Genomic DNA, 55600 nt, shown 5'->3' with positions numbered 1-55600 from the left:
CGGCCCGGTCCGCTTGGAGCCCCACTGGAACGGATGGTCGAACATCGATTCCGCGGCCAGGCTGTAATGTCCGTAGCGCTCGACCTCGTCGCGGAACGGGCGGATCATCTGGCTGTGGCAGAGGTAGCAGCCCTCGCGCACATAGATGTTCCGGCCGGCCAGCTCCAGAGGCGAATAGGGACGCATCCCCTCCACCTTCTCGATCGTGTTCTCCAGATAGAACAGCGGGGCGATTTCCACGATCCCGCCGATCGTCACCACCGCGAAGGAGGCGACGAACAGCAGCGAGACGTTCTTTTCGAGTATCTCGTGTTTATCAATCAAAGCCATTGGTCAGCTCCTTATTCCGCCGGCGCCAGCGCCGGGGCTTCGGCACCCATGGGAACTTCCTCGCGGATGTCGCCACGGATCGTCTTGTAGATGTTGAAGGCCATCACCAGAGCGCCTGCGAGATACAGGAGCCCGCCGACCATGCGCAGCACGTAGTAGGGATGCATGGCCGCGATCGACTCGGCGAAGGAGTAGACCAGATAACCCTGGTCATCATACTCGCGCCACATCAGGCCCTGCATGATGCCCGACACCCACATGACGGCGGCGTAGACAACGATGCCCAGCGTCGCGAGCCAGAAGTGCCAGTTGACCAGGCGCAGGCTGTAGAGCCGCTGGCGGTGCCACAGCTTCGGCGTCAGGTAGTAGATCGCGCCGAACGAGATCATGCCGACCCAGCCGAGAGCGCCGGAGTGAACGTGGCCGATCGTCCAGTCGGTGTAGTGGCTGAGCGAGTTGACCGCCTTGATCGACATCATCGGACCCTCGAAGGTCGACATGCCGTAGAAGGCGACCGAGATCACCAGCATGCGCAGGATCGGATCGGTGCGCAGCTTGTCCCACGCGCCCGACAGCGTCATCAGGCCGTTGATCATGCCGCCCCAGGACGGCATCCACAGCATGATCGAGAACACCATGCCGAGCGTCTGCGCCCAGTCGGGCAGAGCCGTGTAGTGCAGGTGGTGCGGACCGGCCCAGATGTAGAGGAAGATCAGCGCCCAGAAGTGGATGATCGACAGCCGGTAGGAATAGACCGGACGGCCGGCCTGCTTCGGCACGAAGTAGTACATCATGCCGAGGAAGCCCGCGGTCAGGAAGAAGCCCACCGCGTTGTGGCCGTACCACCACTGGGTCAGCGCGTCCTGCACGCCGGAGAAGGCCGAATAGCTCTTCGCCCCGAACAGCGACACCGGCATCGACAGGTTGTTGACGATGTGCAGCATGGCGATCGTGACGATGAAGGCCAGGTAGAACCAGTTCGCCACATAGATATGCGGCTCCTTGCGCTTGAAGATCGTGCCCATGAATACGATCAGATAGGCGACCCAGACGACCGTCAGCCACAGGTCGACATACCATTCCGGCTCCGCATATTCGCGGCCCTCGGTGATGCCGAGGAGATAGCCGGTCGCCGCCATCACGATGAACAGCTGGTAGCCCCAGAAGACGAACCAGGCGAGGCCGCCGCCGAACAGGCGCGCGCGCGTCGTGCGCTGAACCACGTAGAAGGACGTCGCGATCAGCGCGTTGCCGCCGAAGGCGAAGATCACCGCGGAGGTGTGCAGCGGGCGCATCCGGCCGAAATTGAACCAGGGCTCGATATTGAGCTCCGGCCAGGCCAGCTGCGAGGCGACCACGACCCCGACGAGAAACCCGACAATGCCCCAGAACAGCGTGATGACCGCGCCATAGCGAATCACGTTGTCGAAATAGCCGGACGTATCGACCGGCGCGCCGGCGGCCGCCGAAAACTTCATGTTGCGCAACAGGACAACCGTTGCGATCGCCAATACGGCAAACAGCACCCAGGCATGCGTCGCAAATGCCGCATCCTGAGCGAATGCCGCGCCGAGTATGGCCAGGAATGCACCCAGCCCCGTCAGCACGGCCCCAAAACCAGTGTTCATGGGAAGACCCCCTTCGGACATGCGTCTTGGTCGGAGACGGCTGTCCCGGCCGTCCGACCTCCTTTTCGCATCGTGGTTATGGCTACGCTTCGAAGTCAACTGCCTTGACTTGGATCAATGTCGGACTGCGACTGACGGGCAATGCTCGGGCCAGTTGAGACCCGAGAGCGAGGGCCGCCATGATGATGATCCAGCAGAGCTTGAACGAAGACAACGTGATCCCGCTGCCGGGTCTGGCGGCAGGCAATATCGAGGCCGTGTGCAAGCGAATGCTTGGCCATCATGAGGACCAGCTGGTCCTGTGCCGCAAGCTTGAGGAAGTCGCCGACGAGCTGCCGGAACTGGGCGACACCCAGCTCTGCCTGAGCCTCGCGCGGCAGATTCACCCGATGATCCGCGACGCGCATGAATATGAGGAAAAGACGCTCTTTCCCCTGCTCATGACGATCGAGAAACTGGACGAGAACCTGAAGTCCAGCCTTGAGCGGCTGCGCTACGAGCACTGGGAAGACGAGAGCTTCGCCGACGAGGTCGCCGACGCCCTGATTCGATTCGTCACCGACAAGGCGTCGTCGAACGCCGAGACGCTGGCCTACATGCTGCGCGGCTTCTTCGAGGGGCTGCGTCGCCACATCGCGTTCGAACGCGAGCACATCGTTCCGATTCTCTGCAAGTACCAGGCCCGCCACTGATGGACGCCGAAGCCATTCTGACCAACGGGCGCGGAACCGTTCCGCGCTACACGAGCTACCCGACCGCCCCGCATTTCACGGACCAGGACGGGCTGGCCATCGCGCGCTCGCGCCTTCAGCGGCTGCCCGACGGCGAAGCGGTGTCGCTCTATCTGCACATCCCTTACTGCGACCGGCTGTGCTGGTTCTGCGGATGTCACACGAAACACACGCTCAAATACGCGCCGGTCGAGACCTATGTCGGCGCATTGATCCAGGAATTGGCAACCGTGCGGGAGACCGCCGGACGCCGACTCCGGCTGGCGCATCTGCATCTCGGTGGGGGGTCTCCGAGCATGCTGCGCCAGCCGGATCTTGAACGCCTGTCGCTGGCCCTGCGCGCGAATTTCGAAATCGACGCGCAAACCGAGGTCAGCGTCGAGATCGACCCGTCCGACGTGACGGACGAGACGCTCAAGGGCCTCGTGGCGCTGGGCGTGACGCGCGCCAGCGTCGGCGTGCAGGACTTCTCCGACGCCGTGCAGGAAGCGATCAACCGCCCGCAAACCTTCGAGCAGACCCGCGACGTCATCGCGGCGCTTCGTGCGACCGGCATCCGGTCGCTGAACATCGACGCGCTTTACGGCCTGCCCCTGCAGACCGAAACCCGGCTGATGTCGACCATCGACAAGGTGCTGTCGCTGTCGCCCGACCGGATCGCGCTCTTCGGCTATGCCCATGTGCCGTGGATGAAGAAGCACCAGACGCTGATTCGCGACGAGGACCTGCCGGGCACGATGGAGCGGTTCCATCATGCGGCGCTTGCCGCCGACCGCATCGCCGCGGCCGGCTATGATCGCATCGGCATCGACCATTTCGCCAAGCCCGCTGACGCCATGGCGGTCGCCGCGCGCGAAGGCCGCCTGTTCCGCAACTTCCAGGGCTACACGACCGACGACTGCCGCACGCTGATCGGCGTCGGCGCCTCCTCGATCAGTTCCTATGGCGACGCCTATGTGCAGAACATCGTGCCGACGGCGCAGTACCAGAAGACCGTGCAGGACGGCCGCCTGTCGGCGATGCGCGGCGTTCAGCTGACGCTCGACGACCGCATCCGCGCCTACATGATCGAGCGCCTGATGTGCGATTTCGCGTTCTCGTTCGACGCGCTGGAGCAGCGTTTCGGCTACGCCGCCCGCCCCTATGTGGCCGAGGCGAAGATCGCGGTTGCCAATGACGGCTTCGGCCTGTGCGAGATCGCCGACGGCCGGTTCCGCGTGCGCGACGAGGCGCGTCCCTTCACCCGCGTGGTCGCGAGCTTCTTCGACGCCTATCTCGACGACCGCGCTGTGCGCTATTCCAAGGCTGTATAGGAAGGCGATGCAAGGTGCGCCCGCGTGACGGCGGGCAGCCTGTCGTCAGTGGTCGAGTTCGCAGGCCGAGCGCAAACGCTCCAGATCGGGAACGACGACGGTGCGGTTGTTGATGACCTCGATGACGCCGGCCTTGCGCAACTTGGTGATCTGGCGGCTCACCGTCTCGATCGTCAGCCCCAGAAAATCGGCGATGTCGGACCGCTTCAGCGGCAGTTCGAATTCGATCGGCCCCTCATGCACATCCAGTTCCGGATCTATGTGGGAGGCGATGAGGAACAGGAAGCTGGCGACCTTCTCGCCGGCCGACTTGCGGCCGAGCGTCAGCATCCACTCGCGCGCCTCGTCCAATTCGTCCAGCGCCTGCTCGTGCAGGCGATGCTCCAGCACCGGCGATTCCTTGACGAGATCCTCCAGCACGGCCTTCGGGAAGGAGCAGACCCGCACATCCGTCGCCGCGTCGGCGATCACGTTGCTCTGGTCGCGAAAAGGCCGTCCCATGAAATCGGGGGCGAATTGCAGACCGACGATCTGCTGGCGGCCGTCCGCGAGCAGCTTCGACAGCTTCACCACGCCGCGCAGGATGTTGGAATAACGGTGCACGTCCTCGCCGGCCGACAGCAATTCGTGGCCGCTCGAATAGCTGTGCTGCTTGGTGAATCGGTTCAGCTTGGTCAGCTGATCGGGCGTGAGAGCGCCGCAGACGCCTTTGTGACGGGCTTCGCAAGCCCGGCAGATCGCCGGAATATCCGAATTGTGAACATCCTTACGCGCCGCCGACATGCCGGTCTGCTCTCCCGTCTGTACAAGTTTTGTGCAACTCTTTTGTGCAGCACCATAAGCTTGCACTGCCATGGCAGGCAAGCAAATGAGATTCTTGTATAAATCTTTTCGAGCAGAAATGGTCGGCACGCGGCAAGATGTCACTCCCTGCCGCGCGCGAATGCAGTGCGTCAGGAAAGAGCGCCCGGTCCCGGGATGCCCTGCGGCGGGCATTTGCCCGCGATGATCATGCCGAGCATGTCGTCTTCGGAGACTTCATCCACCTTCACGGTGCCGACGAGTTGGCCGTTCTTCATGACATTGGCCCGGTCACACAGCAGTTTGACCTGGTGGATGTCGTGGTCGATCAACAGGATGCCGATTCCCTCGGACTTCAGCTGTTCGATCAGTTCGGCGACCATGCGGGTCTCCTGCACGCCGAGCGCGGCGGTCGGCTCGTCCATGATCAGGATCTTCGCGTTGAAGTAGACCGCCCGCGCGATCGCGACGGACTGGCGCTGGCCGCCGGAAAGCCCCGCCACCGGCGTGTGGAAACGCCGGAAATTGGGGTTGAGGCGGCCCATGATCTTGCGCGTCTCCGCTTCCATCTTGGCGTCGTCGACGAAGCCCAGCGGCGACACGAGTTCGCGGCCGAGGAAAAGGTTGGAGGCGGCGTCCAGATTGTCGGCGAGCGCCAGATACTGGTAGATGGTCTCGATCTGGTAATTGCGCGCGTCGCGCGGATTGTTGATCGTGGCCTTCTCGCCATTGATCCAGATCTCGCCCTCGTCGCGCTCCAGCGCGCCCGACAGCATCTTCATCAGCACCGACTTGCCGGCGCCGTTGTGGCCGAGAACGCCGACGACCTCGCCCGGGTTCAGATCGATGGTGACATGGTCGACGGCCTTGATGCCGCCGAACGACTTGACCATGTCGCGCATTTCGACAAGCGGGGCCGTCATGTTTTGTCTCCGGTGCGGCGGCGATAGACGATGTCGATATAGACGGCGAGAACAAGCACCATGCCGACGACGATGTTCTGGTAGGGCGCGTCGACGCCGACCATGGCCATGCCCGATTGCAGGCTCTGCATGATCAGCGCGCCGAGGATGGCGCCGTAGATGGTGCCCATGCCGCCGGACAGCGCCGTGCCGCCGATCACCGCGGCGGCGATGACGCGCAGTTCGTCCAGCGTGCCGATGTCGTTGGAATGGAAGGTCTGGCGCGACGAGGCGACGATGGCCGAGATCGCGCACAATACGCCCATCATGGCGAAGACCTTGACGGTCAGCATCCGCGTGTTGATGCCGGCAAGCACCGCCGCTTCCGGATTGCCGCCCGTGGCGAAGATGTAGCGGCCGAGCCGCGTGCGCCGCGCCACAACCGTCATGACGATCGCGATCACGATCAGGAGCAGCACGGAGATCGGGATGCCGTAGCCCATGACGAGGCCCTCGGGCATCACCTCCCCGCGCGCCTCGAAGATGCGCTCGAGGCGGCGCTCGGGGATTTCGTAGGCGTTGAGGATGGCGACGAAACCGACGATGACGGCGGCGATGATCGCGCCCAGAGCCAGTTCGGCCCAGACCGGCTTGACCGGAAACTCATGCGCCACCTTGGCCCTGCGCGATTGCCACAGCGCGTAGAAGGAGGCGAGGATCGCGCCTGCGGCGAACACCCAGCTCCAGGTCTCGCCCAGCGTGCCGTTGATGCCGCCGAAGAGCTGGAAATTCTCGTCGAGCGGTCCGATCGTCTGGCCCTTCGTCAGGTGCCAGGCGACGTTTCGCCAGACCAGGTAGCCGCCCAGCGTGACGATGAAGGCGGGAATGGTGAGATAGCCGACCATCCAGCCCTGGAAGGCGCCGATGATGAGCCCCGCCAGAATGCCGACGACGATGGCGATCGGCGCCGTGGCGGGATGGTTCAGCCCCAGGCCCAGCCAGTCCGGCGTGACGACGGTCTGCATCATCGCCATGATGGCCGAACAGGTCGCCAGCAGCGCGCCGACCGAGAGGTCGATGTGGCGGGTCACGATCACGAACACCATCCCCGTCGCCATGATCGCCACCGAGGCGGTCTGGATCGTCAGGTTGAAGATGTTGCGCGGCGTCATGAAACGCCCGTCCGTCAGGACGTTGAAGATGAGGCAGATCACGATGAACGCGCCGATCATGCCGAGCAGGCGCGTATCGAGTTCGAGAGCGGCGATCAGGTTGCGCGACTTGGTCGGCGCGCTCTCGCCGGAGGTTGTGTCGGTCATGGCCGTCTTCCGGGTGATCAGTAGCAAACGTCCCCGCCGTCAGGCGGCGGGAACGCGATTTGCATCATGCGTAACAGCGGGAACCCGTCAGTTACAGGGGGACGGACCGCCCTCGACGCCCTGGCAGAGATCGTCCTTGGAGATCCAGCCAGCGTCAACGACGAGGTCGAGGTTCTCCGCGGTGATCGGAACCGGAGCCAGGAACTTGGCGGTCATGGTCGTGCCGGACGGAGAGGTCCACTCGGCCGAGCCTTCCACGTCGCCCATCATCGAGCCGCCGGCCATGGCGGTGGCGATTTCACCGGCTGCCTTGCCGAGATCGCGCGCGTCCTTCCAGACGGACACGGTCTGGGTGCCCTTGGCAACGCGGTTCAGCGCCGCGTGGTCGCCATCCTGGCCGGAGACCGGGATGCCTTCCATGCCCTGCGCGGTCAGCGCCGCGACGACGCCGCCGGCGGTGCCGTCATTGGAAGCGACCACGGCGTCGACCTTGTTGTCGTTGGCCGTCAGGATCTGTTCCATGTTGCGCTGGGCGTTGGCCGGAAGCCAGCCGTCGGTGTAGGCCTCGCCGACGATGGTGATGTCACCGGCGTCGATCGCCGACTGCAGAACCTCCTGCTGACCGCCGCGAAGGAAGTCGGCGTTCGGATCGGTGGGCGAGCCCTTGATCATGACGTAGTTGCCCTTCGGCGCGGCCGCGAGAACGGCACGGGCCTGCATGCGGCCGACCTCGACATTGTCGAAGGTCAGGTAGAAGGCGCGGCTGTCTTCGATCAGGCGGTCATAGGCGATGACCGGAATGCCCTCGTCGGCAGCGGCCTGCACGGCCGGAATGATCGCCTGGGTGTCCTGGGCGAGCACGATCAGCGCGTCGACGCCCTGCGCCATCAGGCTTTCCACGTCGGAGAGCTGCTTGGCGGCGGACGACTGCGCGTCGGTGGAGATGTAGGTGTCCCCGGCAGCCTCGATGGCGCCCTTCATGGCCGCTTCATCGGTTTTCCAGCGCTCTTCCTGGAAGTTCGACCAGGAAACGCCGATCGTCTTTCCGTCAGCCCAGGCCGAACCGGCCATTGCAACGGACAGTACCGCGCCCGCGAGGAGCGCGCTCGTAAACTTCTTCATGTAAACCTCCCGGTGCATCGAAATGCAGATGTCAAAGGGCCGGGTCCTCCGCGGCCCGCCGATGAAGCTTTAATTCAAGCCTCAAAAAAAATCGTGACTCAAAAGGGCTTGCATGTCAACATGAAACGAGTGCGATTAAGTTGCTGCAACGCAACATCTTTTTGCGCCGATCACCATATGCGACACGCCAAGGGAAAGGACCAGCATGGTGTTGCGCTCTGACGACATGCGCCGCCGCAACCGCCTGCGTATCATCGAGATCATACGCCGGAAGGGAGCGATCAGTCGCAGCGAGATCGCTCAGTCCGCGGCATTGAGCCCGGCCACCGTGTCCACCATTTCCAACGACCTGATCGCCGAGGGCGTGCTCATCGCGCGGGGCAGCGACACGCCGGCCAACAACGGCCGCGGGCGTCCGAGCGTCTATCTTTCCGTCAACCCGGCGTTCCGCCACGCGGTGCTGATCATCCTGAAGATCGGCGCGGTCAACATCTCCATCGTCGACTATGCCGGCGCGGTCGTTTCGCGCCGCAGCATCGAGCTCGATCTCGCCTGCATCGGCATGGAGGAACTGCGCCAGAGGCTGATCGCCGAGGTCCGCGACGCATGGGACGCCTCCGCGCCCGAAGGCGCGACGCTCGGTCGCATGTCCGTCGGCGTCCAGGGCGCCACCGACATCGCCGGCACGCTGATGCTCCGCTCGCCGATCACGGCGCTGACCGACATTCCCATCGCCCGCTGGCTGCACGAGGCGTTCGGCGCGCCGGTGCGGCTCGCCAATGACTGCGACCTCATCGCCCGCGCGCTCAACTGGCGCGACCCGGCGCGCTACAGCGACAATTTCGCCGCCATCCTGCTGGCGCACGGCGTCGGCATGGGTCTGTTCCTGCGCGGCAAGATCATCAACGGGACCAAATCCTCGGGCACCGAATTCGGCCACATGCTGCACCGTCCGGGCGGCGCGCTGTGCCGCTGCGGAGCGCGGGGCTGCATCGAGGCCAATGCCGGCGACTATGCCATCATGCGACGGTTTCGCGGCGATCCGCTCGACGCACCGCCGATGGTCCATGTCACGGCCGACGAAATTTCGGCAATCGCCGAGGCAGCGCGCGATGGCGATCCACTCGCCATGGAGGCGCTCGCTGCCGCAGGACGGGCGCTCGGGGCGGGATTGGCGGGCATATTCGCCCTGGTCGATCCCTTCCCCGTCGCGTTCGTCGGCCACGGCACGGCAGCGTTCGAGTTCATGGAACCGGCGCTGCGTGAAATTCTGGAGGAGTCCAATGCCCATGTCGCCAAGGATGTACCGATCGACCTCTACCGCGATGAAACGCCCTTCATCCTCGAAGGATGTGGCATCGACGCATTGTGCGAAATCGACGCGCAGCTCGCCGGCGGGATCGCCGAGCCGGCCTGAGCGCAAAGCCGCGAGGCGGCTCGCCTCCGCCCTGCCGGTCCTGCTCGCCCTCGCCGCGCCGGCGCTGGCGGGCGACGAGCCCTGGGCCGAACGCGCGATTGCCCGGCATGTCGACCAGTCCGCCCTGTCGGGCACGCTCGACCGCGACACGCTCACCGAGCTCGTGGACCGGGGCGAAGCGCTGTTTACAGCGAAATTCACCGAACTGGACGGCGCCGGCCGCAAGATGGCGACGCAGGCGATCATCCCCACCAAGCGCAAGCGCCCGCCCGACACGCTTTTCCAGCGCATCGCCGGCATGGACGCCAACGCCTGTTCGAGCTGCCACCGCGAACCGGTGACGGGCGGCGCGGGCGATTTCACGGTCAACGTCTTCGTCAATGAGGGCTTCGTGAACGCCGATTTCGACACCGTCGATCCGCAATTCTCCAACGAGCGCAACACCAACCACCTGATGGGCGCGGGGCTCGTCGAATTGCTGGCCCGCGAAATGTCAGCCGACCTGCAGGCGATCCGGCGCGACGCGCTGCGCAAGGCCCGCGACACCGGCGAGGCTGTGACCGCCGACCTCGTCACCAAGGGCGTGCATTTCGGCAAGGTGACCGCCCAACCGGACGGCATCCTCGACCTGCGCCAGATCGACGGCGTCGATACAGACCTCGTCATCCGGCCGTTCAGCCAGAAGGGCGTGATGACGTCTCTGCGCCAGTTCGCCATCAATGCGATGAACCAGCATCACGGCATGCAGGCGACCGAGCGTTTCGGGGCGCGCTGGACCGGCGAGACCGATTTCGACGAGGACGGCCATGCCGACGAACTGACCGAAGGCGACATTTCCGCCCTGGTCGCCTGGCAGGCGACCCTGCCGCCGCCGATCGCCGAGACGCCGGACGACCCCGCCTGGCGCGAAGCCGCCGCCCGGGGCAGCGCGCATTTCGACACGATCGGCTGCAATGCCTGCCACCTGCGCGCGCTGCCGCTCGAAAGTCTCGCCTTCGCCGATCCCGGCCCGTTCGACGCCGCCGGGACGCTGCGCGGCGGCGAGGCCGACGCCGTGACCTACGACCTGGCCCTGACCGACTGGGCCGACACGCTGGAGCGCAATGCCGACGGCGACTACCTGATCCCGACCTTCGGCGACCTGAAGCGCCACGTGATCACCGACCGGCAGGTCGCCGCGCTCGGCAACGAGTTGCTCGGGCAGCGTTTCGTCGAGCGCAACGAGTTCCAGACCTCCGAATTGTGGGGCGTGGCCTCGACGTCCCCCTACGGCCATCGCGGCGACTTCACGACGCTCGACGGCGTCATCCGCGCCCATGGCGGCGACGCGCGGGCCTCGCGCGACGCCTATCTCGATCTGGCCGAGGACGAACGCAGCGCCCTCATCGCGTTCCTCAAGACCCTGGTGATCCCGCAATGACCCGCTTGTCTTTCGCACTCTGCCTGACCGGCCTCGTCCTGACCGCGCCGGCCACGGCCGAGGATGGGCCCGCCGATCTGCCGATGGATGTGCCCGTGATGGTCGAGGAGGCGCTGGCCGCCGGCATCGACCATCAATACACCGGGCCGTGGGAATATTTCGTCGGCGGCGGAGCGGCCGCCTTCGACTGCAATGGCGACCGCATGCCGGACCTCGCTTTTGCCGGCGGAACCTCCAGGGCCAGCCTCTATGTCAATCGCAGCGCGATCGGCGGCGAATTGCAATTCGCAGAGAAGCCGGACGCCCTGCCGGAAGACGCGCGCGACCATGTGACGGGTCTCTATCCGCTCGACATCGACAATGACGGCTACCGCGACCTGGTGGTCCTGCGCGTCGGCGAGAACATCCTCCTGAAGGGCGGGCCGGATTGCAGCTTCACCGAGGCCAACCGCGCCTTCGCCTTCGACGGCGGGCGCGCATGGTCGACGGCCTTCGCCGCGACCTTCGAGCCGCATCTGCCCTTCCCGACGCTCGCCTTCGGCAACTATGTCGACCGCTCCGCGCCGGGATCTCCCTGGGGCACCTGCCACGACAACGTTCTGCTGCGGCCGCAAGGCCCCGGCGGCGAGCGCCCGGACTATTCGGAGCCGAACGTGCTGACGCCCGGCTATTGCGCGCTGTCCATGCTCTTCACCGACTGGAACCGCTCCGGCGAACCGGCACTCAGGATCACCAATGACCGGCAATATTATCGCGAGGGCCAGGAACAGCTGTGGCGCGTCTCGCCGGATCGCCCGCCGCGCCCCTATCGCCGTTCCGACGGCTGGCGGCGGGTGCAGATCTGGGGCATGGGCATCGCCGAGGCCGACCTCAACGCCGACGGCTTTCCCGAATATGCGCTCACCTCGATGGGCGACACCAAGCTGCAGACGCTGGACGACGAGGCCGAGCACGACCGCCCCGTCTATCGCGACATCGCCTTCGACAATGGCGCGACGGCCCACCGGCCCTATACCGGCGAAGACCTCAAGCCATCGACGGGCTGGCACGCGGAATTCTCCGATTTCAACAATGACGGCCGGCTGGACCTGTTCATCGCCAAGGGCAATGTGCAGCAGATGCAGGATTTCGCCGCCTACGACCCGGACAACCTGCTGCTTGGCAAGGCCGAAGGCGGGTTCACGGAAGCGGGCGACAAGGCGGGCATCGCCCTGCCCCGGCGCGGCCGCGGCGCGGCTGTCGCCGACTTCAACATGGACGGCATGCTCGACCTCGCCGTCGTCAACCGCGAGGCGCCGGTGAGCCTGTTCCGCAATGCCGGCGGACGCACCGAGACGGGCACCCGGCCGATGGGCAACTGGCTGGAGATCGAATTGCGCCAGAACGGCGTCAACCGCGACGCGATCGGCGCGACCGTCACGGTCAAGTCCGGCAACGAGACCCGCACCCGCAAACTGCGCGTCGGCGGCGGCCACGCCTCGGGCTCGGCCGGCTTCGTCCATGTCGGCACCGGCACGGCCGAACGCGCCCAGATTCGCGTGCAATGGCCGGACGGCGAATGGTCCGCCCCGTTCCGCGTCTTCGCCAACAATTTCGTGGTGATCGAACGCGGCGCGACGTCGGCGCAGTATTGGTATCCGGTGGAGTGATCATACTGAACACTGGCCTCGAGGGAACATTCACCGCCCTCTGTACTGAATATGCAGGAGAATGAGGAAGTCTTAGCGCTTCTGCACGGCAAAGCTGCAAGTTGACACGCAGTCGACAGCGTGATTCGACTCTCACAGAGCGGCAGAGGGAACGAGTCCGTCATGGCGGATAGATGGTTCGACCGGGTGAAGTTGCGCGTTGCGGAAGCGCAATACGACCGGATCGCAACCGCCTCCGAGCGCGATCTTCGCCCTCGCCCGTCCGCAAGCACTGTGATCGCCATCGCCCTTTCGCTGGCAATTCTCGCTGTGCCGCCTCTGATAGCGGCGCTGGGCGTCTGGCTGATCTTCTGGTCCGGTTTTGCGGTGATCGCGGCGATCATCGGTCTTCTGCTTTTGGTCATGGCTTGGGGAATGCTGCCGCCCGTGAATCGGCTGGGCGCAGAGCCACTGGGCCGTAGCGACATGCCTGCGCTGTTCGGCCTGGTCGATGCACTTGCCGACAACATGGGTGCCCCCAGGATTGACGGTCTGCACATCGATCCCTGCTACAATGCGTTCATCGGCCGTTTTGGCCGGCGACGCCGTCGTATCCTCGGAATTGGGCTTGCCCTTTGGCAGGTCTTGGAGCCCGAAGAGCGGGTCTCGCTGCTGGCTCACGAACTGGCGCACGAGATGAATGGCGATCCCGCACGTTTGATGATCATCTCGGGCGCCCGGCACACGCTGGTCGCCTGGATTGAAATGTTGGTTCCGGATGGACGATTCGTTGGTCTTGCGCAGCTTGACAATGATTCGGCGGTGCCTCTGGCCCGACAGCTGATGCTGGCCGTAGCGTGGTTGCTGACACTTGCGTTTCGGGCACATTGGCTCTTGCACATGCAGCTTTCGCAGCGTGCCGAATATTATGCAGACCTCCTTGCAGCACACGCCGCCGGGACTGCGGCGGAACGGCGTTCGTTGGCGAAACTTGCGCTGCGCCCGTTCGTCCGCTCACACATCGTTCGCCTGCCGGGCCAACGCGAGGGTGCCGGACACGTGCTGCTGGCAGGACTGAACGCGGCAGTGAGTTCGGTTCCGGCGAACGAGCGCGCTCGGCTCTTTGCCCGCATGGAAGAGGAGCGGCTGTCCGTAGATGCGAGCCATCCGCCGACAGTCTACCGACTGCGTTTTCTGGAGCGCCATGCGGACCTGTCGGGCACGTTCAGCGACGACACTGTCGATTGGGACGCGATTGCAGCCGAGATCGAGCCGTTTCTGGAGCCGTATGGCCAAGCCCTGCTGGACGATCCGGATTTGTTCTAGCCTCCCGTATCGCGGGGAAAGTGCACGGTGTATTCGCGACAACGCCGCGATGGCCAATTTCACGCACTGACCGCCCGCAGCCGCGGGCCGCGCGTCTTCATGTAGAGCGTGCCGACCACGACGAGGTTGATCGCGGCGGCGTAGGCGGCGATGGCGTAGGCGAGCGAGTATTCTCCCGTCAGGTCGAACAGGAAGCCGCCGAGATAGCCGCCATTGGCGTGGCCGATCCAGCCGAAGAGGCTGACGACCGCCATGGCCGAGGCGCGGCGGGACGGATGGATGAGCGTGGCGATCGACACCAGAACGCCCGTCATCACGCCGGCATAGCCGAACCCGTAGACCGCGGCGTAGAGGTAGAAATCCGTCAGCGTGTCCATCCACATGAAGCCGTAGACGAGCAGGCCCATCCATGCCGTCGCGGTCATGTAGGCGGGCAGCGCGCCGATGATGTCGGCCAGCTTGCCGAACGCCACCCGGCCGGCGATCGCCACCATCAGCATCAGGAAGATGACGCTGCTCGCCTCCTCCAGCGCGAAGCCGCGGTCCTGGCAGAGCGGCACGAGATGCATGAGCGGGACGGACATGCAGGTGCAGCACAGCAGGATCGCGAGGCTCATCGCCGGGATCACCAGCCGCGCGGGCGGATAGGTCTTCTCCTGCGCGACCTGGGCCGAGGCGCCCTTTGCGGACATCGCCGGCGACTGGCGCAGCAGCAGCGAAAGCGGCACCAGCACGACGAGCATCACCACACCGGTGATCCCGAGCGCACCGCTGATGCCGAACTGTCCGATCAGGTAGGACGACGCGAACGGCACACCGCCCTGCCCCAGCGCCTGCCCGCCCGACGCGATGCCAATGGCCAGTCCGGCCCCGACCGGAAACCAGTTGCCGACCGAAGCCATGATCGGCGGGAAGATCGCGGCCGCGCCGAAGAAGCCGGCGAGAAACATCAGTCCGTAGAAGTGCCAAAGGGCACCGGCGAGCGATGCGGCCAGATAGCACGCGCCGATGGCGACCGCGCCGAACAGGACGACCGGACGGGTTCCCCGCCGGTCCGCCTGCGGCCCCATGATCAGGCCGCCCGCGGCGAGACCGACGATCCCCGCGACATTGATCAGCGCGATGTCGCCGCGCTCCCAGCCATAGGCCTCCTGCATCGGCACGACGAAGGCCGACATTCCGTTGACGATGGATCCCATCGAGATGGCCAGGATCAGGGCGGACGCGAAGACGATGGTCCAGCGATATGGCGACAAGTGGTCCGTGTTCGACATGTCCTCTCCCCCCGCGCGCGCCCGCAAGATTACCTAACGTAATGATAGCATCGGTCGCACCTGCGGCCAAACCGCCCTTACCTCAAGCATCATAGCAGGCGAAAGCACAAGCAACGATGGCACTCGGGCCGGGACGCAAGCGAGACGCAAATCCGGCTTGGCAGGATTTGGCGGCGCTGTAGTGTGTGCCCATGACAGAGTTCGACGCCAGAAAATTCGCCGTCATCGCCGACATCCACGGCAATTCGGACGCCTTGATCGCCGTGCTCTCCGACATCGACGCGCAAGGCATCGCGAGCATCGTCAATCTCGGAGACCATCTGAGCGGACCGCTCGCGGCGCGCGAGACGATCGAGATCCTGATGGCGCGCGACATGATCTGCATTCGCGGCAATCACGACCGCTGGCTCGTCGAAACCGATCCCGAGGAGATGGGCCCCTCGGACCGCATCGCGTATGACGAGTTGGAGGACCGCCACCTCGAATGGCTGCGCGCGTTGCCGCCGACCCGGCTCCTCGCGGACGACGTCTTTCTGTGTCACGGAACCCCGGCGAGCGACACGACCTACTGGTTCGAGCGCGTGGCGCCGGACGGCGGCGTGCTGATCCGGCCGGAGGCGGACATAGCCGCCGAAGCGGCCGGCATCGCCGCGAGCCTTCTGCTGTGCGGGCACTCGCACCTGCCGAGGCGCGTGGATCTCGCCGACGGTCGCACCGTCCTCAATCCGGGGAGCGTCGGCTGTCCGGGTTACGTCGATGACGAGCCCTATCCCCACGCCATGCAGACCGGCACGCCGGCGGCCTGCTACGCCATCGTGGAAAGGCGTCCCGAGGGCTGGATGACATCCTTCCGGCACGTGCCCTACGACACCGCGCGCATGGCGGGCCTCGCCCGTGAGCGCAACCGTCCGAACTGGGCCAGATCCGTCGCGACCGGCTGGGTGAAATAGGCGCGATCCGCCGTCCGTCCAGCCCCGCTTCCCTCACGAAATGTTCAAGACGGGAAACCATGTGGTGCTGGTATTCTGGGACCCTCGGAAGAGAGGAGCCCCCCGATGAACACGCATGACCGCAGATTGACCGCGAAGGACTTCAGTCCCGAGCTTCTGGAACTCTACGACTTCTATGCCCACGGCATCATCACCAAGCGAGAATTCCTCGATCGCGCCGGCAAATTCGCCGTCGGCGGCCTGACGGCCGCGGCGATCCTGTCGCTGATGAGCCCCGATTATGCGCTGGCCGAACAGGTGAGCTTCAACGATCCCGACATCAAGGCCGAATGGATCACCTACCCCTCCCCGAACGGCCACGGCGAGATGCGCGCCTATCTGGTTCGCCCGACCGCGATGGAGATGGCGCCCGGCGTCGTCGTGGTGCACGAGAATCGTGGCCTCAACCCCTATATCCAGGACGTGGCCCGCCGCGTCGCCAAGGCCGGCTTCATCGCCATGGCGCCCGACGGGCTGACGCCGATGGGCGGCTATCCGGGCAATGACGAAGCCGGCCGCGAGTTGCAGCGGCAGGTCGACGGCGAGAAGCTGATGAACGATTTCTTCGCCGCCGTCGAATTCCTGATGGCGCATGAGTCCGTTGCCGGAAAGGTCGGCATCACCGGGTTCTGCTATGGCGGCGGTGTCGCCAATGCCGCGGCCGTCGCCTATCCCGAACTCGGTGCCGCCGTGCCCTTCTACGGACGCCAGGCGGACGCCGCCGACGTGGAGCGGATTCAGGCACCGCTGCTGTTGCACTACGGAGCGCTCGACGAACGCGTCAATGCCGGGTGGCCGGCCTATGAGGAGGCGCTGAAGGCAGCCGGCAAGACCTACGAGGCCTATTTCTACGAGGACGCCAACCATGGCTTCCACAACGATTCCACGCCCCGCTACGACGAGGAAGCAGCCGAACTCGCCTGGACCCGCACGATCGACTGGTTCAAGCGGCATCTCGGCTGAACAGGCTGTGGCGCGACGACGGAAACCCGATCCTAGGCCGGGTTCGAAGCCGTCAGGGGCGTTGCCTGGCGGCTGGGAGGCAGGCCGAACTTGCGGCTGTAGTCGCGGCTGAAATGGGTCGGGCTTTCATAGCCGACGGCAAATGCGACCTGGGACACTGTTCGGCTCCGGTCGACCAGCAGGGCCTTCGCCTCGATCAGGCGGAGGTCCTTTTGATATTGCAGCGGCGTCGTGCCGGTCACCGTGCGGAAATGCTCGTGAAACGACGACGCGCTCATGCCTGCGGTCCTGGCGAGATCCGTGACGCTGAGCGGAGACCGAAACTCCGCCCGCACCTTTCGAATGGCCTTGGCGACGCGGCTGGCATGGCTGTCCGCGACGAGCAGGTCGCGCAGCATCGTTCCAATCGATGACACAAGCAGGCGATAATGGATCTCGCGCCGGATGGAAGGACCGAGAACGCGCGCGTCCAGCGGATTGTCCATCAGTTCGAAATACCGGATCAGCGGTTCGAGCCAACTCTCCTCGGCACGCCCCTTCGACAGCGACCGGCGCCGAGTCTCGGGCACCGGCGCGTCGGCGACCTGTTCATAGAGGCTGCGCACGAGGCTGAGATCGAGCGACAGCACGACGGCGAGATAGGGAACGTCGGCGCTCGCCTCGATGATGCGGGAGACCACCGGCAGGTCGTGACTGACCAGCAGCGCATCCCCGCGCCGCAGCGACACCGTCTGGTCGCCAATCGACGTGACCTTGCTCCCCTGAAGGATCAGGCAGACGACCGGCTCGTAGATCGCGGCCTCGATATCGCTCGGCGCCTGCCGGCGAAGGACGGATAGGCCCGGCGGCAAATCCTTCGCTTCTCCGGAGATACCGTTGAAATGGCGGCCGCAGAGGTCGGTCAGCCGCGAAAGATCGATCTGTGTTTCCATGCCGGTCGTCCTATCACGCTTTGCTTCCACGGACACCGGATCGTCGCTCGAATCGGAGGAATTGGCAGACCTCGCGGAGGATGAGGCAGGCGCGGGACGACGTCGCCGGGTACGTGTTCCGACAGATGCACCGACGGAGAAAGGGAGCGCCTCATGTCGTCCATTCAAACCCAGTTCCTCGACCTCACCGCCCATCATGCGCGCTATGACGCGATCGATCCGAAAGCGGGCCTCAAGGGCAGCGCGACGGACAAGGTCGTCTTCATCGCCGGCGCGTCACGCGGGATCGGTCAGGCCACTGCAGTCGCCTTCGCCGAGGCCGGCGCACGCGCGGTCTACATCACGGCTCGGTCGGAAGACGCGCTGAAGGAGACGCAAACACTGGTGCGCCAGGCCAACGCGGAAACGCAATGCGCCTATGCGGTCTGCGACGTCACCAGCGCCGAACAGGTCGAAGCCGCCGTCGCCGATTGCGTGGCGACGTTCGGCGGCATCGACGTCGCGGATGCGAATGCCGGCTATCTGGCCCCGTGGATGAAGATTGGCGAAACCGACCCGGAGAACTGGTGGCGCAGCTGGAAGGTCAATGTGCGGGGCGCCTATCACGTGATCCGCTTCACGCTGCCGCACCCGATCGAGCCCGCCGCAAAACGCGCGGCGCAAGGATCGAGCGGCGGCCATCTCATCGTGCTTTCGTCGATTGGCGCACAATTGCTGATGCCCGGTGCGTCGGACTACCAGACGTCGAAACACGCCATCAATCGGCTCTGCGAATTCGTCCAGAGCGATCACGACGAGGACGGCATAAGTGCTTCGCCATCCATCCGGGTGGCGTCGCCACCGATCTGGGGCTGAAGATGCCGGAAAGCCTGCACGCCTATCTCGATGACGAACCCGAACTGGCCGCCGGCTTCGCGGTCTGGCTTTGCTCCGGTCAGGCGGATTGGGCCAAGGGCCGCTATCTGGCCGCCACCTGGGATGTCGGCGAACTCGGCGCGATGAAGGAGGACATCCTGCGCGACGACCTGCTGGTCAACCGGCTGCGCGCCAAGCTGTGACGATCGGGACCGGGCCCTAGCCCCGGTCCAGCACCTCCACCGCCAGGATGGTCGGCATGTGCCTCGCGATCTCCTGCCAGCTGTCGCCCTCGTCGGTGCTCGCGAAGACCGAGCCGGAATTGGTGCCGAAATAGACGCCCGCCGGCTCTCGCCGGTCGCCGCCCATGGCCTGGCGCAGGACGGTGAAGAAACAGGCTTCCTGCGGCAGCCCCTCGCGCATCGCCTGCCAGTTCTGCCCGCCGTCGCGCGAGCGCCAGACGGCGGCCGCCGCGTCGGGCGGGAAACGGCCCTCCATGTCGCCATTGAGCGGCATCGTCCAGAGCGTTTCGGGATCGCTGGGATGGACCCGGATTGGAAATCCGAACGTGGACGGCAACCCTTCCGTGATGTCGTCCCAGCTGCGCCCGCCGTCGGCCGACCGCCAGACGCCGTGGTGGTTCTGCTGGTAGAGAAGATCGCCATCGCCCGGCGCGCGCATCATGTTGTGGACGCAATGGCCGGTCTCGCCGTCGCGCGGCCCCGCCGGATGATCGTGATGGCCGCAGGCCTCGGCGTTGGACAGGCGATTGCGACGCTCCCATGTCTCGCCGCCATCCTCGGTCGCAAACACGCCCGCAGCCGAGATGCCGATCCAGAGCTTTTTCGCATCGGCGGGATCGGACACGATCGTGTGCAGGACGAGACCGGCCGCGCCGGGGTTCCACGAGTCGGCGGAGGGATGGTTGGCCAGCCCTTCCAGATGCTCCCACGTCTTGCCGCCATCGGTGCTGGCAAGGAACCGCGCCGGCTTGGTGCCGGCATAGAGCGTGCCATGGGCGTAATGCAGCGACCAAATCTGGGAGAAATCCTCTCCGAAAGGCGGCGGCGTGTCCGTCCAGCCGATCATGGCGGCGAAATCCGGGTCGTTGGCGGCCCATTCGTCCATGGTGCCCTTGGTGAGCTTGGACAGTTCCCAGCTCTTGCCGCCATCTTCGGAGCGCCACACGCCGGCGCCGGACCAGTCCCCGCCTCCGCCGGCCCAGAGTGTGCCGGTCTCGGGATCACCGATGACATGGTTGATCGACCAGCCACCGCAGAATGGCCCCGAGACGGTCCATCCGCTGCGATCGCTGCCGCCAGAAACCAGAAATGCGCCCTTCGTGGTTCCGACCAGAACCGTGACATCGCCATCAGACATATGCGAATTCCTCCGTCTGCGCGGCAGACTAGCAGAAAATATGTTGAATTCAACTCAATCTCGCGGAGCTGCCAGTTGATGGCGATTCAACCGTGGCGTTCAGCCCTTTGTGGCGAACGCCACCAGCCGATCCGTCACGTCCTCGATATGGCGGGCGACGAACGGCACCCGCCTGCGCCAGCTCTCCGTCGTCGCCACCGTCTTGTTGGCGTCGATCGCGATCGGCTGTCCGTCGGCGATGAAGTAGTCGATCGCGCCGAAATCGAGATTGAGCTTCTTGCGCAGGCGCCGGATCTCTTCGGGCACGTCAGGCGCGATTTCGATGTGCATCATGGTCGCGGGGTCGCAGAGCAGCGACCGGTACGTCGTACGGGTGTTGATCTCGACATCGAAGAAGAAGTCGAAGCGCTGCTTGATCACCGGCAGAGCCGTCGTGCCCGGCAGGAAGCGCTCGACGATGAGGCGCTCATTCTTCCACACCCTGTCGGGCACCGCGTCGATCGACGGCAAGACCCGGTATTCCGGACAGGCGCGGCTCTTGTAGCCAGGCAACAGCAGCCTCTTCGCCACATAGCCTGCCCGCGTCAGTGCCGATTTGCGGTTCCTGTAACGCAGTTCGGGAGCGCCGTGACTGTTGAGCACGGTCTTGACGATCACCGGCCCCGCATGGCTGTCACCCGGCTGCAGGCGCGCGGCCGAATAGAGCGTCCGGCGGATCGTCGCCGCCTCCCCGTTCACGCAGCGATCATAGCGGCGCGCGGCCGACAGGAACGCTTCGGGCACGTCGGTCAGATCGACATGGAGAAAGGCCGCCTCGCCGCCGGTCGCCTGTTCCGGGTCGTCGATCAACCGCCATGGCACGCCCGCGCGATCGAGGCCCGCCAGCATGAATTTCAGCTTGTAGTGGGACACGCTCTCGAAGGCCCGACGGCGCTCCACCAGAATGTCGATCATGCGAAGCACGGCTCCCGACGACCGCGGCCGGCAGCAGCCGGTCACAATTACCTTACGTCAGTTACGGCCTCGCCATCCTGCTGTCGAACCTTTTTTCCGCACGCGCCGCGCGCCCCTTCGGATTTCAGTGTCATTCGCGCGCGAAGCGGCCTAGGAGGACGGCAGATGACCCTCCATACCGAATCCCCGACGCCGCGAGCCTCGCTCGCCATTCCGTTCATGCTCGGCGCGAGCTGCCTCGTTGCCGCGACATCGATCATCGCCAAAGCGCTCGGCACCGGGCCGGGTGATCTGGCCGGGCTGCATCCCTTTCAAGTGAGCGCGGGACGCTTCGTCTTCGCGTTCCTCACGCTGATGCTGTTCCTGCTCGCCTCGCCCGGCAATCGGCCGAGCCTGGCCGGCGCAAACTGGGGCCTGCATCTCGTGCGCTCGCTGTGCGGATGGCTGGGCGTGACGTCGGTGTTCGCCGCCGTGGCGAGAATGCCGGTCGCCGACGCGACCGCGATCAGCTTCCTCAGCCCGCTGGTGACGATGGGACTTGCGGTCGCGATGCTGGGCGAGCATCTGGGCGTGCGCAAGATCGCCGCCGCCCTTTTGGCGCTGTCGGGCGCCGTGATGATCCTGAAGCCCGGAACGGACGCCTTTCAGGCCGCAGCCTTCTTCGCGCTGGCGGCCGCCGTCTTCATGGGGCTGGAGGCGATCTTCATCAAGCGGCTGAGCGAGACCGAGCCGGTGATGCGCGTTCTGGTCATCAACAACGGCATCGGCGCGATCGTCTCGTCGGTGGTCGCCTGTTTCTTCTGGTCATGGCCATCGGGGCTGCAATGGCCCCTGCTCGCCATGCTCGGCGCGGTGATGGTGTCGGCCCAGACGATGCTCATCCAGGCGATGAAGCGCGGCGACGCCAGCGCCGTCGCCCCGGTCCTGTATTCCGTACTGGTCTTCGCGGCGATCTACGACATGACGCTCTATGGCGTCGTTCCGGATTGGCTGGCGGTCCTCGGCGGCCTCCTGATCCTCTCCGGCGCGCTGCTCCTGTCGCGCGCCCGCACCGCCTGATCACCGTGCGGGATTGCCGGGGCGATTGAATTCCGCCCCGGCGGGATCCGCCTATTTCTTGCCGGGCGTGCCGTCGAACTTCTTCTCGAGCGTGTCCCAGCAGTCGATATAGGTGTCCTGCAACGGCGCTTCTTTCGCCGCAAATTCAGTCAGATGCTGCGGGAAGCGGGTCTCGAACATGAAGCTCATCGTGTTGTCGAGCTTCTCCGGCTTCAGGTCGGCGTTCGAGGCCTTGTCGAACGCCTCGCGGTCCGGCCCGTGCGGCAGCATCATGTTGTGCAGCGAGACGCCGCCCGGCACGAAGCCCTGCGGCTTGGCGTCGTACTGGCCGTAGATGTTGCCCATCAGCTCCGACATGATGTTCTTGTGGTACCAGGGCGGGCGGAACGTGTCCTCCATCACCATCCAGCGCTCGCGGAACAGCACGAAATCGATATTGGCCGTGCCCGGCACGCCGGACGGCGCGGTCAGCACCGTGAAGATCGACGGATCCGGATGGTCGAACAGGATCGAGCCGATCGGGCAGTAGTTGCGCATGTCGTATTTGACCGGCGCGTAATTGCCGTGCCAGGCGACCACGTCGAGCGGCGAATGGCCGATCTTGGTGGTGTGGAACTGGCCGCACCACTTGATGGTGATCGTCGAGGGCGCGTCGCGGTCCTCGTACCAGGCGACCGGCGTCTTGAAGTCGCGGCGATTGGCCATGCAGTTGGCGCCGATCGGGCCCCTGCCCGGCAGTTCGAATTTCTGCCCGTAATTCTCGCAGACGAAGCCGCGCGCCGGCCCGTCGACGAGTTCGACCCGGTAGACGAGACCGCGCGGGATGATGGCGATTTCCTTCGGCTCCAGTTCGATGACGCCGAGTTCGGTGCAGAAGCGAAGGCGCCCTTCCTGCGGCACGACCAGCAATTCGCTGTCGGCGGAATAGAAATAGTCGTCCACCATGGATTCGGTGACGAGATAGATGTGGCTCGCCATGCCGACCTGGGTGTTGACGTCGCCGGCCGTGGTCATGGTGCGCATGCCTGTCAGCCAGGTCAGCGCCTCGTCGGTGTGCGGCACCGGATCCCAGCGATACTGGCCGAGCGAGATGACGTCCGGATCTACATTCGGAGCGGATTTCCAGTAGGGAAGATCGATCTTCGCGTAGCGGCCGGAATGTTTCACCGACGGGCGGATGCGATAGCACCAGGTGCGCTCGTTCTGATGGCTCGGCGCGGTGAAGGCGGTGCCGGAGAGCTGCTCGCCATACAGGCCGTAATTGCATTTCTGCGGCGAGTTCATGCCCTGCGGCAGCGCGCCGGGCAGCGCCTCGGTCTCGAAATCATTGCCGAAACCCGGCATGTATTTCAGTTCGTTGGCTTTCGCCGTCGATGCGCTCAGATCGTCCTTGACGGTGTCGAGCATGGGGGCCTCCTCGTCATGTGTGGTGGTGTGGAAAGACCGTATTAGTTTCATTTGTAACCATCAACGGGAAGCGATGTCGAGCCCCAGACGCCGCGCCCGCGATGCCACCGGTGCCGCCCGGCTCCTGCAAAACCCGCACAAGTGATCATGCATTTGTGACGCGCGGACCCGGCCGGCGGCCTTGAGTTTCCACCTGCTGGAACCTTTAGTTTTCGACATCGATCCGAAGACCGCGAACGCAATGAGGTAAGGAAACCATGCGCAACGCACGCACAATCGGACTGGCCGTCGCCGTGGCTGTCGTCGCGACCACCGGCCTTGCCATGGCGCACTCGAATGCGTCGGGCGTCGTCAAGCAGCGCATGGACGCGATGAAGGACATCGCCGAGCAGATGAAGACGATCGGGTTGATGATCCGCGGCCAGAACGCCTTCGACGCCGCTGCAGCGGCAGACGCCGCGGACACGGTGGCGCAACATGCCGCAACGATCCCCTCGCTGTTTCCCGAGGGGTCGCTCGACAGCCCGACGGAGGCGTTGCCCGCCATCTGGGCGGACTGGGATCAGTTCAACAAGAATGCCGCAGACTTGCAGTCGGCCGCAGCCGATCTGTCGAGCAGCGCTGCGGGGGCCGCAGAGGCGGCGGACATCAGGACGCAGTTCGCAGTCGTCGGCGCGACCTGCTCGTCCTGTCACGAGGACTTTCGCAAGGCCGAATGAGGCAAGCGAAGTCCGGACGGTCGCAAAAGGGAGGGCGATCTCGACATGAAGCTGACACGCCGTACATTCCTCGCCGGGGCCTCTGCCGGGCTGGCCCTTCCCTATCTGTCGAAAGGCGCCTCGGCGGCGATCGGCGGCCAGCCGCTGCCGATCCCGCCCCTCGTCGAGGCCTCGGGCAGCCCCATCGAACTTGAAGCCATTGGCGGGCAGACGGGCTTTCTCGATGGGGCGACGACCGCCTCCTGGGGATACAGCCAGTCCTATCTCGGCCCCGTGCTGCGCCTGAAGCGCGGCGAGCAGGCCCACATCGGCGTGGCAAACCGCCTGTCCTCGCCGGTCACCAGCCACTGGCACGGCATGCATGTCCCGGCCATCCTCGACGGCGGCCCCCAGCTCGAGATCGCGCCCGGAGCGCGGTGGGACATCGAATTGCCGGTCGACCAGCCCGCGGCGACGCTCTGGTACCATTCCCATGTGCACGGGATCACCGCCGAACATGTCTATGGCGGCCTTGCAGGCATGATCATCGTCGACGATCCCGAAGCGCCGAATGCGGGGCTTCCGCAGACCTATGGCGTCGACGACATCCCGCTCGTGATCCAGGATCGCGCGTTCAACGCCGACGGCTCTTTCGCCTATGTCAAACGCGGCCCCGCCCTCATGCACGGGTTCCGCGCCGACACTGTCGTCGTCAACGGCGCGGTGCGCCCGCAGGCCAGCGTGCCGAAGGGACTGGTCCGCCTGCGCCTTCTGAACGGATCGAATGCGCGCATCTATCACCTGCGGTTCGCCGATAACCGCGCGTTCCACCAGATCGCCAGCGACGCCGGCTTCCTGCCCGCGCCCGTTCGCATGGACGGGATCACGGTGGCGCCGGCCGAGCGTGTCGAGTTGCTCGTCGACTTCTCGGACGGCAAGGCGGTGACATTGCTGAGCGGGCCGGACTTCAACGATCCGATGGCGGGCATGATGGGCGGAATGATGGGTGGCATGCTGCCCGGGCCGCCCGCGCAGGCGGAAGAAGGCCGCGACGGCGAGTTCGTCGTGATGCGATTCTCGCCCGATCGCGAGAAGACGGCCGCTTCCCAAACCATACCGACACGATTGGAAGGCGCGCCGACGGCCGAGTTCGGAGAGTCCGTTCGCACGCGCGAATTCGTCCTGAACATGCATGCCGGCGGCATGGGTGGCGGCATGATGGGCGGAGGCATGGGCGTCATGTCGATCAACGACGCCAGCTATGACCCCGACCGGATCGACATTCGGCTGCAGCGCGGCGAAACCGAACTCTGGCGCATCCGCGCCGATGAAATGGCTCACCCGTTCCATGTCCACGGCACCGCGTTCAAGGTGCTGCGCCTGAATGGCGAGGACGTCCCCTTCGAGACCACCGGTCTCAAGGACGTCTTTCTGTTCCAGGGCGAAGCGGACTTGCTCGTCCGGCTGGACCACGAAGCGACGGACGCGGTGCCGTTCATGCTTCACTGCCATATCCTCGAGCATGAGGATGCCGGCATGATGGCCCAGTTCACGGTGGAATGAGCGAATCGCCGGCCTTCCTGGGGCCGGCGTCCCTGCCCTGAAACGGCTGCCTTTCCGAGAGATCGCGCACTCGACAGCGACGATCGCCTTGCGCCTGCGCGATCATGCCCGAAAGGCGCGGTTACGAGCCCGCGGAACACCCCGCCGGCGCCGTTTGATAACCTTTCGTTAACCATCATTAACGTAGTCCTTGGTCAGTGAAAAATTAACCAAGATGACCGAAGTGCTAACAACCGCTCAGCCCATACGTCTCAAGGGTCGCTCCTTCCTCGCGATGGTGCTCAATCCGGAGCCGCCATTCGATGACTGGCTGACCCGACTGGACGATCTTGCCGAGCGGTCCGCGGGCTATTTCCTGAACAAGCCAATCGTTCTGGACGTCGGCGGGCTCGACATCGACCGCCTGCAGTTGCGCGAACTGACGCGCCAGCTTGGCGATCGCGGCATCCGCGTCATGGGCATCGAGGGCGCGGCGTCGTCCCTGCTCGTCCCGGACCTGCCGCCGGCCATCGACGGCGGACGCCCGGCTTCCGACTTCGTCACGCCGGCTTCCGAACTGCCGGACGTCGACACCGGCCGCTCCTCGGGCCGCACCCGGCCTGACGATTTCCAGCCCGGCCGCACCGTGCCGTCGATCATCGTCACCGAGCCCGTGCGCTCCGGCCAGTCGCTGATGTTCGAAGGCGACATCACGGTGGTCGGGTCCGTCGCCTCGGGCGCGGAGGTCGTCGCGGGCGGCTCGATCCACATCTACGGAACGCTGCGCGGACGCGCCATGGCCGGCTCGGCCGGCGACACCGCCGCGCGCATCTTCTGCAGCCGGCTCGAGGCGGAACTCGTGGCGATCGCCGGTTTCTACAAGACGTCGGAAGACATGGGTCCGGATCTGCGCGGCAGCTCCGTCCACATGTGGTTCCAAAACGAAATGCTGATGTCGGAAAAACTCGGTTGAGCCGCTGGCCGGCCGCAAACAAGGAGACTGGAATGGGAAAGGCGATCGTGGTCACATCTGGCAAGGGCGGCGTCGGCAAGACGACCACCACGGCCGCTCTCGGTGCCGCACTGGCGCAGGGAGACCAGAAGGTCGTGGTCGTGGATTTCGACGTCGGCCTGCGCAATCTCGACCTGGTGATGGGCGCCGAGCGGCGCGTGGTCTATGACCTCATCAACGTCATCCAAGGCGAAGCCAAGCTGGCCCAGGCGCTGATCCGCGACAAGAGGCTCGAAAACCTCTACCTCCTGCCCGCCTCGCAGACCCGCGACAAGGACAAGCTGACGCCGGAAGGCGTCGAGAAGGTCATGACCGCGCTGAAGAAGACCTTCGACTGGGTGATCTGCGACAGCCCGGCCGGCATCGAACGCGGCGCGACCCTGGCGATGCGCCATGCCGACGCGGCCATCGTCGTCACCAATCCGGAAGTCTCATCGGTGCGCGATTCGGACCGCATCATCGGGCTCCTCGACGCCAAGACCGCCATCGCCGAACGCGGCGAGCGCATGGAGAAGCATCTCCTCGTCACGCGCTACGACCCGACGCGCGCCGAGACGGGCGACATGTTGAAGGTCGATGACGTGCTCGAGATCCTGTCGATCCCGCTGCTCGGCGTCATCCCGGAAAGCACCGACGTGCTGCGCGCCTCCAACCTCGGAACGCCGGTCACCCTGGCCGACGCCCGCAGCGAGACGGCCCAGTCCTATTTCGCCGCCGCGCGGCGACTGATGGGCGAAGCCGTCCCGATCACCATCCCCAGCGAAAAGAGAAGCTTCTTCGGCATGTTCTTCGGAAGGAAGGCTGCATGAACATTCTGAACTTTTTTCGAAAACCGGCCTCTGCGCCGAAGGCGCGGGAGCGCCTGCAAATCCTGCTTGCCCATGAACGGGCCTCGCGGGGTGAGCAGGACCTCGTGGCCCGGCTGAGAGACGAGATCCTCGCCGTTCTCGCCAAGCATGTGCCGATCGACGGCAAGAGGGTCCGCGTCCAGATGGACCGCGGCGCCCAGGTTTCGACGCTCGCCGTCGACATCGAGATCCCGTTCGACACGGGCGTTCGGGCTGCCTGACACGCTGTGGCCGGTCAACCGGCTGCAGTGCTCACACGCCTTGCGCGCCGGCGAATATCGCCGGCGCGTTTCGTTTGCGCTCGCCTTTCCCTTCGCCGGAAAGCGCAGTAGGTTCGCAGGCCCGCAACGAGACAACCATGTGAGGCCATGCCCATCACCGACACGAACGACGACGCGGCGCCCGCGTCGCAGGACCTGACCATCACGCTGGACAGCAAGCTGAAAGACGGGCTCCACAGTTACGTCGCGGCCGAACCGACGATCAGGACACCGTCCGACGCGGTCACGCAGATCCTGCGCGAATGGCTGCGCGAGCGCGGCTATTTTCACCCCGGCGTGGAAGGAACGCGCCCCGAGGACCTGACATCGGCCAATGACGGCTGACGACCCTAAAGCCTGAGAAAGGCTTGAAGTCGGCGGTCACGCGACCTGGCGCCAGCGCTCCTCGCGCACGAAGGACATGAGCTCCTCCGACGGCATCGGCGGCGCGAAGGCGTAGCCCTGCAGGATGTCGCAACCCAGGTCGCGCAGGATGACGGCGTGGTCCATGGTCTCCACGCCTTCCGCCACCGCCTGGATCCCCAGCGACTGGCCCATTTCGATGATCGAGGCCACCAGGCGGCGCTGGCTTCTCGACCCGACGATCGGCTTGACCAGACGACGGTCGATCTTCAGCCGCGCCGGCCGCAGGTTGATCAGGCTCACGATCGACGCGTAACCGGTGCCGAAATCGTCCATCTCGACATCGATGCCCAGCGTCTTCAGCCGCTCGATATTGCCGGCGACGACCTCGTTGCCCTCGTCCAGGAAAATGGATTCCAGGAGTTCGAAGGACAGCGTGTTCGGCTCGATCGCGAGCCCGTCAAGCCGGTCGATCAGGTCCGCGTCGTTCAGCCGGCCGGCTGAGACGTTGACCGACATGCGCGGGATGTGGACGCCCGCCGCTTTCCAGCGCGTCGATTGCCACAGCGTCTGTTCGAGGATCGTGCGGTCGATGAGCGGCACGACGTTCAGTTCGTCGGCGATGCCGAGGAAGGTGTCCGGCAGCCGCAGCCCTTCCGTCGGGTGCATCCATCGCGCGAGCGCCTCCACGCCGACGATCTGCAGCGTCTTCGCGTCGAATTGCGGCTGGAAGAACGGCAGGAATTCCTGGCGCTCGAGGCCGTTGAGGATGTCGTCGGCGACCCGCTTGTTGCGCACGATCTCGGCCTTGAGTGAGTCGGAGAAGAACTCGAAGCGGTTGCGGCCCTTGCTCTTGGCCCGGTAGAGCGCGATGTCCGCGTCGATGAGCAGGCGCTTGCCGTAATCGGCGGTGTCCGGGCTCGCCAGGGCGACGCCGATGCTGACGCCGAAGCGGCACTGGTGGTTCTCATAGGGAACAGGACGACGCATCTCTTCGATGATGCGGCCGGCGAGCGCCGACAAGCGCTCCTCGTTCGTCGCCGAGGTGGTCACGATCACGAATTCGTCGCCGCCGATGCGGGCGACGAAGTCACCCTGGCCGATATTGCTCTTCAGGATCGAGGCGGCATGCACGAGCATGGCGTCGCCGGCGGCGTGACCCAGCGTGTCGTTGATGTGCTTGAAGCGGTCGAGGTCGATATGCAGCATCGCCGTGACCGTGCGGCCGGCGCCGCTGCGGAACAAGCGTTCGTCCAGGAACCGCCGGTTCGGCAGGCCGGTCAGGCTGTCATGCAGCGAGTTGCGCTCCATCTGCGCGCGGGCGTCCTCCAACTCGCGGTTCCGGTATTCGGCGTTGTGCTTGGCGGCCATCAGCCGCGTCTTCATCTGGATGTCGGCCGAAACGTCCCAGTTGACGCCGACGATGTAGCGCTGGCCGCGTGCGTTGGTGTGCACGGAACCGATGGCCCTGATCCAGCGCGTGGACCCGTCGGGACTGACGACCCGGAATTCGGACTTGTAGGTGCGGCCGGCCTCGCTCGCGCCCTGGAACTCTCTCTCGGCGCGTTCGCGATCATCCTTGTGCAGCGCGTTCAGCCAGACGTCATACGCCTTGACTTCGCCGCCCTCCGCGATCCCGTAAAGCTCCCTCATCCGGTCGTCCCAGGTGAGCTGCTGCGTGGCGAGATTGAGCTCCCAGACACCGATCCTCGACGTGTCGAGCGCCAGCCTCAGGCGCCGCGACAGCTTCTTGAGCTGATCCTCGCTGCGGCGCAGCTGGCGCAGATGGGTCAGGCGCTGGTCGTAGAGCAGACCGGCGATGAAGATCGGCAGGATGACGAGCAGGCCGCCGATGAAGATCAGCGACCGCATCTGCCAGACATTCGGCGGCGTTTGCGCCCAGCCCCCGCGCGGGATCGCGGCGATGCGCCAGCTGCCGCTCGGCAGGGTGACGTCGGAGATCACCGGTTCGTATTCGAAAAGCTCCGGCGATCCGAAGAACACGGTGCTGTCGCTATTGAGCGCGTCCTTGCCCGCTATCGCGATCTCGATAGGCAGTTCGTCGTCATAGAGACCGCTGTCGGCGTAGAGGCTGTCCACGTCGACCACGGCCGAGACGATGCCCCAGAGGGATTGATCGCCGGTCTCGGTCTCGACATAGACCGGAAACCGGCCAATGAAGCCCTTTCCGCCCTGCAACAGGTTGACCGGGCCGGCCAGCACCAGGTCGCCGGTCTCGACCGCGCGCAGGGCGGCCTCGCGCTGGCTTTCATTGGTGCGGTAGTCGAGGCCCAGCGCCTTCTCGTTGCCCTCGATCGGATAGAGGAGGCTGACGACGAGGTCGGGCGCGGCGGCGATGTTGCGCAATTGCGAATGATCTTCGAACAGGCTTTCGGCGATCCGGCTGAAGCGCTGCTGGTCGATGTCGGGCTCCGTCGCGATCACCGCCACGAGGCCGCGCACGAGCTGGATGTTGGCGTTGATGTTGCCTTCGAGCCGCGCGCGAATGAGGCCCAACTGCTCGCTGACGTCGGCGCGCAGGCTCTGTCGGTGCAGGACCCGGTTCTGATATTCGGCGAATATCCCCGTCGCGACAGTAACGGCAAGTGCGATGCCCGCAGCCACGACGCTCGGCCGCAACAAGGTGCGGCGGGCCTTCGATCCGGACGAGGAGAGAAATTGCATGTTCAAACTGCGATACCCTGACGCGCCAGATTCCCCCACCGCGGCACGCGGCACTGGCTTACGTAACGCTACGCAAAAAACCGTAACAAATGGCTTAAGGGCGCTGTGCCGCCCGCCAGGCGGCCCCGGAAGACGGGCTTCCGGCGATCTAGCAGGCGATCAACTGACGGATCTTGAGCCTGTCCTCATCCGTCGCCGGATTGAAGACGACCATGGCCAGATCCGGCCGCGCATCGACCGCGAAAGTGGAAAACTCCAGGTCGAGCCGCCCCGCGACGGGGTGGCGGATCGATTTCACGCCCTCCCCGTGGGCGCGGACGTCGTGCTCGGCCCACATCTGCCGGAACTCCTCGCTTTGCGCGCTCAGGTCCTCCACGAGGGCCTCGGTCTGTGACTGCATGCCGGCGCGCAGGACATCGCGCCGCATCGTGGCCACGACGGCCCGGGCGACAGCCTCCCAGTCGGGCATCCTATCCTTGTCGCGCCGGCCGAACATCAGCCGCAGCACGTTGCGTTCGCGTTCCGGCAATTGCGCGTAGTCGACCAAGACCGCGCTCGCCGCCCGGTTCCAGGCGACGACGGTCCAGTCGGGCGTCTTCACGATGGCCGGCGTGTCGGCGAAGGAATCGAGCACCCGCTGCAATTGTGGCGTCACGCGGGCCGGTTCCTTCGGCCGGACCTTCGGCGGCCGCTCCTGCGCGAGCAGGAACATGTGCTCGCGCTCTGCGTCGTCAAGCGCGAATGTCCGCGCCAGCCGGTCGAGCACGTCGGCCGAGGGCGCGCCGCCGCGCCCCTGTTCAAGCCACGTGTACCAGGTCGCGCTGACATGGGCGAGCTGCGCAACTTCCTCGCGGCGCAGACCCGGCGTCCGCCGCCGCGACATCGAGAAGCCGAACGCTTCCGGATCGAGCCGTGCCCGACGCTCCTTCAGATAGGTGCCCAGAGGGTTTGCCTTGTCGCCCATGCGGTGAGCCTGTTGGTTCTTATACCGGTATAAGATCCCGGCTTTTCCAAGTGCCGGTCCCGTCTATTCCTTGTGCCATCATACAAGGAGACAGGAAACCATGCATGTATTCGTTACCGGAGCGACGGGGTTCGTGGGCAGCGCGGTCGTTCGAGAACTCTTGCGCGCCGGCCACACCGTGACCGGCCTCGCCCGCTCGGAGGCCTCCGCCGCGAAACTGGCGGCCGCGGGAGCGTCAGCGCTTCCGGGCGACCTGACCGACACCGACAGCCTGATCGCAGGCGCGAAACAGGCCGACGGCGTGATCCACATGGGGTTCATCCATGATTTCTCGAATTACATGGCGTCAGTGGAAGTGGACAGGCACGCGATCACGGCACTCGGCGAAACGCTGGCCGGGACGGGCCGGCCGCTACTCGTCACCTCGGGGCTCGCCATCTCGAGGACTGGACCTGTCGGCACCGAGAACGACCCCGTCGATCCCGCGGTTCCCCGCCTGTCGGAGGCCGCGGCGCTACCCTTTGCGGAGCGGGACGTGCGCGTCTCGGCCGTCCGCCTGTCGCCATCGGTTCACGGCAAGGGCGATCACGGCTTCGTCCCGGCGCTGATCGGCATCGCGCGCGAAAAGGGTCTTTCGGCCTATGTCGGCGACGGCGCCAACCGCTGGCCGGGCGTCCATGTCGACGATGCGGCGAGGCTGTTCGTTCTGGCGCTGGAGAAGGGCGAGGGCGGTGCGCGCTATCACGGCGTCGGCGACGGCGGCGCGGCGTTTCGCGACATCGCCGCGATCATCGGAAAGAAACTCGGCCTGCCGGTCGCCTCGCTCACGCCAGAAGAGGCTCCCGGCAATTTCGGGTGGATGGCGAATTTCGCCGCGCTCGACATGCCGACGTCAAGCGACCTGACGCAACAGCGCCTCGGCTGGCGGCCGACCGGCCCCAGCCTGCTGGACGACCTCGCGCACGGGACCTATTTCGGCGCCTGACGGATCAGACCGCGTCGAAATCGAGCACCAGCTTCTCCGAGGTCGGCCGCGCCTGGCAGGCAAGCACGTATCCGGCCTCGGTTTCCCACGGCTCCAGCGAGTAGTTGGCGTCCATCTCGGCGGACCCTTCCACGATCTTGCAGCGGCAGGTGGCGCACATGCCGCCGGCGCAGGAATAGGGCAATTCGATGCCCTTGGCCGCAGCCGCGTCCACGACCCGCTTCGACGGGTCGTCATAGGCGAAGCTCTTCGACACGCCGTCGAGGATGACCTCCACGGCCGCGCCCTTTTCGGCCGCCTCACGGGTCGCGGCGGAGGCCCTGCGCGGCACGCCGTCGGTGGTGAAGCGCTCGAAATGGATGCGCGCCTTGTCCGCGCCGAGGCCTTCCAGCGCCTGCGCGGCCTCGTCGATCAGTTCGCCCGGCCCGCAGATGAAGATGCCGTCGGCCTCGCCCGGCTGGATCAGCCCGGCGCTCGCCAGCTTGCCCAGGCGCCCGGCGTCGATCCGGCCGTTGAAGAGCGGCACGTCCTGCGTTTCACGCGACAGGATGTGCACGGTGCGAAAGCGATCGAGGAAACGGTCCTTCAGGTCTTCCAGCTCCTCGCGGAACATGATCGAGGACGTCTCGCGGTTGCCGTAGACCAGCGTCACCTCGCTGGCCGGCTCGCCCTCCAGGATCGAGCGGATCATCGAGAGGACCGGCGTGATGCCGGAGCCCGCCGCGACCATCAGGTAGTTGTTGGCGCCGTTCTCCGTCACTTCCACGGCGAACCGCCCCTGCGGCGGCATCACCTGAATGACGTCGCCGGCGTTCAATCGGTCATTGACGAAAGCGGAAAAAAGGCCGCCATCCACCTTCTTGACGCCGACGCGCAAGCGGCCCTCGTTCAGGCCGGAGCAGATCGAATAGGAACGGCGGACGTCCTCGCCACCGATCGTGGCGCGCAGCGTCAGGTGCTGGCCCGGATGGAAACGGAACGCGTCGCGCAGTCCGTCCGGAACGTCGAAGGTCAGGCAGACGGAATCGGGCGTTTCGCGGGTGATGGTAGAGACGGAAAGGTCATGGAATTGCAGCGACATGGCCGGTTTTCCTAAATACACTTGAAATAGTCGAACGGCTCGAGGCAGGCCTCGCAGCGATAATGCGCCTTGCAGGGCGTCGAGCCGAATTCGGAGATGCGCGACGTGTCGGTGGAGCCGCAGCGCGGACAGGCGACCTGCGTCTCGCCGAAGAGCGAGCGGATTGAGCCGGAGGCTTCCACCGGCGGAGCGATGCCATATTCGCGCAGTTTCTCGCGCGCGTCCTCGCCGATCCAGTCGGTCGTCCAGGCCGGCGACATGACCCGCTCGACCCGTGCGTCGAAGCCAGCCTCGCGCAACGCGGTCTCGACCGACAACTCGATCGCGAGCGTGGCGGGACAGCCGGAATAGGTCGGCGTGACCTTCGCCACCGCCATCCCTGCCTCGTCGATATCGACGGAGCGCAGGATGCCGAGATCCGCGACCGTGACGCAGGGCACTTCGGGATCGGGCACCGCCGCGGCGGCTTCCCACGCCCTCGCCTGCATCTCGGCGCGGTCGATGGCGGCTTGCGCTACCATGTCATCCCCGGATAGGCGCGCTGCATGTATTGCAGGTCGGCGAGCAGGAAGCCCATTTCCTCGCCATGTTTGCCCTGGCGGCCACCGGTCTGCTGGTAGGTCTGCGCATCCGGCATCTCCAGCATCGCCTCGGCGAAGACTTCGGCGATCACGCGGTCCCATTCCGCCTTCAGCGACGCCGGATCCGGAGCGATGCCGGCTTCGGCAAGCGCGTCGGTGACCGCGTCGCTGGCGAACATCTCGCCGGTGTAACGGTCAAGCGCCTCGACGGCGTCTGCCATGCGACGCGCGCTTTCCGCCGTTCCGTCGCCGAGACGGATGGTCCACTCCGCCGCGTGGCGGACATGATAGACCGTCTCCTTGACCGCCTTGGCCGCGATCGCCGCCAGCGTCTCGTCGGTTGATTTCACCGCCTCGCGCCACCAGGCCTGCATGAAGACCGAGAAATAGAGCTGGCGCAGGATCGTATGGGCGAAATCGCCGTTCGGACGTTCGACGAGCAGCAGATTGCGATAGTCGCGCTCCAGCCGCAGATAGGCCAACTGGTCTTCGTCACGGCCCTTGCCCTCGACTTCGCCGGCATAGGTGTAGAGCGAGCGCGCCTGTCCGATCAGGTCGAGCGCGATGTTGGGCAGCGCGAGATCCTCTTCCAGCGTCGGCGCATGACCGCACCATTCGGAGACGCGGTGGCCGAGGATCAGGTGATCGTCGGCGAGCCGCAGCAGCAGTTCGTAGAGCTCCTCCTTCATCGTCATCGGCCCTTACATGTGTCCGACTTCGTCGGGGATGTCGTAGAAGGTCGGATGGCGGTAGATCTTGTCGGCCGTCGGCTCGAAAAGCGCGTCCTTGTCCTTCGGGTCGGAGGCAGTGATCTCGGCCGAAGGGACGACCCAGATCGAAGTGCCCTCGCCGCGCCGCGTGTAGACGTCACGCGCCGCCTGCAGCGCCATCTCGGCGTCGGCCGCATGCAGCGAGCCGCAATGGCGATGGGCAAGGCCGTTGCGCGGCCGGATGAAAACTTCCCAAAGGGGTGTCGTGTTGGTCATGACAGTCACTCCGCTGCAATCTTGCTGGCTTCGGCGCGCGCACGGCGCTTGGCGGCGTAAGCGTTGGCGGCCTCGCGCACCCATTCGCCATCGGCATGGGCCTTGCGCCGCGCGGCCATGCGATCCCGGTTCATCGGGCCGTTGCCCTTCACCACGCGCCAGAACTCGTCCCAATCGATCGGGCCGAAATCGTAGCCGTTCTTGCCCTCGTTCCACTTCAATTCGGGGTCAGGAACCTTCAGACCGATGAACTCGGCCTGCGGAACGGTGGCATCGACAAATTTCTGGCGCAGTTCGTCGTTGGAAAAGCGCTTGATCTTCCATCGCATCGACTGGTCGCCATGCTGACTGTCGCTGTCATGCGGCCCGAACATCATCAGGGACGGCCACCACCACCGATCCAGGGCGTCCTGCGCCAGGTCCTTCTGCTCTTTCGAGCCGCGGGCGAGCGCCATCATGATTTCGTAGCCCTGGCGCTGATGGAAGCTCTCTTCCTTGCAGACGCGGATCATGGCCCGCGAATACGGACCGTAGGAACAGCGGCAGAGCGGAATCTGGTTCATGATCGCCGCGCCGTCGACGAGCCAGCCGATCGCGCCGATGTCGGCCCAGGTGAGTGTCGGGTAGTTGAAGATGGACGAGTATTTCGCCTTTCCGGCGAGCAGCTCGTCGGTCATCTGCTCGCGGGTGACGCCAAGCGTCTCGGCGGCGGAATAGAGGTAAAGCCCGTGGCCGCCCTCGTCCTGAACCTTGGCGAGCAGTGCCGCCTTGCGGCGCAGCGTCGGCGCGCGCGTGATCCAGTTGCCCTCCGGCAGCATGCCGACAATCTCGGAATGGGCGTGCTGGCCGATCTGGCGGATCAGCGTGCGGCGATAGCCTTCCGGCATCTCGTCTGTCGGCTCGATTTTCTCGTCGGCATCGATGCGGGCTTGAAACCGCTCCAGAAACGCCTCGTCCTCCTCGGTCGCAGTTTGCGCCCCGATCAATCCCTGGCTGTACATTGTTGGCTCCGGTGCATAATGAATGGCCGATGCATTATGTAACAGATTTCTGCTACATCCGCAACTTTTGTAACATAAGATCGGAGGAGAATTTCCATGGCGTTCGGTGTCGACGAAGCGAAGGAGTTGCTGGCCGGGATTTTTGCACCATGGGTGGTCGACCTCGCCCTTGAGCCGCTTGAGTTCGACGCATCGGGCGGGCGCTTCCTGCTGCCGGCCAATGACCGCCTCGTGCATGTTGGCGGCGTGGTCTGCGGTCAGGCGACCGCGGCCGCCGCCGACACCTGCGCGGTGGTGACGCTCTCGGCCCTGAACGGCCGCTTCCGCATGTGCTCCACCGTCGATCTTGCCGTGAAATTCATGCGCCCCCTGCCGCCGGGCGACGCCGAGATCCGCGTGAACGTGCTCTCCAACGGCAAGCGCATGGCCTATACGAGCGTCGACATCGCCGCGGCGAACGGCGGAAAGACCGCCGTCACGACCATGATGACTTTCGCCTATCTGGAAGACTGACCGTCCCCGAAACGGTCGTCGAAACCCGCGGGATCGGCATGCGGCGGCAGGTCGATCGCATCGAGCCAGGCCTCGCTCGGCAGCGCCAGCAGCTTGTAGACTGCCCGCAGCCGGGTCCGCGCTTCGAGCGCCGGCCATGACGGCGGCAGAAGCGCCACCGGAAGGATGGGAGCGCGCAGAATGATTCGCCGCCAATGGTGGATGATGAGCGTGCGCATGGCGATCGCGTCCAGAGGCGCAGGGTCTCCGCCCGCATCAAGCGCATCGGACAGCGGCCGCAGCGATTCCAGGAACGCGCCCACCGCCTCGGCGACGCCGTCCATGTTCCAGAAACGATGCGCGTCCGGCGGCGCGATGCCCGGCTGGTCGGCGATCAGGAGATAGGCGCCGAGATTTCCCGGAACCGGCCGCGCCCCGACCGTTTCCGGCCGAAGCCAGGTGCCGTTGCAGGAAACGAAGCCCGCCGCTTCCAGCTCGCCAGCAGCGCTGTCTTCACCCAGAATGGGCACCGCGACGGTCCATCGCCCGTCCCATTCCGGCGGGCCGGGCGCATAGATGCGTTGCGTCGCGACGTCGAAGGCGCGCAAGCCGCGCCGGTCGAGACTGTAGTGGCTGCGCCGGCCGTCGCGCTCGCGGATGACCCAGCCCTCCGATGCCAACCGCGACAACGCCGTGCGCACGGCGCCGGCCTCGATGCCCAGTCGGCCCATGATTTCCTGCAGCGCCTGCAACGGGATGGAGCCGCCGCGCGGGACGATCGCGTCGCCGAAGATGGTGATGATGACCGACCAGACGCGCAGCCGTTCAGGCCCGCGCAATGCGGACAGGATCGCGTCCCAGTCGTGCCTCTGCTCTGCCATGCGCCTCTCGAAATGCCTTTCGACACAACGAGATACAGTCCGCCGCGCAAATTGCGCAACATCAAATCCGAAAATTGCGGCGTTCAGGTAACATCCCGATAGGCGTTCATCGTGTGAAGCTCGTAGGTCGCCACGGTCTCGTCGTCCTGATTGGTCAAAACAACGTGCCAGCGCACCTCGCCATAGGTGTCGGTGCGCTTCGTCTTGCGCTTCACGGTCAGGGCAACGCGGATGGAATCACCCGCCGAGACCGGCTTCTGGAAACTCAGACCCTCAAGCCCGACATTGGCCAGCACCGGGCCCGGCGCAGGATCGACGAACAGACCGGCAGCGAAGGACAGGAGCAGATAACCGTGGGCCACGCGCCCGGGGAAGAAAGGATTGGCCTTTGCCGCCTCCTCGTCCATGTGGGCGTAGAAGGTGTCGCCGGTAAAGTGAGCGAAATGCTCGATGTCTTCCATCGTGACGGTCCGGGAACTGGTGCGCAGCGTGTCACCGATGGCGAGATCCTCGAAATACCGCCGGAAGGGGTGCGTGTCCGTCTCGACCGTCCTGGAGCCGGGCACGAACATGCCGGTGATCGCGGTCAGCATATCCGGTCCGCCCTGCACGGCGGTGCGCTGCATGTAGTGCATCACGCCGCGCACGCCGCCCATTTCCTCGCCGCCGCCGGCACGGCCCGGTCCGCCATGCGTCATGTGCGGAAGAGGCGATCCGTGGCCGGTGGATTCGCCCATGGAATCCCGATCGTTGACATAGATGCGGCCGTGCCAGGCGCCTGCCCCGATCGCCACTTGACGCGCGACGGCGGGATCGTGGGTGATCAATGACATGACCAAGCTGCCGCCACCGCGATTGGCGAGCGCGACAGCGTCGTCCAGCGTGTCATAGGCCATCACGGTCGACACGGGTCCGAAGGCTTCCGTTTCGTGCACGGCCGACGCGCCGGCGGGGTCGGCGCAGCGGAACAGCATCGGCGGAACGAAAGCGCCCTTCTCTGCATCCGCGCCCTCCACGTCAAACGCTGCCGGATCACCGTGAACGCATTCGGCCTCCGTGCCGATGCGGGCCACCTTTTCCAGGACGTCACGCACCTGTGCCTGCGAGGCGAGCGGGCCCATGCGCACGCCCTCCAGCGCCGGATCGCCGATGACGGTCTTCGAAAGCTTCGCCCGGATCGCGTCGATCAGATCGGCTTCCACGGGTTTCGGCGCGATGATACGACGGATGGCGGTGCATTTCTGCCCGGCCTTCGCCGTCATCTCCTTGACCACTTCCTTGACGAAGAGATCGAATTCCGGCGTCCCCGGAGTCGCGTCGGGACCGAGGATCGAGGCGTTGAGGCTGTCCTGCTCGGCGATGAAGCGGATCGAGTGGCGCAGGATGTGCGGATTGGAGCGCAGCATGAGCGCGGTGGCGGCCGATCCGGTAAACGACACCACGTCCTGCGGCGTCAGCCGGTCGAGCAAGTCGCCGGTCCCGCCCGCGATGAACTGGACGGCGCCGTCCGGCAGGATGCCGCTCTCGATCATCATCCGGAAACAGGCTTCCGCCACATAGCTCGTCGCTGTCGCCGGCTTGACGATTGCCGGAACGCCGGCGAGCAGCGCCGGGGCGAGCTTTTCCAGCATACCCCAGACCGGGAAGTTGAAGGCGTTGATGTGGACGGCTGCGCCCTGCAGCGGCGTCGCGATGTGCTGGCCGATGAACGTGCCGTTGCGCGACAATTGCTCGACCGCGCCGTCGACATAGACATGGCCGTCCGGCATTTCGCGACGGCCCTTGGAGGCGAAGACGAACACGGTGCCGATGCCGCCGTCGATGTCGATCCAGCTGTCGGCCTTGGTGCAGCCGGCATGAAGGGATAGTTCGTAGAGCTTCGCCTTGCGCTCGCCGAGCCAGGTGGCCAGTGCCTTGAGCATGCGGGCCCGGTCGTGGAACGTCATGGCGCGCAGATTGGGTCCGCCGACGGTGCGGGCATGGTCGAGCATCGCCTGATAGTCGAGGTCGGATCCGGCCATGGCGACAGCATCGCCGGTGACGGCCGAAGCGATGGTGCGCGCCTGCGACCCCGGCCCGACCCAGCGCCCTGCGGCGAAACTCTCCAGCATCAAAGCGGTCATGATGCGCTCCTCCCGGTTGCGTTGCTGAAAACAATATTGACCGGCCGGTCGGTTTATGCAACGATTTTCTCATGACGTCGAATTCGCGGGAGGAGAGGCGTGAGCGATACGGTCCTGAAGACCCAACATGACGGTTGGGCGGAAATTACCCTCAACCGGCCCGACCGGCGCAACGCGCTGAACGAGGAGATGCATCTGGCTCTGCGCGCGGCGATCGAAGAAGCCGCCGGCGACGAAGCATGTCGGGCGATCCTGCTCACCGGAAACGGCAAGGGCTTCTGTGCCGGCCAGGATCTGTCCGATCGCGATCCGCGCAAGCTCGACGGCCCGCCGGATCTCTCCGACACGATCGCGCGCTTCTACAATCCGCTGATCCGCCTCATCCGCTCAGCGCCGAAGCCCGTCGTCTGCGCCGTCAACGGCGTCGCCGCGGGCGCCGGCGCCAACATCGCGCTCGCCTGCGACATCGTGCTCGCGGCCGAGAGCGCCAGCTTCATCCAGGCCTTCGCCAAGATCGGTCTCGTTCCCGACGCCGGCGGGTCCTGGGCGCTGACCCGCCTCCTGGGCGAAGCCCGCGCCAAGGCGCTGGCACTGACCGGAGAACCCCTGCCCGCCGCCAAGGCCGCCGACTGGGGGCTGATCTGGAAAGCCTGCCCCGACGACACGCTGATGGAGGAAGCGCGCGCCCTCGTCGCCGGCTTCGCCAAGGGCCCGACCGTCGGCTACGCGTTGACGAAGGAACTCATCCAGGACGCGCCGAACAATTCGCTCGACGCTCAACTGGACCTGGAAGCCGACTATCAGGGCCGCGCCGGCCACACGCCCGACTATGCCGAAGGCGTCCTCGCCTTCTTCGAGAAGCGTCCCCCCTCCTTTTCCGGAAAGGCTTGACGGCGATGACCATCAGCGACCAGCAACGCGCCGAAAGAAGCGCAGAAGCCATGTGGGCGACCGACGACGCCAGCAAGTGGTTCGGCATGCAACTCGACGCGGTCGGTCCCGGCACGGCGGTCATGTCGATGACCGTCGAGGACTGCCAGGCCAACGGCCACAAGATCTGCCATGGCGGCGTGATCTTCGCGCTGGCCGACAGCGCCTTCGCCTTTGCCTGCAACTCCTACAACAAGGTGACGGTCGCCCAGACGAACTCGATCACCTTCGTCGCGCCGGGCAAGGCCGGCGACAGGCTGACGGCGACCGCGCGGGAAATCGCGCGATCCGGCCGCTCCGGCACCTGGGACGTGACCGTCACCAACCAGGACGGCGCGACCATCGCGCTGTTCCGCGGACTGGCCCGCACCATCAGCGGCACGCTGTTCGAAGAAGACGAATGACATCGGCGGCGGCGCCGCCTCGGGAGGAATGACCCCATGAAAGACATCGCACCCGCACGCCATGAACTGGACCCGATCGAGATCGCCTCGCGCGACGAGATCGCCGCCCTGCAGCTGGAGCGCATGCAGTGGTCGCTGCGCCACGCCTATGACAACGTGCCCTTCTATTCCGACGCCTTCGACAAGGCCGGAGTCCACCCCGACGACCTGAAGGACCTGTCGGACCTGGCGAAGTTTCCCTTCACGGTGAAGCAGGACCTGCGCGACAACTATCCCTTCGGCATGTTCGCGGTGCCGCGCGACCAGGTGGCGCGCATCCACGGCTCGTCGGGAACGACGGGCAAACCGACCGTCGTCGGCTACACGCGCAACGACATCGACAATTGGGCGAGCGTGGTCGCCCGCTCCATGCGCGCCTCGGGCACCCGTCCGGGCGACGTCGTGCATGTCTCCTATGGCTACGGCCTGTTCACCGGCGGCCTGGGCGCCCATTACGGCGCCGAAAAACTGGGCTGCACGGTGGTGCCGGTCTCAGGCGGCATGACCGCCCGCCAGGTCACGCTGATCGAGGACTTCAAGGCCTCCACAATCATGGTGACGCCCTCCTACATGCTGTCGATCCTCGACGAATACCGCGCCCAGGGTCTGGACCCGCGGGAAAGCCCGCTGCAGGTCGGCATCTTCGGTGCCGAACCCTGGACGAACGCCATGCGCGAGGAGATCCAGCAGGCCTTCGACATGCACGCCGTCGACATTTACGGCCTTTCCGAGGTGATGGGCCCGGGCGTTGCCAATGAGTGCGTCGAGACCAAGGACGGGCTGCATATCTGGGAGGATCACTTCTACCCGGAAGTCATCGACCCGGTGACGGGCGAGGTACTGCCCGACGGGCAACAGGGCGAACTGGTCTTCACCTCGCTGACCAAGGAAGCCTTCCCGATCATCCGCTATCGCACGCGCGACCTGACGCGGCTGCTGCCGGGCACGGCGCGGTCGATGCGCCGCATGGAGAAGATCACCGGCCGCTCCGACGACATGATGATCATCCGCGGCGTCAACGTCTTCCCTACCCAGATCGAGGAGCAGATCCTCAAGATCCCCGCCCTCGCCCCGCACTTCCAGATCGAGCTGACCCGCGAAGGCCGGATGGACGAGATGACCGTGCATGTCGAGGCGCTGGCAGACCATGCCGACGAGATCGCCCGCGCCACCGCCGCCGCCGATCTCGGCGAGCGCATCAAGCAGGTGATCGGCATCACCGCGCGCGTGGACGTGAAGACGCCCGAGGGCGTCGCGCGCAGCCAAGGCAAGGCCCAACGCATCCTCGACAACAGGCCGAAGGAGTAGTCGGCCATTGGCTCGCAGCATCGCCAAGGACCATGACGAGAAACGCGCCGCGCTCCTGAAGACCGCGGCGACCTTCTTCGCCGAGAACGGCTACGACCGCGCCTCGATGAGCGAGCTCGCCAAGGCCTGCGGCGTCTCCAAGGCGCTGATCTACCATTATTACGAGAGCAAGGACGCCCTGCTGTTCGACATCGTGCAGGTGCATTTGTCCGAGCTGGTCGAGGCGGTGGAAAACCGTCCGCCGGCCGACGATCCGGTCGAGGCGCTGCGCGGCCTGACCGCGACCATTCTCGCCGCCTATCGCGACGCCGACGCCGAACACAAGGTGCAGCTCGACGCGATCTCCGCCCTGTCGGACGAGCAGCAGCAGGTGCTGAAGGACCTGCAAAGGCGGCTCGTCGCGATCATGTCCGACACGGTCGCCGCGACGGCCCCGGCCCTGTTCGAAAGCCGGCCGGACCTCCTGCGGCCTGCCGCCATGTCAGCCTTCGGCATGCTGAACTGGTTCTACATGTGGCACCGCGACGGCAGCGGCCTGAGCCGCGAGGCCTATGCCGACCTCGTCGCCGATTTCATCCTCGGCGGCCTGGAGCGCATCGCCCGTTAGTCCGCGCGAAGGGCGTCCATCCAGCCGAGTTCGTTCTCGGTCGGCCCGGCCGGTCTGTATTCGGCCCCGAACCAGCCGTCATATCCAAGTGTGCCCAGCGCACGGAGAACCCATCGGTAGTTGAGCTCCCCGGACCCCGGCTCGCCCCGTGACGGCACCGCCGCGAACTGGATATGGCCAATCAGCGGCAGATGCCGCTCGATGCGCCTCACAAGATCGCCGCCCATGATCTGGACGTGGTAGCAGTCGGCCATGATCTTCAGGTTCGGATGCCCGAGGCTGATCACCAGATCGGCGGCCTGTTCCAGCGTCGCCAGGTGATAGCCCGGCACGTCGCGCGCGTTGATCGGCTCGATCAGGATCGTGATGTCACCGGCCAGTTCGCAGGCATAATCCAGGTTGGCGCGAAAGACGGCGTCGCCCTCAGCGCCCGACTTGCCGGCCATCACGTGCACGTTCCGGCAGCCGATCGCCCTGGCATAGTCGATCGCCTCGGCGATGGCCGCGCGTGCCTCCTCTTCGCGGCCCGGCATCGCGGCAAGGCCGAACTCGTCGGCAGCGCCCTTTCGCGTGTTCAGACCCAGCATCGGCAGGCCGGTCTCGGCCAGCGCCGCGTTCACCGCGTCCACCGGCACGTCATAGGGAAAATGGCATTCGACGGCGTCGAACCCTGCCCAATGAGCCGCACGAATGGCGTCCGGCAACGGCAGGTCCTTCCACAGGAACCCGAGATTGGCCGACAGTTTCATGATTTTCCTCCCCATTCAGACCAGGCATGCTTAGGCGCTTCGCCCGACAGCGTCCAGCGGAGCGGTCACGCGGGATCGCTCTTTGCGATATCCTCGATGAGCGCGACTGCGCGGGCCACTCCGTCCTCTCGGCGGATCTGCTCACCGATCCGCGCCGCGACGGCCTGCATGTCGTGCGAACCGGTCGCCTCGCGCAATGCCGCGGCAAGGCGTGCAGCAGTCAGCCGGCTCCGGCGGATCGGCTTCGGTCCGGCGCCGATTGCGTGGACAAGGCTCCCCCAGAAGGGCTGATCGCCGAAGAAAGGCACGATGACCGATGGCTTGCCCGCGCGCAGCCCCGCCGCCGTTGTGCCGGCACCGCCGTGATGCACGACGGCCGCCACACGCGGAAACAACCACTCATGTGGCGCCTGGTCGATCCTGAGGATCGTGTCCGGCAAGGCGTCAGCCTTCAGCCCGCCCCATCCCGTGGCGATGATCCCGCGCAGGCCGGCGCGCTGCAACGCCTCGACGACGACACGAGCCAGTCGTTGCGGATCGCGCCCCGCCATCGAGCCGAAGCCGACATAGACGGGCGGCGGCCCGGCATCGAGAAAATCCTGAAGATCCTCCGGCGGTGTCCACGCCGTGTTTGATTGCAGGAACCAGTAGCCGGTGACGTGGGCGCTGTCCGGCCAGTCATCCGGACGGCGCAACACCGCCTCGCTGTGCCCGTGCAGGATCGGGATGTCGCGGCCGTCGGCCGTCCTGCGCATGTCGTAGGTCTTCAGCGGCGGCAGGTCGATGGATGTGCGGAAGTCGCGGATGTAGCGCGCCCAGACCCGGTTGGTCAGGAACAGGATCAGCGCGTAGGTTGCCTTGTTGTACCAGCCGCCGAGCTTCCAGTCCGGGAAGACCACGAAGCGAAAGGCCCGGGTCGGCACGAACATCGGAATGGGCGTCGCGAGCACGCATGGCACGCCGAGCTTCTCGGCGATATGCGGCGCGGAGCCGGCCTTGGAATGATAGACGATGATGTCGGGATCGACGTCGCGTGCGATCTCCCAGGTCTCGCGCATCATCGCCCGCTGCAACGGAGCGACCTGTCGCGCCATCCGGATGCTGCTCTTGACGATCTGGAAGAGGCTGCTGCCCTTCTCGAGCAGGTCCTTGCCCTGATCGGTGTCGATGATCGCGAGAAGGTCGTCGCTCATCGAGCCGAAGCGCAAGCCACGGTCCTCGACGAACGCCCGGAACCGCTCGCTGGTCGCAAGCGTCACCTCGTGGCCGCGCGCCTTCAATCCGAGGCCGAGGGCGACATAGGGCTGCACGTCGCCGCGCGAGCCATAGGTAAGGACGAGGACCTTCATGCGAGCCGTACTCCCGCCATTCGGCCCTCGCCGTGCCGGTCAGACGTAGCGATTGACCACGTTTTCCAGATATTCCTGCCGCCCCGAAACCGGCTGCGGATTGAGGTCGGCCTTGCGGACCCATTCCTCGATTTCACCGAGCGTGAAGCCGCCGTCGAGCATCTTCTTTGCCTCGGGAATGGTCCAGCCGGCATAGCGGTCTTCGACGAACCCCGCCAGCACGCCATCCTCCAGCATCTTCGCCGCAGCTTTCAGGCCGCGCGCGCAGGTGTCCATGCCGCCGATATGGGCCATCAGCAGATCTTCCGGATCGAGCGACTGGCGTCGCAGTTTGGCGTCGAAATTGGTGCCGCCGGTGCCGAAGCCGCCGCCCTTGAGGATGGCGTAATAGGCAAGCGCGACTTCCGGCGCGGTGTTGGGGAACTGGTCCGTGTCCCAACCCGACTGGTAGTCGTTGCGGTTCATGTCGATGGACCCGAAAATGCCGAGCGCCTGGGCCAGTTCGATTTCGTGCTCGAAGGAATGACCGGCCAGGATCGCATGGCCCTGCTCGATATTGACCTTCACCTCGTTTTCCAGCCCGTGCCGCTTCAGGAAGCCGTAGACCGTCGCGACGTCGTAATCGTACTGGTGCTTGGTCGGCTCCTGCGGCTTGGGCTCGATCAGGATCGTGCCCTCGAAGCCGATCTTGTGCTTGTACTCGACCACGAGATTGAGGAACCGGCCGAGCTGGGCATCCTCGCGCTTCAAATCGGTGTTGAGCAGGGTTTCGTAGCCCTCGCGGCCACCCCAAAGAACGTAATTGGCGCCGCCGAGCTTCTGCGTGGCGTCAATGCAGCTCTTCACAGTCGCCGCGGCGAAGGCGAAGACGTCCGGGTTCGGGTTGGTGGCAGCGCCCGCCATGTAGCGCCGGTTGGAGAACAGGTTCGCCGTGCCCCACAGAAGCTTCACGCCGGTCGCCTGCTGCTTCTCGCCGAGATAGTCGACGATCTCCTCGAGGTTCCTGGTGTTCTCGGCGAAATTCGCGCCTTCCGGGCGCACGTCCTGATCGTGGAAGCAATAGAACGGCGCGCCGAGCGCGGTGAACATCTCGAAGGCGACGTCGGCCTTCAGCTTTGCCAGTTCCATCGAGTCGGCCGGAAACCAGGGCCGCTGGAAGGTGTCGCCGCCGAAGGGATCCGTGCCGGTCCAGGCGAAGGAATGCCACCAGGCGACCGCGAAGCGCAAATGGTCTTCCATTCGCTTGCCCATGACGACTTCGTCGGCATCGTAGTGGTGGAAGGCGAGCGGATTGACGCTCTCGGGGCCTTCATATGCGATCTTGGTGACGTCGCCGAAAAAGCCAGTGCTCATGTCATCACTCCCTTGATGGCTGGATAGAGGGCGCGGTAGCGCCGATAGGCCTCGCCGAAGGCCGCTTCGAGATCGCGGACGGGCTCGTGCACGGTCTCGACGGCAGGCGGGGTGCATATTGCGGCCGGGTCGGCGCCTTCGGCGGCCATCAGGCCAAGCCGCGCGGCACCGAAGGCAGCCCCGAAATCGCCTTCCGCCGGCACTTCGATCGGAATGCCGAGCACGGTGGCCATCAGCTGGAGCCAATAGGCCGAACGCGAGCCGCCGCCGACTGCAGTGGCGCGCTCAAGCGTCGTACCCGCGTCGCTCAGCGCCTCCAGGCAATCGCGGAAGGCGAAACAGACGCCCTCCATGACCCCGCGCGTCAGCGTGTCCCGGTCGCTCTCGTGTCCGATGCCGGCGAAGACGCCGCGGATCGAGGCGTCGTTGTGCGGGGTGCGCTCGCCACCGAGATACGGCAGGAAGATCACGCCCGACGGGCCCTGCAGCGCCTCTCCAAGCGCGGCCGTCAGTTCCGCCGCATCGACGCCGGTGATCTTCTCGTACCAGTTGAGCGAATCCGTCGCCGCGAGGATCACGCCCATCTGGTGCCAGGTGTTCGGCAATGCGTGGCAGAAGGCGTGAACGGCGCTTTCGGCGTTCGGGAGATATGCGTTGTTGGCCGCAAACAGCACGCCGGAGGTGCCGAGCGACGCGAAGGCCGCGCCGTCCTGGACCGTGCCCATGCCGATGGCGGCCGCCGCATTGTCGCCGGCCCCGCCCGCGACCGTGATGCCGGCGGTCAGGCCGAAGCGCGCGGCAATCTCGGCGCGCAATGCTCCGCCGGGTGCGCTGCCCTCGACCAGAGACGGCATGTGTTCCTGGCCGAGCTCGGTCGCAGCCAGCAGCTCGGCCGACCAGGTCCGTGCACCGGTGTCGAGCCAGCTCGTTCCGGCGGAATCCGACATTTCGGACATATGCTCGCCGGTCAGCCAGAGCCGCAGATAATCCTTCGGCAGCAGCACCTTGCGGATCTTCGTGAAGAGTTCGTGTTCGTTGTTCTTGACCCAGAGCAGCTTCGGCGCGGTGAAGCCCGGAAAGACGATATTGCCGGTGACGGCGCGAAAGCGCGGATCGGCGTCGAGCGCGGCGGCCTCCGCGTGGGAGCGCACGTCGTTCCACATAATGCAGGGCCGAAGAACGGTGTCTTCTTCGCCGAGCAGCGTCGCGCCATGCATGTGGCCTGAGAGCCCGATGCCGCGCACGGCCGCCAATTCAGCCGGATGATCGCGCTGCAATGCGCCGAGCGCCTGTTCGGTCGCGGCGATCCAGTCCGCCGGGTTCTGTTCCGACCAGCCCTGATGCGGCCGCGACAGCGACACCTCCGCGGAGGCCGAATCGATGATGGCCTGCTGCGCGTCGATCAGCAGCGCCTTGACGCTCGACGTGCCAAGGTCGATTCCCAGATACATTCAGTTCCTCCCCGGCGCCTGGACTGCGCCATCGGCAGATTAGACCGGCTCGGCGGGTTTTTTTCAAGGGGTAAAATAAATAGCCGGGCCATCAAATGCCCATTTTGCCTATTTTTTGAGCAGGCCGGAAGCTCCCGCCCGCTCTGCACATTACGCTTGCACTTGCGCGGCATTTTTTCCACGATGCGCCCGGTTCGACCGAACCGCCAACCAGGACAGTTCTCGGGGGAACGAATGCAGCTCACACCGCGTGAAAAAGACAAGCTGATGGTGGCCATGGCCGCCGAGGTCGCGCGCAAGAGGCTGGCGCGAGGCGTCAAGCTCAATCACCCGGAAGCCATTGCCCTGATTACCGATTTCGTCGTCGAGGGCGCCCGCGACGGCCGCTCCGTGGCCGACCTGATGGAAGCCGGCGCCCATGTGCTGACCCGCGATCAGGTGATGGAAGGCATCCCGGAGATGATCCACGACATCCAGGTCGAAGCCACCTTTCCCGATGGCACCAAGCTGGTGACCGTGCACGAACCGATCCGCTGAGGATTGCCGTGTCCGCCGCAGCGTCCCAAGCCCGCCTGATAGCCCGCGCCGTGCAGTTCGCGGCGCGCGCGCATGACGGCGTTATGCGCGAAGACCGCGGCGACGCCTATTTCAACCATCTGGCCGAAGTCGCGGCGATGTGCGCGGAACTGGAGCCGTTCGACGCCGTCCTGGTCGCCGCCTGCTACCTGCACGATACGGTCGAGGACACGAGCGTCACTGAGGCCGACATCCGAGCGCAGTTCGGCGACGACATCGCCGATCTGGTCATGGACGTGACCGACCCGGCGGGCTTGAAGGGAAAAGCGCGCCGGGAGCGTCAGGTCGCCCATACGGCCGGCTCCGGCCCGCGCGTGAAACGACTGAAACTCGCCGACAAGACCTCCAATGTGGAGGAATTGATCGGGCTGCCCGACGGCCGCTTCGATGCGAAGGGCAACGCGAAGTATCTGAAATGGGCGCGCCGCGTGGTCGATACCTGCCGCGGGCTGGAGCCGACGCTCGAAGCCCGTTTCGACGCATCGGCGGAAACACTGGAACGGGAGATCGAGCGGCATGCGGCATGCCCCCCTCAACCAATCACAACAAGGCCGACCGGCCTCCGGCCTCAAGATGGGCCAGGCGGCAGCATGAGCACAGGAGAGAACACATGATCCCCGGAGAAGTCATCACCGCAGACGGCGACATCGTCCTGAACGACGGAGCGGTGACAGTGACGCTGATGGTCGCCAACACAGGCGACCGCCCGGTTCAGGTCGGCTCGCATTACCATTTCTACGAGACCAACCCCGGACTGTCCTTCGACCGCGAAAAGGCACGCGGCATGCGCCTCGACATCGCGTCGGGCACGGCCGTGCGCTTCGAGCCGGGCCAGGAACGCGAGGTCACGCTGGTGCCGCTCGCCGGCGACCGCACGGTCTACGGTTTCCGCCAAGCGGTGATGGGCGAACTATGATCCGTCTCGCGTCGGCCCTCGCCCTGACCTGCCTTGCCGCCCTGCCCGCCGTGGCGCAGGAATGGGACTGTTCGAAGCCCGACATGCTGCCGCAGCAAGGCATGAATTGGTGCGCGGCGATGGACTACAAGCGCGCCGACGAGGCGCTCAACGCGCTGTGGCCCCAGGTCCGCAAGGCGATGAAGGAGCAGGACGCGGAACTGAAGGCCATGTCGCCCGATCTCGCCGGTGCGGACGCGGCCCTGATGAAAGCCCAGCGCGCCTGGATCGACTACCGCGACGGCCAGTGCGAAAGCGTGGGCTTCCAGGCCCGTGGCGGTTCGCTGGAACCGCTGCTCGTCTCCGGCTGCAAGGCCCGCATGACCCAGGCGCGCGTCGCCGAATTGCGCGCGCTGGTGGAGCCGAACTGATGGCCGTAACCAGCGTGATCCGTTTCCGGGCGCATCGCTCGCGGGCCTGCATCGGCGCCCCGCGCTTGCCCGGCCTCCCCACGAACATATCCAAGCACGTTTCCTCGAAAGGACTTGGCTGATGCCCGCCAAAATCTCCCGCGCCGCCTATGCCGACATGTTCGGCCCCACCACTGGCGACAAGGTCCGTCTCGCCGACACCGAGCTCTTCATCGAGGTGGAGGAAGATCGGACCGTCTATGGCGAGGAGGTCAAGTTCGGCGGCGGCAAGGTCATCCGCGACGGCATGGGCCAAAGCCAGGCGACCCGCGAGGCCGGCGCCGTCGACACCGTCATCACGAATGCGCTGATCGTCGATCACACAGGCATCTACAAGGCCGATGTCGGCCTGAAGGACGGGCGCATCCACTCCATCGGCAAGGCGGGCAATCCGGACACGCAGCCGGGCGTCAACATCGTCATCGGCCCGGGCACCGAGGCGATCGCGGGCGAAGGCAAGATCCTGACGGCCGGCGGCTTCGACTCCCACATTCACTACATCTGCCCGCAGCAGATCGAGGACGCCCTGATGAGCGGGCTGACCACGATGCTCGGCGGCGGCACGGGCCCGGCGCACGGCACGCTGGCGACGACCTGCACCCCAGGCCCCTGGCATATCGGCCGCATGATCCAGGCCGCCGACGCCTTCCCCATGAACCTCGCCTTTGCCGGCAAGGGCAACGCCTCGCTGCCCGGCGCCTTGAAGGAGATGATCCTCGGCGGCGCCTGCGCACTGAAACTGCATGAGGATTGGGGCACGACGCCCGGCGCGATCGACAACTGCCTGTCGGTCGCCGACGATTACGACGTGCAGGTGATGATCCACACCGACACGCTCAACGAGAGCGGCTTCGTGGAATCGACCATCGACGCCATCAAGGGCCGCACCATCCACGCCTTCCACACCGAGGGTGCCGGCGGCGGCCACGCTCCCGACATCATCAAGGTCTGCGGCCTGCCCAACATCCTGCCGTCGTCGACCAATCCGACCCGGCCCTACACGGTCAACACGGTCGATGAGCATCTCGACATGCTGATGGTGTGCCACCATCTCGACGCCAACATCCCCGAGGACGTCGCCTTCGCCGAGAGCCGTATCCGCAAGGAAACCATCGCGGCCGAAGACATCCTGCACGACATGGGCGCGTTCTCCATCATCGCCTCCGACAGCCAGGCCATGGGCCGCGTCGGCGAGGTGATCATCCGCACCTGGCAGACCGCCGACAAGATGAAGCGCCAGCGCGGCCGCCTGCCGGAAGAACACGGCCAGAACGACAATTATCGTGTCCGCCGCTACATCGCCAAATACACGATCAATCCGGCCATCGCGCACGGCATGGCCAGCGAGATCGGCTCGATCGAGGTGGGCAAGCGCGCCGACCTCGTGCTGTGGAACCCGGCCTTCTTCGGCGCGAAGCCCGACATGGTGTTGATCGGCGGAACCATCGCCGCCGCCCCGATGGGCGACCCGAACGCCTCGATCCCGACACCGCAGCCGGTGCATTACCGCTACATGTTCGGCGCCTACGGAAAGGCCCGCACCGCCTCTTCCGTGGTCTTCACCTCCGCTGCCGCCATGGACAGCGGACTGGGCGACCATCTCGGCACGGACAAGGAACTCGTCGCGGTCGAGAACACCCGTGGCGGCATCTCGAAATCCTCAATGGTGCTCAACAACATGACGCCCACGATCGAGGTCGATCCAGAAACCTACGAGGTGCGCGCCAATGGCGAGCTGCTGACCTGCGAGCCGGCGGAAGTGCTGCCCATGGCGCAGCGGTATTTCCTGTTCTAGGCGTTATGGCGTGTCGAGACCGCACGCCTAGGATTTCCTGACGAGACGGCGGACGGAGCAGCAACGGAGTTGTTGGCGAACGGCCGCGTGACAGGCAATCAGAACCCGGGTGCCCGATGTGCGGGCCCAGCAAGCCTCGTCAACACGACATGCCGCCGAGCGGCCAAGTCATTCGTATCAAGAGCGATGACGGTTCGGCAGGCGTCAGCGACGACGCCCGCCGATCCCGTTCTTGCCTGTCACCACTTCGCCGAGAGGCTTACGCTTCCGCTGAACCGGTAGCCTTCGTCCGCGCCGTCTCCAAAGCCCTTGGCCGCAAGCACTTGTCCGGTGAGCGCAAAGCGGTCGCCCCAGTGGTGCGTGCCGCCAAGACCGATCTCGCCGCTCAGGTTATCGCTGGAGCTGCTCTCGAGATCGAAGCCAGACACGGTGGCCGTGCTGTCGCCAGCCAACGTGTAGACGAGGTTGGCGATGCCGTGGAGGGTCGCTGTCCCGCCGGCACTGGCGCCGGACCAGTCGACGGACAGCCCGTTGCGCCACGCCACATTCATCGCATCGGCGAACGAAACATCCTCGCCGACCGGACCGGTGAAACCGTCCATGTGCACGACCGTGCCACTCACCTGCGTCTGCGGCGTGATCGACCAGCCGTCACCCATGCGGAATTTCTGGCCGATCTCCAGGGACAGCGCCCCCCCAACCGCGTTCACACCATTCGCCAACGATCCCCAGGCATCCGAGGAGAGGTCGTTGTCGGAATAGCCCAAGCGCGCTTGGAGGTCGGCGTAGGAGCCGTCATTTTGCAGAGCGGTCAGCGAAATGCCGGCCACCGCGCCCCGGCTGGTTATGTCTCCCGCGCCGCTCGGCGAAGTCACGTCCGAACGCCCGTCGGCATACTCGACGCTGAAACCGGCGACCACCGTGCCGTCATCCCCGTCCTCCAGAATGCCGTCGACCCCTGCCTCGATCCGCCAGATCGACTGGTCGAAAGCCGCATCCGTGATCGACGACGGCGTGAACTCGCTATGCGAGCCCGACACGCGTCCCCAGAACGCCGGCCCTGCGCCGACCTCGTCCATGTACCGGTCGCCCATGCGCTCCTGCATGGTCGGCGTGCGGTAAAGGCCCAAAAGGCTCTGCCCGTAGGCATCGTAGATCGGCGCGGCCGGAGAGAAGCTGGAAACGAGGTAGATATCGTTCCCGATCGTCTCGAGATCATATTCGAACGCCCCGGCAAAGAGGCCTTTGAACCCACCGGTCATCTGGTTGGGCGACAGCACGAAGGCGGCGGTGTTGGCCCCGCCGATGCTCGCGACCAGAACATTCTCGCCGGTGACGACGGGTCCGGAAACGTCGCTGACTCCAACCTCGGTCGTGCCGCTCGCATCGCCGCCGATGTCCAGCATGTCGGCCATGTTGGTGGAGAAATTGGCGTCGACCAGCAGATCGCCGCCACCGACATAGTCGTCGCTTATGTCGACTTCGTCGTCTGCCGCGCCGTCCTGCATGTCGACATAGCCGGAATTGCTCAGGTCGCCGGTCAGCGCCAGGGTGTTGTTGTTGACGACCAACCCCGCGTCGCTCTCGATGACAAGGCCCTTGCCGTCATCCTCGCTCAACGCGAGGTTGACGGTCGAAAGCACCAGCGGAGTGATGTTCATCACGCCGTCGCGAACGGTGATCGTCTCCCAGTTCGACAGCGTCAAGTTCAGGACGGAGAAGTCAATTCCGTCGAAGGTCAGCGCGTCGTCGTTGCCGCCGCCGCCGTTCAGCGCGGGCACGCCGCTGAAATTGGAGGTGGTCACCAGCGCCTTGTCGTTGCCGCCCCCGCCGTTGAAGAGGAAGAGGCTGCCGCTGGACCAGTTGAACGTGTCGTTGTCGTCGCCAGCGTCGATATAGGCGCCGCCGTCGATGCTCGAAGCTCCGGCAAGATTGATGGTGTCTTCGCCGCGATCGCCCAGCACGACCCCGAAGAAGCCGCCGTTGAGATTGATCGTGTCGTCATTGCCGCCGCCATCGATATAGGCCCCGAAACCGTCATCGGAGGGTGATCCGCCGCTCAGCGTGATTGTGTCGGCGCCATTGCCGCCGAGGACGGCGCCGAACAGGCCGCTGTTCAGATTGATGGTGTCCTTCTTGTCACCGCCATCGATAAGTCCGACCGCGCCGCCGTTTAGATTGATCGTGTCATCGTCATCCTCGCCATAAATGGCCAGAATTCCGCCGCCGGTGATGTTGAAGGTGTCGTCACCATTGCCGCCGTCCAGCTTGTCCATCAGGCCGCTGGATACATTGAAGGTGTCGCTTCCATTGTTGCCCTCGGCGAGCCCGATAACCCCCGAGAGGTTCAGCGTGTCGTCGTTGCCCTTGGCCTTGATCGCGACGACATCGGAACAGTTGATCACGTTCGCGTCGCCATTGCCCTCGTAGAATCCCAAACCGCCGGAAACGCCATTGCCCGAGCAAGCAGCGAGCGCCGTGTCGGCCCCGCCGGTGATATCCGATGGCAACACAGCAGGCAGGATCGCGAACGCCGTACCCCCGAGCAAGACAGCAACCGTCACCCGGCCGCAACCGGCCGATTTCACATTCCCCCACGACATATTTGCGACCCCCATAAGTCTTTAAAAAAGCAGTCTTAGAACCACGGACAATTACAACCTGAAAGCACATCGAGGCCGGGGTTGTCCAACCCTGAGGCGCAATTGCGAGGTGATTTTTCGCAGGAAAACCGCTTCACCCGCTGCCCGTGGCAAACCCGCAACATTGGCGCACGTCTTCCGTGTCGCGCCCTGCCGCAGCGGCAAATCACCACCTGTGATTGCGCGCGACCTCGCAGAGACACGTTCCGGCGCTTTTCCGCCTGGAACACGACGCCCGGTTGATCCGAATCAACTGCAACTTCGCCACAATCTGCGCTTTAGGTGCCGGGTTTCGTAAGAATGGAGGATTTCATGTCGGATATTAAGCTGAAGAACGACGGCTGGCTGGTTGTCGCAGACGGCGAGAAGGCCTTGTTCCTGCGCAATGACGGCGACGAGCAATACCCCAACCTCACGGTCTTCCGCGAACTGGAGAACGACAACCCCGCAACACGCGACCAGGCCGCCGACCGGCCGGGGCGGCTGAATGACGGCGGCTCGCATCGCAGCGCCGTGCAGGAAACCGACTGGCATCGCGTCGAGAAGGAGCGGTTCGCCAAGGACATCGCGCAGCGGCTTTATGGCCACGCCCACAAGGGCAGCTTCAACGAGATCGTGCTTGTCGCCGCGCCGCATGTGCTGGGCGATCTGCGCAAGGAGTTGCACAAGGAAGTCGCCGACAAGGTCGTGGCCGAGCTTGGCAAGGATCTGACCAATCACCCGATCCACGAGATCGAAAAGCTCGTCTTGAGCTGACGATCAATGAGAAGGCACCTGGCA

At 65.3% G+C, this 55600-nt stretch carries 55 protein-coding genes (2 of these 55 cut by a window edge); 30 read left to right on the top strand and 25 right to left on the bottom strand.

The window, feature by feature from the left end; all coding sequences use genetic code 11:
• Together ccoO and ccoN are read right to left on the bottom strand one after the other, a co-directional pair.
• Nucleotides 1–330: the start of a cytochrome-c oxidase, cbb3-type subunit II gene (ccoO, locus tag MRY80_RS15125; protein WP_293291868.1), read on the bottom strand. It extends 402 nt beyond the left edge of the window; 330 of the gene's 732 nt are visible here — the first part of the coding sequence; the start codon lies at nt 328–330; its stop codon lies beyond the left edge, outside the window.
• Between the two features lie 11 nt (nt 331–341).
• Complete coding sequence (gene ccoN, locus MRY80_RS15120; RefSeq protein WP_293291867.1) at nt 342–1958, bottom strand: cytochrome-c oxidase, cbb3-type subunit I; 1617 nt, start codon at nt 1956–1958, stop codon at nt 342–344.
• A 179-nt stretch (nt 1959–2137) separates the two neighbouring features.
• On the opposite strand from ccoN, the gene MRY80_RS15115 reads away from it, so the two are divergent.
• Entirely contained in the window at nt 2138–2650 is a 513-nt protein-coding gene (locus MRY80_RS15115) for a hemerythrin domain-containing protein (protein WP_293291866.1), read from the top strand.
• Nucleotides 2650–4002: an oxygen-independent coproporphyrinogen III oxidase gene (gene hemN / locus MRY80_RS15110; protein ID WP_293291865.1), complete on the top strand. Its 1353-nt coding sequence runs from the start codon at nt 2650–2652 to the stop codon at nt 4000–4002. The genes MRY80_RS15115 and hemN overlap by 1 nt, the downstream gene beginning before the upstream one ends.
• Before the next feature lie 45 nt (nt 4003–4047).
• Here the strand turns inward: hemN and MRY80_RS15105 are convergent, their stop codons facing one another.
• The 4 genes from MRY80_RS15105 to xylF form a co-directional block, all read right to left on the bottom strand.
• Nucleotides 4048–4785, bottom strand: coding sequence for a helix-turn-helix domain-containing protein (locus MRY80_RS15105; protein ID WP_293291864.1), 738 nt, complete (start codon nt 4783–4785; stop codon nt 4048–4050).
• Nucleotides 4786–4955: 170 nt separating this feature from the next.
• Nucleotides 4956–5726 carry an ATP-binding cassette domain-containing protein gene (locus MRY80_RS15100; protein ID WP_293291863.1) on the bottom strand — a complete coding sequence of 257 codons (771 nt, stop codon included), beginning with the start codon at nt 5724–5726 and terminating at the stop codon, nt 4956–4958.
• On the bottom strand, nt 5723–7024 hold the full coding sequence (locus MRY80_RS15095; RefSeq protein WP_293291862.1) for a sugar ABC transporter permease: 1302 nt from the start codon (nt 7022–7024) through the stop codon (nt 5723–5725). Before MRY80_RS15095 ends, MRY80_RS15100 begins: the two co-directional genes overlap by 4 nt.
• 87 nt (nt 7025–7111) lie before the next feature.
• Entirely contained in the window at nt 7112–8146 is a 1035-nt protein-coding gene (gene xylF / locus MRY80_RS15090; RefSeq protein WP_293291861.1) for a D-xylose ABC transporter substrate-binding protein, read from the bottom strand.
• A gap of 205 nt (nt 8147–8351) precedes the next feature.
• On the opposite strand from xylF, the gene MRY80_RS15085 reads away from it, so the two are divergent.
• The 4 genes from MRY80_RS15085 (at nt 8352) to MRY80_RS15070 (ending at nt 13937) form a co-directional block, all read left to right on the top strand.
• The gene (locus MRY80_RS15085) at nt 8352–9563 is read left to right on the top strand and encodes an ROK family protein (RefSeq protein ID WP_293291860.1); all 1212 of its coding nucleotides are present in this window, start codon (nt 8352–8354) and stop codon (nt 9561–9563) included.
• Entirely contained in the window at nt 9499–10983 is a 1485-nt protein-coding gene (locus MRY80_RS15080) for a di-heme oxidoredictase family protein (RefSeq protein WP_293291859.1), read from the top strand. The genes MRY80_RS15085 and MRY80_RS15080 overlap by 65 nt, the downstream gene beginning before the upstream one ends.
• Nucleotides 10980–12632 carry a CRTAC1 family protein gene (locus MRY80_RS15075; protein WP_293291858.1) on the top strand — a complete coding sequence of 551 codons (1653 nt, stop codon included), beginning with the start codon at nt 10980–10982 and terminating at the stop codon, nt 12630–12632. Before MRY80_RS15080 ends, MRY80_RS15075 begins: the two co-directional genes overlap by 4 nt.
• Before the next feature lie 162 nt (nt 12633–12794).
• Nucleotides 12795–13937: a M48 family metalloprotease gene (locus tag MRY80_RS15070; protein ID WP_293291857.1), complete on the top strand. Its 1143-nt coding sequence runs from the start codon at nt 12795–12797 to the stop codon at nt 13935–13937.
• A 59-nt stretch (nt 13938–13996) separates the two neighbouring features.
• Here the strand turns inward: MRY80_RS15070 and MRY80_RS15065 are convergent, their stop codons facing one another.
• Entirely contained in the window at nt 13997–15211 is a 1215-nt protein-coding gene (locus MRY80_RS15065) for an MFS transporter (RefSeq protein ID WP_293291856.1), read from the bottom strand.
• A 191-nt stretch (nt 15212–15402) separates the two neighbouring features.
• On the opposite strand from MRY80_RS15065, the gene MRY80_RS15060 reads away from it, so the two are divergent.
• Together MRY80_RS15060 and yghX are read left to right on the top strand one after the other, a co-directional pair.
• On the top strand, nt 15403–16161 hold the full coding sequence (locus tag MRY80_RS15060) for a metallophosphoesterase family protein (RefSeq protein WP_293291855.1): 759 nt from the start codon (nt 15403–15405) through the stop codon (nt 16159–16161).
• A gap of 105 nt (nt 16162–16266) precedes the next feature.
• On the top strand, nt 16267–17163 hold the full coding sequence (gene yghX, locus MRY80_RS15055; RefSeq protein WP_293291854.1) for a YghX family hydrolase: 897 nt from the start codon (nt 16267–16269) through the stop codon (nt 17161–17163).
• A 32-nt stretch (nt 17164–17195) separates the two neighbouring features.
• Here yghX and MRY80_RS15050 read toward each other — a convergent pair whose 3' ends face one another.
• Nucleotides 17196–18095, bottom strand: a complete 900-nt coding sequence (locus MRY80_RS15050; RefSeq protein ID WP_293291853.1) for an AraC family transcriptional regulator — start codon at nt 18093–18095, stop codon at nt 17196–17198.
• A gap of 153 nt (nt 18096–18248) precedes the next feature.
• Between MRY80_RS15050 and MRY80_RS15045 the strand changes: the two genes are divergently transcribed.
• Both MRY80_RS15045 and MRY80_RS15040 read left to right on the top strand, forming a co-directional pair.
• Nucleotides 18249–18950, top strand: coding sequence for an SDR family oxidoreductase (locus MRY80_RS15045; RefSeq protein WP_293291852.1), 702 nt, complete (start codon nt 18249–18251; stop codon nt 18948–18950).
• 2 nt (nt 18951–18952) lie between these two features.
• Nucleotides 18953–19153: a hypothetical protein gene (locus MRY80_RS15040; RefSeq protein WP_293291851.1), complete on the top strand. Its 201-nt coding sequence runs from the start codon at nt 18953–18955 to the stop codon at nt 19151–19153.
• Between the two features lie 16 nt (nt 19154–19169).
• On the opposite strand, the gene MRY80_RS15035 is transcribed toward MRY80_RS15040, so the two are convergent.
• Both MRY80_RS15035 and MRY80_RS15030 read right to left on the bottom strand, forming a co-directional pair.
• Nucleotides 19170–20330, bottom strand: coding sequence for a sialidase family protein (locus MRY80_RS15035; protein ID WP_293291850.1), 1161 nt, complete (start codon nt 20328–20330; stop codon nt 19170–19172).
• Between the two features lie 99 nt (nt 20331–20429).
• Nucleotides 20430–21284, bottom strand: coding sequence for a hypothetical protein (locus MRY80_RS15030; protein ID WP_293291849.1), 855 nt, complete (start codon nt 21282–21284; stop codon nt 20430–20432).
• A gap of 165 nt (nt 21285–21449) precedes the next feature.
• Here MRY80_RS15030 and MRY80_RS15025 point away from each other — a divergent pair, with 165 nt between their 5' ends.
• A complete protein-coding gene (locus MRY80_RS15025) occupies nt 21450–22343 on the top strand; it encodes a DMT family transporter (protein WP_293291848.1) in 894 nt (297 codons plus the stop codon).
• 51 nt (nt 22344–22394) lie between these two features.
• On the opposite strand, the gene hmgA is transcribed toward MRY80_RS15025, so the two are convergent.
• A complete protein-coding gene (gene hmgA / locus MRY80_RS15020) occupies nt 22395–23750 on the bottom strand; it encodes a homogentisate 1,2-dioxygenase (RefSeq protein WP_293291847.1) in 1356 nt (451 codons plus the stop codon).
• Nucleotides 23751–24007: 257 nt separating this feature from the next.
• Between hmgA and MRY80_RS15015 the strand changes: the two genes are divergently transcribed.
• The 6 genes from MRY80_RS15015 (at nt 24008) to MRY80_RS14990 (ending at nt 28455) form a co-directional block, all read left to right on the top strand.
• Nucleotides 24008–24469: a cytochrome c gene (locus MRY80_RS15015; RefSeq protein ID WP_293291846.1), complete on the top strand. Its 462-nt coding sequence runs from the start codon at nt 24008–24010 to the stop codon at nt 24467–24469.
• Nucleotides 24470–24514: 45 nt separating this feature from the next.
• On the top strand, nt 24515–26011 hold the full coding sequence (locus MRY80_RS15010) for a multicopper oxidase domain-containing protein (RefSeq protein WP_293291845.1): 1497 nt from the start codon (nt 24515–24517) through the stop codon (nt 26009–26011).
• A gap of 214 nt (nt 26012–26225) precedes the next feature.
• On the top strand, nt 26226–26963 hold the full coding sequence (gene minC / locus MRY80_RS15005) for a septum site-determining protein MinC (RefSeq protein WP_293291844.1): 738 nt from the start codon (nt 26226–26228) through the stop codon (nt 26961–26963).
• Nucleotides 26964–26995: 32 nt separating this feature from the next.
• Nucleotides 26996–27811, top strand: a complete 816-nt coding sequence (gene minD / locus MRY80_RS15000; RefSeq protein ID WP_293291843.1) for a septum site-determining protein MinD — start codon at nt 26996–26998, stop codon at nt 27809–27811.
• Complete coding sequence (gene minE, locus MRY80_RS14995; RefSeq protein WP_293291841.1) at nt 27808–28071, top strand: cell division topological specificity factor MinE; 264 nt, start codon at nt 27808–27810, stop codon at nt 28069–28071. Before minD ends, minE begins: the two co-directional genes overlap by 4 nt.
• A 147-nt stretch (nt 28072–28218) precedes the next feature.
• A complete protein-coding gene (locus tag MRY80_RS14990; RefSeq protein ID WP_293291840.1) occupies nt 28219–28455 on the top strand; it encodes a hypothetical protein in 237 nt (78 codons plus the stop codon).
• A gap of 36 nt (nt 28456–28491) precedes the next feature.
• Here the strand turns inward: MRY80_RS14990 and MRY80_RS14985 are convergent, their stop codons facing one another.
• Both MRY80_RS14985 and MRY80_RS14980 read right to left on the bottom strand, forming a co-directional pair.
• Nucleotides 28492–31158, bottom strand: coding sequence for an EAL domain-containing protein (locus MRY80_RS14985; protein ID WP_293291839.1), 2667 nt, complete (start codon nt 31156–31158; stop codon nt 28492–28494).
• 148 nt (nt 31159–31306) lie between these two features.
• Entirely contained in the window at nt 31307–32122 is an 816-nt protein-coding gene (locus MRY80_RS14980; protein ID WP_293291838.1) for a helix-turn-helix transcriptional regulator, read from the bottom strand.
• A 100-nt stretch (nt 32123–32222) separates the two neighbouring features.
• Here MRY80_RS14980 and MRY80_RS14975 point away from each other — a divergent pair, with 100 nt between their 5' ends.
• Nucleotides 32223–33107 (top strand): SDR family oxidoreductase, encoded by an 885-nt coding sequence (locus MRY80_RS14975; protein ID WP_293291837.1) that lies wholly within the window; start codon nt 32223–32225, stop codon nt 33105–33107.
• A 4-nt stretch (nt 33108–33111) separates the two neighbouring features.
• Here MRY80_RS14975 and paaE read toward each other — a convergent pair whose 3' ends face one another.
• From paaE to paaA, 5 genes are read right to left on the bottom strand one after another with little or no spacing between them, the layout of a single operon-like run.
• Nucleotides 33112–34188, bottom strand: coding sequence for a 1,2-phenylacetyl-CoA epoxidase subunit PaaE (paaE, locus tag MRY80_RS14970; protein WP_293291836.1), 1077 nt, complete (start codon nt 34186–34188; stop codon nt 33112–33114).
• Between the two features lie 11 nt (nt 34189–34199).
• Nucleotides 34200–34709 (bottom strand): 1,2-phenylacetyl-CoA epoxidase subunit PaaD, encoded by a 510-nt coding sequence (paaD, locus tag MRY80_RS14965; protein WP_293291835.1) that lies wholly within the window; start codon nt 34707–34709, stop codon nt 34200–34202.
• Complete coding sequence (paaC, locus tag MRY80_RS14960; protein WP_293291834.1) at nt 34703–35464, bottom strand: 1,2-phenylacetyl-CoA epoxidase subunit PaaC; 762 nt, start codon at nt 35462–35464, stop codon at nt 34703–34705. Before paaC ends, paaD begins: the two co-directional genes overlap by 7 nt.
• Before the next feature lie 6 nt (nt 35465–35470).
• Entirely contained in the window at nt 35471–35755 is a 285-nt protein-coding gene (paaB, locus tag MRY80_RS14955) for a 1,2-phenylacetyl-CoA epoxidase subunit PaaB (protein WP_293291833.1), read from the bottom strand.
• A 5-nt stretch (nt 35756–35760) separates the two neighbouring features.
• Nucleotides 35761–36756 (bottom strand): 1,2-phenylacetyl-CoA epoxidase subunit PaaA, encoded by a 996-nt coding sequence (gene paaA, locus MRY80_RS14950; protein ID WP_293291832.1) that lies wholly within the window; start codon nt 36754–36756, stop codon nt 35761–35763.
• 96 nt (nt 36757–36852) lie between these two features.
• Here paaA and MRY80_RS14945 point away from each other — a divergent pair, with 96 nt between their 5' ends.
• The gene (locus MRY80_RS14945) at nt 36853–37269 is read left to right on the top strand and encodes an acyl-CoA thioesterase domain-containing protein (protein WP_293291831.1); all 417 of its coding nucleotides are present in this window, start codon (nt 36853–36855) and stop codon (nt 37267–37269) included.
• Here the strand turns inward: MRY80_RS14945 and MRY80_RS14940 are convergent.
• Together MRY80_RS14940 and paaZ are read right to left on the bottom strand one after the other, a co-directional pair.
• Nucleotides 37254–38129 carry a PaaX family transcriptional regulator C-terminal domain-containing protein gene (locus MRY80_RS14940; protein WP_293291829.1) on the bottom strand — a complete coding sequence of 292 codons (876 nt, stop codon included), beginning with the start codon at nt 38127–38129 and terminating at the stop codon, nt 37254–37256. The genes MRY80_RS14945 and MRY80_RS14940 overlap by 16 nt on opposite strands.
• An 83-nt stretch (nt 38130–38212) precedes the next feature.
• A complete protein-coding gene (gene paaZ, locus MRY80_RS14935; RefSeq protein WP_293291828.1) occupies nt 38213–40252 on the bottom strand; it encodes a phenylacetic acid degradation bifunctional protein PaaZ in 2040 nt (679 codons plus the stop codon).
• 99 nt (nt 40253–40351) lie between these two features.
• Between paaZ and paaG the strand changes: the two genes are divergently transcribed.
• Genes paaG through MRY80_RS14915 form a run of 4 tightly spaced genes read left to right on the top strand, consistent with a single transcriptional unit; the run spans nt 40352 to nt 43540 of the window.
• Complete coding sequence (gene paaG / locus MRY80_RS14930; protein WP_293291827.1) at nt 40352–41143, top strand: 2-(1,2-epoxy-1,2-dihydrophenyl)acetyl-CoA isomerase PaaG; 792 nt, start codon at nt 40352–40354, stop codon at nt 41141–41143.
• A gap of 5 nt (nt 41144–41148) precedes the next feature.
• Nucleotides 41149–41586, top strand: a complete 438-nt coding sequence (paaI, locus tag MRY80_RS14925; protein ID WP_293291826.1) for a hydroxyphenylacetyl-CoA thioesterase PaaI — start codon at nt 41149–41151, stop codon at nt 41584–41586.
• A gap of 36 nt (nt 41587–41622) precedes the next feature.
• A complete protein-coding gene (paaK, locus tag MRY80_RS14920; RefSeq protein ID WP_293291825.1) occupies nt 41623–42933 on the top strand; it encodes a phenylacetate--CoA ligase PaaK in 1311 nt (436 codons plus the stop codon).
• A 7-nt stretch (nt 42934–42940) separates the two neighbouring features.
• Nucleotides 42941–43540 (top strand): TetR/AcrR family transcriptional regulator, encoded by a 600-nt coding sequence (locus MRY80_RS14915; protein WP_293291823.1) that lies wholly within the window; start codon nt 42941–42943, stop codon nt 43538–43540.
• On the opposite strand, the gene MRY80_RS14910 is transcribed toward MRY80_RS14915, so the two are convergent.
• The 4 genes from MRY80_RS14910 to xylB form a co-directional block, all read right to left on the bottom strand.
• Complete coding sequence (locus tag MRY80_RS14910; RefSeq protein WP_293291822.1) at nt 43537–44289, bottom strand: TIM barrel protein; 753 nt, start codon at nt 44287–44289, stop codon at nt 43537–43539. The two genes, MRY80_RS14915 and MRY80_RS14910, sit on opposite strands and share 4 nt — an antisense overlap.
• Before the next feature lie 65 nt (nt 44290–44354).
• A complete protein-coding gene (locus MRY80_RS14905; protein ID WP_293291820.1) occupies nt 44355–45638 on the bottom strand; it encodes a glycosyltransferase in 1284 nt (427 codons plus the stop codon).
• A 39-nt stretch (nt 45639–45677) separates the two neighbouring features.
• Nucleotides 45678–46991 (bottom strand): xylose isomerase, encoded by a 1314-nt coding sequence (xylA, locus tag MRY80_RS14900; RefSeq protein WP_293291819.1) that lies wholly within the window; start codon nt 46989–46991, stop codon nt 45678–45680.
• Complete coding sequence (xylB, locus tag MRY80_RS14895) at nt 46988–48442, bottom strand: xylulokinase (RefSeq protein WP_293291818.1); 1455 nt, start codon at nt 48440–48442, stop codon at nt 46988–46990. The genes xylA and xylB overlap by 4 nt, the downstream gene beginning before the upstream one ends.
• A gap of 234 nt (nt 48443–48676) precedes the next feature.
• On the opposite strand from xylB, the gene MRY80_RS14890 reads away from it, so the two are divergent.
• The 5 genes from MRY80_RS14890 (at nt 48677) to ureC (ending at nt 52178) form a co-directional block, all read left to right on the top strand.
• A complete protein-coding gene (locus MRY80_RS14890) occupies nt 48677–48979 on the top strand; it encodes an urease subunit gamma (RefSeq protein ID WP_293291817.1) in 303 nt (100 codons plus the stop codon).
• Nucleotides 48980–49029: 50 nt separating this feature from the next.
• The gene (locus MRY80_RS14885) at nt 49030–49632 is read left to right on the top strand and encodes an HD domain-containing protein (protein ID WP_293291816.1); all 603 of its coding nucleotides are present in this window, start codon (nt 49030–49032) and stop codon (nt 49630–49632) included.
• Nucleotides 49629–49934 (top strand): urease subunit beta, encoded by a 306-nt coding sequence (locus MRY80_RS14880; protein ID WP_293291815.1) that lies wholly within the window; start codon nt 49629–49631, stop codon nt 49932–49934. The genes MRY80_RS14885 and MRY80_RS14880 overlap by 4 nt, the downstream gene beginning before the upstream one ends.
• Nucleotides 49931–50344 (top strand): lysozyme inhibitor LprI family protein, encoded by a 414-nt coding sequence (locus MRY80_RS14875; protein WP_293291814.1) that lies wholly within the window; start codon nt 49931–49933, stop codon nt 50342–50344. The genes MRY80_RS14880 and MRY80_RS14875 overlap by 4 nt, the downstream gene beginning before the upstream one ends.
• A 121-nt stretch (nt 50345–50465) precedes the next feature.
• Nucleotides 50466–52178 (top strand): urease subunit alpha, encoded by a 1713-nt coding sequence (gene ureC / locus MRY80_RS14870; RefSeq protein WP_293291813.1) that lies wholly within the window; start codon nt 50466–50468, stop codon nt 52176–52178.
• 239 nt (nt 52179–52417) lie between these two features.
• Here ureC and MRY80_RS14865 read toward each other — a convergent pair whose 3' ends face one another.
• Nucleotides 52418–54742, bottom strand: coding sequence for an autotransporter outer membrane beta-barrel domain-containing protein (locus MRY80_RS14865; protein WP_293291812.1), 2325 nt, complete (start codon nt 54740–54742; stop codon nt 52418–52420).
• A 390-nt stretch (nt 54743–55132) separates the two neighbouring features.
• Between MRY80_RS14865 and MRY80_RS14860 the strand changes: the two genes are divergently transcribed.
• Nucleotides 55133–55576 (top strand): host attachment family protein, encoded by a 444-nt coding sequence (locus tag MRY80_RS14860; protein ID WP_293291811.1) that lies wholly within the window; start codon nt 55133–55135, stop codon nt 55574–55576.
• Nucleotides 55577–55582: 6 nt separating this feature from the next.
• Nucleotides 55583–55600: the 5' portion of a hypothetical protein gene (locus MRY80_RS14855; RefSeq protein WP_293291810.1), read on the top strand. 516 nt of this gene lie beyond the right edge of the window; 18 of the gene's 534 nt are visible here — the first part of the coding sequence; the start codon lies at nt 55583–55585; its stop codon lies off the right edge, out of view.

Origin of the sequence: Oricola sp. (assembly GCF_022763245.1) — a bacterium.
Lineage (GTDB): Bacteria > Pseudomonadota > Alphaproteobacteria > Rhizobiales > Rhizobiaceae > Oricola.
This window is presented reverse-complemented; position numbering and strand designations above follow the sequence as displayed.

What these genes read in the sequence shown, in the direction of transcription:
- MRY80_RS14980 (WP_293291838.1), bottom strand. Translation starts at nt 32,122, where the DNA reads ATGGGCGACAAGGCAAACCCTCTGGGCACCTATCTGAAGGAGCGTCGG.
- MRY80_RS14940 (WP_293291829.1), bottom strand. Translation starts at nt 38,129, where the DNA reads ATGGCAGAGCAGAGGCACGACTGGGACGCGATCCTGTCCGCATTGCGC.
- MRY80_RS15015 (WP_293291846.1), top strand. Translation starts at nt 24,008, where the DNA reads ATGCGCAACGCACGCACAATCGGACTGGCCGTCGCCGTGGCTGTCGTC.
- MRY80_RS14880 (WP_293291815.1), top strand. Translation starts at nt 49,629, where the DNA reads ATGATCCCCGGAGAAGTCATCACCGCAGACGGCGACATCGTCCTGAAC.
- MRY80_RS15060 (WP_293291855.1), top strand. Translation starts at nt 15,403, where the DNA reads ATGACAGAGTTCGACGCCAGAAAATTCGCCGTCATCGCCGACATCCAC.
- ccoN (WP_293291867.1), bottom strand. Translation starts at nt 1,958, where the DNA reads ATGAACACTGGTTTTGGGGCCGTGCTGACGGGGCTGGGTGCATTCCTG.
- MRY80_RS15075 (WP_293291858.1), top strand. Translation starts at nt 10,980, where the DNA reads ATGACCCGCTTGTCTTTCGCACTCTGCCTGACCGGCCTCGTCCTGACC.
- paaZ (WP_293291828.1), bottom strand. Translation starts at nt 40,252, where the DNA reads ATGACCGCTTTGATGCTGGAGAGTTTCGCCGCAGGGCGCTGGGTCGGG.
- MRY80_RS15040 (WP_293291851.1), top strand. Translation starts at nt 18,953, where the DNA reads ATGCCGGAAAGCCTGCACGCCTATCTCGATGACGAACCCGAACTGGCC.
- paaD (WP_293291835.1), bottom strand. Translation starts at nt 34,709, where the DNA reads ATGGTAGCGCAAGCCGCCATCGACCGCGCCGAGATGCAGGCGAGGGCG.
- MRY80_RS15010 (WP_293291845.1), top strand. Translation starts at nt 24,515, where the DNA reads ATGAAGCTGACACGCCGTACATTCCTCGCCGGGGCCTCTGCCGGGCTG.
- paaB (WP_293291833.1), bottom strand. Translation starts at nt 35,755, where the DNA reads ATGACCAACACGACACCCCTTTGGGAAGTTTTCATCCGGCCGCGCAAC.
- minD (WP_293291843.1), top strand. Translation starts at nt 26,996, where the DNA reads ATGGGAAAGGCGATCGTGGTCACATCTGGCAAGGGCGGCGTCGGCAAG.
- MRY80_RS15035 (WP_293291850.1), bottom strand. Translation starts at nt 20,330, where the DNA reads ATGTCTGATGGCGATGTCACGGTTCTGGTCGGAACCACGAAGGGCGCA.
- paaC (WP_293291834.1), bottom strand. Translation starts at nt 35,464, where the DNA reads ATGACGATGAAGGAGGAGCTCTACGAACTGCTGCTGCGGCTCGCCGAC.
- ureC (WP_293291813.1), top strand. Translation starts at nt 50,466, where the DNA reads ATGCCCGCCAAAATCTCCCGCGCCGCCTATGCCGACATGTTCGGCCCC.
- hemN (WP_293291865.1), top strand. Translation starts at nt 2,650, where the DNA reads ATGGACGCCGAAGCCATTCTGACCAACGGGCGCGGAACCGTTCCGCGC.
- MRY80_RS14985 (WP_293291839.1), bottom strand. Translation starts at nt 31,158, where the DNA reads ATGCAATTTCTCTCCTCGTCCGGATCGAAGGCCCGCCGCACCTTGTTG.
- MRY80_RS14945 (WP_293291831.1), top strand. Translation starts at nt 36,853, where the DNA reads ATGGCGTTCGGTGTCGACGAAGCGAAGGAGTTGCTGGCCGGGATTTTT.
- hmgA (WP_293291847.1), bottom strand. Translation starts at nt 23,750, where the DNA reads ATGCTCGACACCGTCAAGGACGATCTGAGCGCATCGACGGCGAAAGCC.
- minC (WP_293291844.1), top strand. Translation starts at nt 26,226, where the DNA reads ATGACCGAAGTGCTAACAACCGCTCAGCCCATACGTCTCAAGGGTCGC.
- MRY80_RS15030 (WP_293291849.1), bottom strand. Translation starts at nt 21,284, where the DNA reads ATGATCGACATTCTGGTGGAGCGCCGTCGGGCCTTCGAGAGCGTGTCC.
- paaK (WP_293291825.1), top strand. Translation starts at nt 41,623, where the DNA reads ATGAAAGACATCGCACCCGCACGCCATGAACTGGACCCGATCGAGATC.
- paaE (WP_293291836.1), bottom strand. Translation starts at nt 34,188, where the DNA reads ATGTCGCTGCAATTCCATGACCTTTCCGTCTCTACCATCACCCGCGAA.
- MRY80_RS14910 (WP_293291822.1), bottom strand. Translation starts at nt 44,289, where the DNA reads ATGAAACTGTCGGCCAATCTCGGGTTCCTGTGGAAGGACCTGCCGTTG.
- MRY80_RS14990 (WP_293291840.1), top strand. Translation starts at nt 28,219, where the DNA reads ATGCCCATCACCGACACGAACGACGACGCGGCGCCCGCGTCGCAGGAC.
- xylB (WP_293291818.1), bottom strand. Translation starts at nt 48,442, where the DNA reads ATGTATCTGGGAATCGACCTTGGCACGTCGAGCGTCAAGGCGCTGCTG.
- xylF (WP_293291861.1), bottom strand. Translation starts at nt 8,146, where the DNA reads ATGAAGAAGTTTACGAGCGCGCTCCTCGCGGGCGCGGTACTGTCCGTT.
- xylA (WP_293291819.1), bottom strand. Translation starts at nt 46,991, where the DNA reads ATGAGCACTGGCTTTTTCGGCGACGTCACCAAGATCGCATATGAAGGC.
- MRY80_RS14905 (WP_293291820.1), bottom strand. Translation starts at nt 45,638, where the DNA reads ATGAAGGTCCTCGTCCTTACCTATGGCTCGCGCGGCGACGTGCAGCCC.
- MRY80_RS14875 (WP_293291814.1), top strand. Translation starts at nt 49,931, where the DNA reads ATGATCCGTCTCGCGTCGGCCCTCGCCCTGACCTGCCTTGCCGCCCTG.
- MRY80_RS15045 (WP_293291852.1), top strand. Translation starts at nt 18,249, where the DNA reads ATGTCGTCCATTCAAACCCAGTTCCTCGACCTCACCGCCCATCATGCG.
- minE (WP_293291841.1), top strand. Translation starts at nt 27,808, where the DNA reads ATGAACATTCTGAACTTTTTTCGAAAACCGGCCTCTGCGCCGAAGGCG.
- MRY80_RS15065 (WP_293291856.1), bottom strand. Translation starts at nt 15,211, where the DNA reads ATGTCGAACACGGACCACTTGTCGCCATATCGCTGGACCATCGTCTTC.
- MRY80_RS15050 (WP_293291853.1), bottom strand. Translation starts at nt 18,095, where the DNA reads ATGGAAACACAGATCGATCTTTCGCGGCTGACCGACCTCTGCGGCCGC.
- MRY80_RS15025 (WP_293291848.1), top strand. Translation starts at nt 21,450, where the DNA reads ATGACCCTCCATACCGAATCCCCGACGCCGCGAGCCTCGCTCGCCATT.
- yghX (WP_293291854.1), top strand. Translation starts at nt 16,267, where the DNA reads ATGAACACGCATGACCGCAGATTGACCGCGAAGGACTTCAGTCCCGAG.
- MRY80_RS14890 (WP_293291817.1), top strand. Translation starts at nt 48,677, where the DNA reads ATGCAGCTCACACCGCGTGAAAAAGACAAGCTGATGGTGGCCATGGCC.
- MRY80_RS15115 (WP_293291866.1), top strand. Translation starts at nt 2,138, where the DNA reads ATGATGATGATCCAGCAGAGCTTGAACGAAGACAACGTGATCCCGCTG.
- MRY80_RS14975 (WP_293291837.1), top strand. Translation starts at nt 32,223, where the DNA reads ATGCATGTATTCGTTACCGGAGCGACGGGGTTCGTGGGCAGCGCGGTC.
- MRY80_RS15095 (WP_293291862.1), bottom strand. Translation starts at nt 7,024, where the DNA reads ATGACCGACACAACCTCCGGCGAGAGCGCGCCGACCAAGTCGCGCAAC.
- paaI (WP_293291826.1), top strand. Translation starts at nt 41,149, where the DNA reads ATGACCATCAGCGACCAGCAACGCGCCGAAAGAAGCGCAGAAGCCATG.
- MRY80_RS15085 (WP_293291860.1), top strand. Translation starts at nt 8,352, where the DNA reads ATGGTGTTGCGCTCTGACGACATGCGCCGCCGCAACCGCCTGCGTATC.
- MRY80_RS15070 (WP_293291857.1), top strand. Translation starts at nt 12,795, where the DNA reads ATGGCGGATAGATGGTTCGACCGGGTGAAGTTGCGCGTTGCGGAAGCG.
- MRY80_RS15100 (WP_293291863.1), bottom strand. Translation starts at nt 5,726, where the DNA reads ATGACGGCCCCGCTTGTCGAAATGCGCGACATGGTCAAGTCGTTCGGC.
- MRY80_RS14860 (WP_293291811.1), top strand. Translation starts at nt 55,133, where the DNA reads ATGTCGGATATTAAGCTGAAGAACGACGGCTGGCTGGTTGTCGCAGAC.
- paaA (WP_293291832.1), bottom strand. Translation starts at nt 36,756, where the DNA reads ATGTACAGCCAGGGATTGATCGGGGCGCAAACTGCGACCGAGGAGGAC.
- MRY80_RS15105 (WP_293291864.1), bottom strand. Translation starts at nt 4,785, where the DNA reads ATGTCGGCGGCGCGTAAGGATGTTCACAATTCGGATATTCCGGCGATC.